Origin of the sequence: Sphingobium sp. (assembly GCA_023266575.1) — a bacterium.
In the GTDB taxonomy this organism is placed as follows: domain Bacteria; phylum Pseudomonadota; class Alphaproteobacteria; order Sphingomonadales; family Sphingomonadaceae; genus Sphingobium.
This window is the reverse complement of record JAHFPV010000001.1, coordinates 396,554-454,224: the sequence shown is the minus strand read 5'-3', so window position 1 is coordinate 454,224 and position 57,671 is coordinate 396,554. Positions and strand designations below refer to the sequence as shown.

34 protein-coding genes and 2 tRNA genes (2 of these 36 running past the window's edge) are annotated in these 57,671 nt (G+C 63.2%); 13 read left to right on the top strand and 23 right to left on the bottom strand.

Annotation, left to right across the window (positions count from 1 at the left end; translation table 11 throughout):
• The 7 genes from cmk to Q0D44_RS02005 form a co-directional block, all read left to right on the top strand.
• Positions 1-575: the 3' portion of a (d)CMP kinase gene (gene cmk / locus Q0D44_RS02035; protein ID WP_294131639.1), read on the top strand. Its footprint begins 61 nt before the window's first position; only the last 575 of its 636 coding nucleotides appear in the window; the start codon falls outside the window, past its left edge; it ends in the stop codon at positions 573-575.
• Positions 576-744: 169 nt separating this feature from the next.
• Positions 745-2,457 carry a 30S ribosomal protein S1 gene (gene rpsA, locus Q0D44_RS02030; RefSeq protein ID WP_119748291.1) on the top strand — a complete coding sequence of 571 codons (1,713 nt, stop codon included), beginning with the start codon at positions 745-747 and terminating at the stop codon, positions 2,455-2,457.
• Positions 2,458-2,622: 165 nt separating this feature from the next.
• Complete coding sequence (locus Q0D44_RS02025) at positions 2,623-2,913, top strand: integration host factor subunit beta (protein WP_006961926.1); 291 nt, start codon at positions 2,623-2,625, stop codon at positions 2,911-2,913.
• Between the two features lie 47 nt (positions 2,914-2,960).
• Positions 2,961-3,046 (top strand) — tRNA-Leu (locus Q0D44_RS02020).
• Between the two features lie 147 nt (positions 3,047-3,193).
• The gene (locus tag Q0D44_RS02015; RefSeq protein WP_294131632.1) at positions 3,194-3,478 is read left to right on the top strand and encodes a hypothetical protein; all 285 of its coding nucleotides are present in this window, start codon (positions 3,194-3,196) and stop codon (positions 3,476-3,478) included.
• Positions 3,475-3,960, top strand: a complete 486-nt coding sequence (locus tag Q0D44_RS02010) for a PIN domain-containing protein (RefSeq protein ID WP_294131631.1) — start codon at positions 3,475-3,477, stop codon at positions 3,958-3,960. The genes Q0D44_RS02015 and Q0D44_RS02010 overlap by 4 nt, the downstream gene beginning before the upstream one ends.
• 178 nt (positions 3,961-4,138) lie before the next feature.
• On the top strand, positions 4,139-5,923 hold the full coding sequence (locus tag Q0D44_RS02005) for a cation:proton antiporter (protein ID WP_294131629.1): 1,785 nt from the start codon (positions 4,139-4,141) through the stop codon (positions 5,921-5,923).
• 101 nt (positions 5,924-6,024) lie between these two features.
• Here the strand turns inward: Q0D44_RS02005 and Q0D44_RS02000 are convergent, their stop codons facing one another.
• From Q0D44_RS02000 to Q0D44_RS01925, 16 genes are all read right to left on the bottom strand, one after another.
• Positions 6,025-6,816, bottom strand: coding sequence for a LysR family transcriptional regulator (locus tag Q0D44_RS02000; protein ID WP_294131627.1), 792 nt, complete (start codon positions 6,814-6,816; stop codon positions 6,025-6,027).
• Positions 6,813-7,211, bottom strand: a complete 399-nt coding sequence (apaG, locus tag Q0D44_RS01995; protein WP_119748228.1) for a Co2+/Mg2+ efflux protein ApaG — start codon at positions 7,209-7,211, stop codon at positions 6,813-6,815. Before apaG ends, Q0D44_RS02000 begins: the two co-directional genes overlap by 4 nt.
• Before the next feature lie 32 nt (positions 7,212-7,243).
• Entirely contained in the window at positions 7,244-8,452 is a 1,209-nt protein-coding gene (metZ, locus tag Q0D44_RS01990; protein WP_294131624.1) for an O-succinylhomoserine sulfhydrylase, read from the bottom strand.
• The gene (locus Q0D44_RS01985) at positions 8,449-9,447 is read right to left on the bottom strand and encodes a threonine dehydratase (RefSeq protein WP_294131622.1); all 999 of its coding nucleotides are present in this window, start codon (positions 9,445-9,447) and stop codon (positions 8,449-8,451) included. Before Q0D44_RS01985 ends, metZ begins: the two co-directional genes overlap by 4 nt.
• A gap of 63 nt (positions 9,448-9,510) precedes the next feature.
• A complete protein-coding gene (locus tag Q0D44_RS01980) occupies positions 9,511-9,795 on the bottom strand; it encodes a hypothetical protein (RefSeq protein ID WP_294131621.1) in 285 nt (94 codons plus the stop codon).
• 201 nt (positions 9,796-9,996) lie between these two features.
• Positions 9,997-11,040 carry a 3-isopropylmalate dehydrogenase gene (leuB, locus tag Q0D44_RS01975; protein ID WP_294131616.1) on the bottom strand — a complete coding sequence of 348 codons (1,044 nt, stop codon included), beginning with the start codon at positions 11,038-11,040 and terminating at the stop codon, positions 9,997-9,999.
• Between the two features lie 49 nt (positions 11,041-11,089).
• Positions 11,090-11,824, bottom strand: a complete 735-nt coding sequence (gene recO / locus Q0D44_RS01970; RefSeq protein ID WP_294131614.1) for a DNA repair protein RecO — start codon at positions 11,822-11,824, stop codon at positions 11,090-11,092.
• A gap of 19 nt (positions 11,825-11,843) precedes the next feature.
• A complete protein-coding gene (uvrC, locus tag Q0D44_RS01965; protein WP_294131613.1) occupies positions 11,844-13,760 on the bottom strand; it encodes an excinuclease ABC subunit UvrC in 1,917 nt (638 codons plus the stop codon).
• Positions 13,761-14,113: 353 nt separating this feature from the next.
• Entirely contained in the window at positions 14,114-14,728 is a 615-nt protein-coding gene (locus tag Q0D44_RS01960) for a F0F1 ATP synthase subunit B (RefSeq protein WP_294131611.1), read from the bottom strand.
• Positions 14,721-15,215: an ATPase gene (locus Q0D44_RS01955; RefSeq protein WP_119748243.1), complete on the bottom strand. Its 495-nt coding sequence runs from the start codon at positions 15,213-15,215 to the stop codon at positions 14,721-14,723. Before Q0D44_RS01955 ends, Q0D44_RS01960 begins: the two co-directional genes overlap by 8 nt.
• An 85-nt stretch (positions 15,216-15,300) precedes the next feature.
• Positions 15,301-15,528 carry a F0F1 ATP synthase subunit C gene (locus Q0D44_RS01950; protein WP_006961951.1) on the bottom strand — a complete coding sequence of 76 codons (228 nt, stop codon included), beginning with the start codon at positions 15,526-15,528 and terminating at the stop codon, positions 15,301-15,303.
• Between the two features lie 53 nt (positions 15,529-15,581).
• The gene (locus Q0D44_RS01945; protein ID WP_294131588.1) at positions 15,582-16,367 is read right to left on the bottom strand and encodes a F0F1 ATP synthase subunit A; all 786 of its coding nucleotides are present in this window, start codon (positions 16,365-16,367) and stop codon (positions 15,582-15,584) included.
• A gap of 49 nt (positions 16,368-16,416) precedes the next feature.
• Positions 16,417-16,740: an AtpZ/AtpI family protein gene (locus tag Q0D44_RS01940; protein WP_294131586.1), complete on the bottom strand. Its 324-nt coding sequence runs from the start codon at positions 16,738-16,740 to the stop codon at positions 16,417-16,419.
• A gap of 171 nt (positions 16,741-16,911) precedes the next feature.
• On the bottom strand, positions 16,912-17,313 hold the full coding sequence (locus tag Q0D44_RS01935) for a YdbL family protein (RefSeq protein ID WP_119748246.1): 402 nt from the start codon (positions 17,311-17,313) through the stop codon (positions 16,912-16,914).
• Positions 17,310-17,498: a YnbE family lipoprotein gene (locus Q0D44_RS01930; protein ID WP_017182713.1), complete on the bottom strand. Its 189-nt coding sequence runs from the start codon at positions 17,496-17,498 to the stop codon at positions 17,310-17,312. Before Q0D44_RS01930 ends, Q0D44_RS01935 begins: the two co-directional genes overlap by 4 nt.
• Complete coding sequence (locus Q0D44_RS01925; RefSeq protein ID WP_294131544.1) at positions 17,495-20,725, bottom strand: YdbH domain-containing protein; 3,231 nt, start codon at positions 20,723-20,725, stop codon at positions 17,495-17,497. Before Q0D44_RS01925 ends, Q0D44_RS01930 begins: the two co-directional genes overlap by 4 nt.
• Positions 20,726-20,860: 135 nt before the next feature.
• Here Q0D44_RS01925 and radC point away from each other — a divergent pair, with 135 nt between their 5' ends.
• On the top strand, positions 20,861-21,556 hold the full coding sequence (gene radC, locus Q0D44_RS01920; protein ID WP_294131542.1) for a DNA repair protein RadC: 696 nt from the start codon (positions 20,861-20,863) through the stop codon (positions 21,554-21,556).
• A gap of 195 nt (positions 21,557-21,751) precedes the next feature.
• Here the strand turns inward: radC and Q0D44_RS01915 are convergent, their stop codons facing one another.
• Entirely contained in the window at positions 21,752-23,203 is a 1,452-nt protein-coding gene (locus Q0D44_RS01915; RefSeq protein WP_294131540.1) for a DEAD/DEAH box helicase, read from the bottom strand.
• A gap of 136 nt (positions 23,204-23,339) precedes the next feature.
• The gene (locus Q0D44_RS01910) at positions 23,340-23,774 is read right to left on the bottom strand and encodes a hypothetical protein (RefSeq protein ID WP_294131538.1); all 435 of its coding nucleotides are present in this window, start codon (positions 23,772-23,774) and stop codon (positions 23,340-23,342) included.
• A 77-nt stretch (positions 23,775-23,851) separates the two neighbouring features.
• Between Q0D44_RS01910 and Q0D44_RS01905 the strand changes: the two genes are divergently transcribed.
• The 5 genes from Q0D44_RS01905 to Q0D44_RS01885 all read left to right on the top strand — a co-directional run bounded on the left by Q0D44_RS01905 (position 23,852) and on the right by Q0D44_RS01885 (position 29,271).
• Positions 23,852-25,291 carry an FAD-binding oxidoreductase gene (locus tag Q0D44_RS01905; RefSeq protein ID WP_294131537.1) on the top strand — a complete coding sequence of 480 codons (1,440 nt, stop codon included), beginning with the start codon at positions 23,852-23,854 and terminating at the stop codon, positions 25,289-25,291.
• A 129-nt stretch (positions 25,292-25,420) separates the two neighbouring features.
• Positions 25,421-26,209 (top strand): SapC family protein, encoded by a 789-nt coding sequence (locus tag Q0D44_RS01900; RefSeq protein ID WP_294131536.1) that lies wholly within the window; start codon positions 25,421-25,423, stop codon positions 26,207-26,209.
• 312 nt (positions 26,210-26,521) lie between these two features.
• Positions 26,522-26,596, top strand: a tRNA-Glu gene (locus tag Q0D44_RS01895).
• Positions 26,597-26,909: 313 nt separating this feature from the next.
• Complete coding sequence (locus Q0D44_RS01890; protein ID WP_294131535.1) at positions 26,910-27,881, top strand: efflux RND transporter periplasmic adaptor subunit; 972 nt, start codon at positions 26,910-26,912, stop codon at positions 27,879-27,881.
• Between the two features lie 40 nt (positions 27,882-27,921).
• Positions 27,922-29,271 (top strand): TolC family outer membrane protein, encoded by a 1,350-nt coding sequence (locus Q0D44_RS01885; protein WP_294131534.1) that lies wholly within the window; start codon positions 27,922-27,924, stop codon positions 29,269-29,271.
• Between the two features lie 43 nt (positions 29,272-29,314).
• On the opposite strand, the gene Q0D44_RS01880 is transcribed toward Q0D44_RS01885, so the two are convergent.
• The 5 genes from Q0D44_RS01880 to Q0D44_RS01860 form a co-directional block, all read right to left on the bottom strand.
• Complete coding sequence (locus Q0D44_RS01880) at positions 29,315-31,366, bottom strand: DEAD/DEAH box helicase (protein ID WP_294131532.1); 2,052 nt, start codon at positions 31,364-31,366, stop codon at positions 29,315-29,317.
• Positions 31,359-33,512, bottom strand: a complete 2,154-nt coding sequence (locus Q0D44_RS01875) for a peptidase M50 (protein ID WP_294131531.1) — start codon at positions 33,510-33,512, stop codon at positions 31,359-31,361. The genes Q0D44_RS01880 and Q0D44_RS01875 overlap by 8 nt, the downstream gene beginning before the upstream one ends.
• 7 nt (positions 33,513-33,519) lie before the next feature.
• Positions 33,520-35,349: an HlyD family efflux transporter periplasmic adaptor subunit gene (locus Q0D44_RS01870; protein WP_294131528.1), complete on the bottom strand. Its 1,830-nt coding sequence runs from the start codon at positions 35,347-35,349 to the stop codon at positions 33,520-33,522.
• A 108-nt stretch (positions 35,350-35,457) separates the two neighbouring features.
• Entirely contained in the window at positions 35,458-35,760 is a 303-nt protein-coding gene (locus Q0D44_RS01865) for a DUF3467 domain-containing protein (protein WP_294131526.1), read from the bottom strand.
• Positions 35,757-57,671: the 3' portion of a putative Ig domain-containing protein gene (locus Q0D44_RS01860; RefSeq protein WP_294131524.1), read on the bottom strand. Its footprint extends 15,273 nt past the window's final position; only the last 21,915 of its 37,188 coding nucleotides appear in the window; the start codon falls outside the window, past its right edge; its stop codon occupies positions 35,757-35,759. The genes Q0D44_RS01865 and Q0D44_RS01860 overlap by 4 nt, the downstream gene beginning before the upstream one ends.

Genomic DNA, 57,671 nt, shown 5'->3' with positions numbered 1-57,671 from the left:
CGCGCCATTATGGCCTGCCCTGCCTTGATACCGGGCTGCTCTATCGCGCGGTCGGCCTGTCAGTGCTGAAACGTGGTGGCGACCCGGATATCAAGGCCGATGCACTGGCCGCGTGCGATTTTGGCGACGAGATATTGGCCGATCCGGCGCTGCGCAGCGAAGCGGTGGGCAGCCTCGCCTCCCGCGTGTCGGTGCATCAGGCGGTGCGCGATGCGCTGATCGCGCGGCAGCGGGATTTTGCGACCCAGCCGGGCGGCGCGATATTGGATGGGCGGGACATCGGCACGGTGATCGCGCCCGATGCCGACGCCAAGATCTTCGTCACCGCCAGCGTCCATGTGCGGGCCGAGCGTCGCTACAAGGATGGCGTGGCGCAGGGCGGGCATCCCGATATGGACAGCCTGATCGCCGACATTCAGGCGCGCGATACGCGTGACATGAGCCGCGACCATGCGCCGCTGAAAATCGCCGATGGTGCGGACTTGCTAGATACGAGCGATTTGACTATAGACGCGGCCGTCCAGCGGGCGATTGCGCTTGTGGACGCCCAGCTTGAAGGTCGCTCAAAAGGCTGACCCGTCAAGGCGCGCGGTTTTGCCACGCGCCCTTTTCGCTTTTCACGGCCGCGCGTTCCCAAGCCCCTAACCGGCTGGATACGCGTCGGATATTCGGTCCTGCGCGTGTTTTGGCCAAAGACCATCGGATACAACCGGTTGGCCAGCAATGATGTATGAAGGACTGACCATGGCCTCTACGGCATTCCCCACGCGCGACGATTTCGCCGCGCTTCTCAATGATTCCCTCGGTGGCGAGGACGGCGGCTTTGAAGGCCGCGTCGTCAAGGGCACCGTTACCGCCATCGAAAACGACCTGGCCGTCATCGACGTAGGTCTGAAGTCCGAAGGCCGCGTGCCGCTGCGCGAATTCGCGATGCCGGGCCAGAAGGCCGACATCAAGGTCGGCGATGAAGTCGAAGTCTATGTCGATCGCGTCGAAAACGCCCATGGCGAAGCGATGCTGTCGCGTGACCGCGCCCGCCGCGAAGCCGCATGGGACAAGCTGGAAGCCGAGTTCACCGAGAGCGCGCGCGTCGAAGGCGTCATCTTCGGTCGCGTCAAGGGCGGCTTCACCGTCGACCTGGACGGCGCCGTGGCCTTCCTGCCCGGTTCGCAGGTGGATATCCGCCCCGTGCGCGACGTCACCCCGCTGATGGACATTCCGCAGCCCTTCCAGATCCTGAAGATGGATCGTCGCCGCGGCAACATCGTCGTGTCGCGTCGCGCCATCCTGGAAGAAACCCGCGCCGAACAGCGCAGCGGCCTCATCCAGACGCTGGCCGAAGGTCAGATCATCGAAGGCGTCGTCAAGAACATCACCGACTATGGTGCGTTCGTTGACCTGGGCGGCATTGATGGCCTGCTGCACGTCACCGACCTCAGCTACAAGCGCATCAACCACCCCAATGAGATGATCAACATCGGCGACACTGTTCGCGTGCAGATCATCCGCATCAACCGCGACACGCAGCGCATCTCGCTCGGCATGAAGCAGCTGGAAAGCGATCCTTGGGAAGGCGCATCCGCCAAGTACCCGATCGGCGCCAAGCTGTCGGGCCGCGTCACGAACATCACCGAATATGGTGCGTTCGTCGAGCTGGAAGCGGGCATCGAAGGTCTGGTTCACGTTTCGGAAATGTCCTGGACCAAGAAGAACGTTCACCCCGGCAAGATCGTTTCGACCAGCCAGGAAGTCGAAGTTCTGGTCCTCGAAGTCGATCCCGAAAAGCGCCGCATCAGCCTGGGCCTCAAGCAGGCGCAGTCGAACCCCTGGGACAGCTTTGCCGAACGTCACCCGATCGGTTCTACCGTCGAGGGCGAAGTCAAGAATGCGACCGAGTTCGGCCTGTTCATCGGCCTGGACGGCGACGTCGACGGCATGGTCCACATGTCCGACATCGCATGGGGCATTTCGGGCGAGGACGCGCTGGCGCTGCATCGCAAGGGCGAGGCCGTGCAGGCAGTCGTTCTGGACATCGACGTCGAGAAGGAACGCATCAGCCTTGGCATGAAGCAGCTTGAGCGTGGCGGTCCGGCTGCGGGCGGCACCACCGCTGCTGCCGCTGGCCTGAACAAGAACGCGATCGTCACCGTGACCGTCCTTGAAGTCCGCGACGGCGGCCTGGAAGTCCAGGCCGGCGAAGATGGCGCCACCGGCTTCATCAAGCGCAGCGACCTGGGCCGTGACCGTGACGAACAGCGTTCGGAACGCTTCCAGATCGGCCAGAAGTTCGACGCGATGATCACCGGTTTTGACCGTGCGAAGAAGCCGACCTTCTCGATCAAGGCGATGCAGATCGCCGAAGAGAAGCAGGCCGTGGCGCAGTACGGCTCGTCCGACAGCGGCGCGTCGCTGGGCGACATTCTGGGCGAAGCGCTGAAAGCCAAGACCGAAGGCTAAGCCTTTTCCGCCTTGCAGCGAACAAAAAGCCCGCCGGAACCCAGGTTCCGGCGGGCTTTTGCATATGTTTCTGGAAACGAAACGAACTTCTTGTTCCATCATTGTCAACGCCTTGCCGAATCTCTATGCAAGACAGGGGCACAGCAGAGGGGCGCTGGAGAACCAATGATCCGTTCGGAATTGATCCAGAAACTGGCCGACGAAAATCCGGGGTTGAACCTTGCGGAGGTGGAGAAGATCGTTGATCTTTTTTTCCGCGAGATTGTCGACCGGCTGGCATCGGGCGGTCGTGTCGAACTGCGCGGCTTTGGCGCTTTCACCACCCGCGCGCGCGACGCCCGCACCGGGCGCAATCCCCGCACCGGGGAGCAGGTGCCGGTATCGGCCAAGCGCGTCCCCTATTTCAAGCCGGGCAAGGAAATGCGCGAACGGTTGAACGTCAAGGGCGAAAGCTGATTACAGCCGCTTGACCTGATCCGCGCCAGCCGTCAGGGAAGCGGCACGCGGACGTGGCGAAATCGGTAGACGCAGCGGACTTAAAATCCGCCTTCCCCTGGAATTGCGGGTTCAAGTCCCGCCGTCCGCACCAATATGCCGTTGCTCCTACGGCATTTCGTAAGTGACGCAGGCTGCGACTATCTGCAATTTTGATATTCCCGCTCTCTCCGTTAAGCGGTATTGTTGGATATTAGGATACCGTTTTGAGCGACTAGAAGCGGCGCACCGGAGAAGTTATATGGAAGTTAAAGAAGCGATTGCGATCGCCAAATCATACATAACGGACATTTTCGGCCCTGAAGGCGCTTTCAATGTCGGTCTAGAAGAAGTCCAATTTGACGGAGACAGCTTATGGTCGGTCACAATCGGCTTTTCTCGTCCATGGGATAGGCCTGCCGTGCAAAACGCCCTTTTGCCACAACAAGAAAAACGAACCTATAAGATCGTTGAGATAAATGACAATAGCGAGCGGGTCGTTGGCGTCAAAAATAGAATGATAGATAGCATTCGCACCGCACTGTGAAGCAAGCACTGATAGATACTAACTTGTTATGCCTGCTGGTAGTTGGCAGCGTTGCAAAGGGTCTGATTAAAAATCATAAGCGTCTAAAAATATTTACAGAAAATGATTTTGATCACTTGATTGCAATACTTTCGCTTTTTCCTAATATCGTGACCACGCCCCACGTACTGACAGAGACCTCAAATCTTTTGAGGCATTCTCCCGAACCCTTACGATCGCAGGTTAGCTTCGCATTGAGCCAATTTGTTGAGAAGGTCGAAGAGAGAGAATTCCCCGCTATCAGCGTGATTAAGCATCCAATGTACCACAAACTCGGCATAACCGATTGCGTCCTCATGGTTGCGTCGCAATCTGATGCCGTAATAATTAGTGATGACTTGGATCTATGCTTGGCAGCCCACGCCGCTGGATCGCTCGTGATCAACTACAATTATTTCCGAGACGGTGCCATTTCATTGTCGGATATCAAAAACCAATTTTAGCCCATGAGGCCATGGGGCAGCTAAGTGTAGCCATACGCCCGCTTGGTTATTCTAGCACAAGTTCAGACAGTAGTTAGACCTTACGAACGCTGAAGGGGGCACTCTACAGCGGATTGCGACAAGACGCTTTTCTACCAAAAGACTGGATATTCCGCCCGCTTGCCGCGATGATGCGGGTATGGCCGGTGCGATTGATCCCAATAGTTTTAGCGACTCCCTCGTCATCCTCGGCGCAGCGGGGTTGGTTATTCCCGGTTTTGCGCGTTTTCGGATCAGTCCGGTGATCGGGTTCATCCTGGTCGGGCTGGCGGTTGGGCCAGCCGGGCTGGGTTCGCTGGTCGGGCAATATCCCTGGCTCTATCATGTCACCATTTCCAACCGCGCCGCGATCGAGCCATTTGCCGAGTTGGGCGTCATATTATTGCTGTTTTCCATCGGGCTGGAACTGAGCTTCAAGCGGCTGTGGACGATGCGCAATCAGGTGTTCGGGGTTGGTGCGGCGGAGCTGCTGGGCAGCGGGGCGCTGATCGCGCTGGGGCTGTATGTGCTGGGGCAGCCGACGGCGGGGGCAGTCGGGCTGGGGCTGGCGCTGGCGCTCTCCTCCACCGCCGTGGTGCTGCCGATGGTCGGGACGCAGAGCGCGGTCGGCAAGGCGGCTTTTTCCATGCTGTTGTTTGAGGATCTGGCGCTGGTGCCGATCATCTTCATGCTGGGTGCGCTGGCGCCATCGGTCGCGGCCAGTCCCGACGGGGCGTGGGGCGAGATGATGAACACGCTGATGCGCGGGGGCATTACCATCGCGATCATGCTGGTGCTAGGCCGCGTGTTCCTGCCGCATATTTTCAGTCAGGCGGCGCGGACCAAAAGCCCGGAGGTGTTTCTGGCGGCCAGCCTGCTGGTCGTCATCGTCTCCAGCCTGGCGACGTCGATTGCGGGCCTGTCCCCGATCGTCGGCGCGCTGCTGGCGGGGCTGATGATCGCCGAGACCGACTATCATGGCGAGGTCGAGGTGATGACCGCGCCGTTCAAGGGGCTGGCGCTGGGCGTGTTCCTGATAACGGTCGGCATGAGCCTGGACATTCGCGTCATCCTTGCCAACTGGCCCAGCCTGCTGCTGGCGGTGATGGGCGTGGTGCTGGCCAAGACGCTGGTGACCGCGGCGCTGCTCTATTTTTCCGGGGCGCGCAAGGGCGTGGCGCTGGAGGTGGGCGTGCTGATGTCCAGCCCGTCGGAGACGACGCTGATCGTGCTGTCGACGGCGGCGGCGGCGCAGCTGATCCTGCCATCCACCGCTGCCTTCTGGCAGATCGTCACTGCCATCGGCCTGACCATCACGCCGCTGCTGGCGCGGATCGGCCATGATATCGCCCGGCGACTGGAAATGGCGTTAGGCGAGGAATTGCCGGAAGCGAGCGAAGAGCATGTCGAGGCGGCGGCGGTCGTGATCGGCTTTGGCCGGGTCGGGCGGATGGTGTGCGACCTTCTGAAAACCCACAAGCAACGCTTCATCGTCGTCGAATCAGACCCGGATGTCGTCGCCGAGGCGCGGCGGGCGGGTTACCCGATCCTGTTTGGCGACGTGGCGCGGGTGGAGATGCTCGACAAGCTGCGGCTGGGCCATGCCCGTGCGCTCATTCTGACGATGGATGACCCGGTGCTGTCAGTGCGGCTGACCAGACGGGTGCGTGGCTGGGTGCCCGACCTGCCGATCATCGCCCGTGCGCGCGATACCGATCATGCCGCGCAACTCTACAAGGCTGGCGCAAGCGACGCGGTGCCGGAGACGTTGGAAAGCTCGCTGCAACTGGCCGAGACGGCGCTGGTCGATCTGGGCGTGGCGATGGGACCAGTGATCGCGTCGATCCACCAGATGCGCGAGGATCTGCGGGTGGATATCAAGGATGCGGCACAGATGGCGACCGCGCCGAAATTACGGCGGTTGCGGCCGGATGAGGTGGGGTGAGTTAGCGCCAAGCTCCGTTCGTTTCGAGCGAAGTCGAGAAACATGGCGCGCAGGTTTCTCGACTTCGCTCGAAACGAACGGATCGTAGGGAGATTTTTCGCTTAAGCCAGCAACGCCTCGACCAGCGCCTTGACCTTTTTCTGGCGCCATTGCGGTAGCGGGGCGATGAGCCAGTAGGAGAGCAGCGACGGGACGGGATCGCCCACCTGGCGGATGCGTCCGGCGGTCAGGTCTGCCTGCGCCAACAGCAGCGGCACGCTGGCGCGGCCAAAGCCGGTGGCGGCGGCTTCGATGGCGAGGCCGCCATCGGCGACGCGGATGCTGGCGGGCTGATCGTCCGACGGGCATCCGGGCCAGGCGATGCGCTGGTCGGGGCCGCCATTGGCCGCTTCCACTGTGACGAACAGCGATTCGCCAAGCTTCACGCCCTCATGGTCGCCGACCCGATCGGAGAGGCGCAGGGCAAGGTCGAGATTGGCTTCGGTGAAATCGAGCATGTCGTCGGCCGCGACCAGTGAGAAGGTGAGGCCGGGCTGACTGGCGGCATAGGCGGCGAGGCGCGGCTGGAGCCATTTGGCGGTGATGTCGCGCGGCGCGGCGATGGTCAGCGCGCTGCTGGACTGGCCCGCCTGCATCGCGCGGACGGCTTCTTCAAATTCCAGAAAGCCAGCGCGCAGGGCGTCCAGGCCACCTTCGGTTTCCGGGGTCAGTTCCAGCCCCTTGGGCGTGCGGCGGAACAGAACGACGCCCAGCAGATCCTCCAGCGCGCGAATCTGTTGGCCCACGGCAGCGGGAGTGACCGCCAGTTCGTCGGCAGCGCGGGTGAAGGACAGGTGCCGGGCCGCCGCGTCCAGCACGCGCAGGCCGTTGAGCGGCAAATGGGTGCGCTTCATTCGGCAACCGCCGGGGCAATGAGCGCGAAATGGGGAATCGCGACTTCGAAGGTTTCGCCGCCGACGCCGATCATCTGATAGCTGCCGGTCATCGAGCCGGTCGGGGTATTGAGCGGGCAGCCCGACACATAGTCATAGCTTTTACCCGGCTGCACCACCGGCTGTTCGCCCACCACGCCGTCACCATCGACCCGGTGCTGGACGCCGCGGCCGTCGGTGATGATCCAGTGGCGGGTCAGCAACTGCACCGGCAGATCGCCCTGATTTTCGATGCGGATGTGATAGGCCCAGAACCAGCGGCCCCGGTCCGGCTCCGACTGTTCGGGCAGGAAGGAGACGGCGACATGGACAATCACGTCGCGCGTCGTCGCGTGGAAGGGGAAGAGCGCGTTCATGGTGCTGAGATGCGCTTGGCCGAGGCCTCCCGTCAACGCCCTATTGATGTAAGCGCGCGATCGAGATCAGCGATCACATCGTCGGCATCTTCCAGTCCCACGTTCAGGCGCAGCATATCCTCGGTAATGCCGACCTCCAGCCGCGCCGCTTCGGCCATGCCGAAATGGGTGGTGGAGGCAGGATGGGTCATGAGCGAACGCGAGTCGCCGATATTATTGCTGATATCGACCAGTTCGAGACCGTTGAGCAGTCCGTGCGCCTCGGCCCGGCCACCGCCGACATAGAGCGAGAAGATCGGCCCGGCCATCTCCATCTGGCTCATCGCCAGCGCGTGCTGGGGATGGCTTGGAAGGCCGGGATACAGCACCTTGGCGACGCGACCTTCCAGGAAGGCGGCTACCTTGAGCGCATTCTCGCTCTGGCGGCGGATGCGCAGGTCGAGCGTCTCCAGCCCTTTCAACACCACCCAGGCGTTGAACGGGCTGAGCGTCGGGCCGGTGTTGCGGTGGAAGGGCAGCAGGACATTGTCGATCCAGTCGCGCGTGCCGCAGATCGCACCCGCCAGCACCCGGCCCTGCCCGTCCATCATCTTGGTCGCGCTATAGGCAACGACGTCCGCGCCAAACTCCATCGGCCGCTGGAGCGCAGGCGAGGCGAAGGCATTGTCCACGACACTGGTGATGCCATGCGCCTTGGCGATGGCGCAGACGGCGCGCAGATCCACCACGTCCATGGTCGGATTGGCGGGGGTTTCGAAGAAAAACACCTTGGTATTGGGCTGGATCGCGGCTTCCCATGCGGCGGTGTCGCGCGCGTCGATCGTGGTGGTTTCGATCCCGAATTTTGGCAGCAGCGTGTCGGTCAGCCAGCGGCAGGAGCCGAACGCCGCCTTTGCCGCGACGACATGATCGCCCGCCGACAATTGACACAGCAGGGCAGCAGTCATCGCCGCCATGCCGGTGGCAGTGGCGCGGCAGGCTTCGGCGCCTTCAAGCAGAGCGATACGCTGTTCCAGCATCTCCACGGTCGGGTTCTGGAGGCGCGAATAGGTCATGCCCTGCTGTTCACCGGCGAAGCGCGCGGCGGCATCCTCCGCCCGGTCATAGCTGTAACCGCTGGTCAGGAAGAGCGCTTCGGAGGTTTCGCCCCATTCGCTGCGCGCGGTGCCGCCCCGGATCGCCAGCGTGGCTGGCTTCCAGTTCTTGGTGATATCCGGGTTCTGACCGCTTTTCCGCTTCATATCGCTTTCCGCATGTCTTGCCGCACCACCGGGGTAGCGCCGCCCAATATTTCCGCCATCTGGCGCATGTCGCCATTACCGCCCGACAGGATAACTGCAACCTTCTTGCCCCGCATCGCGTCCTTTTCCTGTAGCGCGGCGGCCAGTGCAACGGCCCCTGCCCCTTCGGCCAGATTATGGGTGTCCTGCCAATAATGGCGGATCGCGGCGGCGACTTCATCGTCGGTAACGGCGACGAAACGGTCGGCGCGGGGACCGAAATAGTCGAGCGCTGCCTGCACCGGGGTGCAAACGGCGACGCCATCGGCAAAAGTGTAGGCGGTGGGGCTGGCGAGCAACCGGCCCGCCTCGAACGAGCGTTTGGCGGCATCGACATGGGCGGAGACGACGCCGACGACCTTGGTGGTGAGGCCCAGCGCATCGCGCGCGGCGATGGTGCCGCACAGGCCTGAGCCGCAGCCGACGGGGACATAGACGGTATCGAGATCCGGTACGGCGTCGAACAGTTCCAGGCCATAGCTGGCGACACCCCGGACCAGCTCGTCATGATAGGCCGGGACCATGAACAGCCCTTGTTCGGCGGACAGGCGGAGCGCTTCGGCCTTGGCGCTGTCGAAATCATGGCCATGTTCGATAAGGGTTGCACCGAAAGCCCGCATCGCCGCGTTCTTTTCCAGCGCATTGCCATGGGGGACGACGATGGTGGCGTTCAGGCCCGCAGCCGTCGCGGCGCGGACCTGCGCCTGACCATGATTGCCGCGTGTCGCGGTGATGATGCCAGTCACATGCGGATGGGTGCGACGCAGCCAGTCGATATAGGTGATCGCCCCGCGCACCTTGAACGCGCCCGTGGGGGTGTGATTCTCATGCTTCACCCACAGGTCACACCCGGCGCGCGCAGCCAGCAGCGGCCAGGCATATTGCGGGGTCGGCGGCACCTGCGCATGAACCATAGTCGCGGCGGAACGGAGCGAGGCGAGGGAGAAGTCGGTCATCCCGGCGCTCTAACTGCCGCGCCGGGACCAGGACAGAACCTTTGCCGACGAATTGGCCTTCAATCAGGCCGCCCGACGCGGTTGCGCATCCATCAGCGGATGCAGGTTCCGTTCTTCCCACGCCATCCGTTCGGCCAGTTCGCCTTGCAGGGCGAGGACGGCCTCAAGATAGCCGCTCCAGTCCTGCGCGATCAGGGTGGGCGTCCAATATTTGATATGATCGCTATAGCGCAGGAACAGGGCGCGGATCGCCCGGCCATGTTCGCGCAACAGCGGATCGGCCTGCGCCGCCAGATGGCCATCGCGGAGGTCGAGCGCACGGGCATCCTCCCGCCCCCATATGTTCACGGAACAATTGGGAGAAAGCTATGCGCTTGCGCGCTATATCCGGCAGTGCTTCGATGCCGCTGGTTCGCATGACATGCGCGAATTCGCGCATCATCACCCGCAAGGCTTCATGATCCTGCTTCAATGTTATCGACATAGGTGCGTCCCCGTTTTCTACCTAGAACGACGGGGCAGCAAAATCTTAAGAGATGCGGCGGGCGGTCAGAAGACCGCCAGCACTGCATCGCCCATGTCCACCGTGGTCATGGTGCCGCCCAGGTCAGCGCTGCGTGCGCCGTTGGCCAGAGCCTTTGCTACCGCCTTCTCGATCCGGTCAGCCTGTTCGGGCATCCCCAACGAATAGCGCAGCATCATCGCGGCGGACAGGATCGTCGCCAGCGGATTGGCCTTGCCAGTGCCGGCAATGTCGGGGGCGGAGCCGTGGATCGGCTCGTACAGCCCCTGCCCGCTGCCATTGAGGGTAGCAGACGCCAGCATCCCGATGGAGCCGACGCACATGCTGGCCTGATCCGAGAGGATGTCGCCGAACAGGTTGCCGGTGACGATGACGTCGAACTGGCCGGGGTTGCGGACCAGCTGCATCGCGGCATTGTCCACATACATATGGCTGAGCGCCACGTCGGGATAGTCCGCCGATACCTCGATCACCACATCGCGCCACAGCTGGCTGGTTTCCAGCACATTGGCCTTGTCCACCGAGCAGAGCTTGCCGCGACGGGCGCGGGACGCCTGAAAGCCGCTATGGGCGATGCGGCGCACTTCGGCTTCGTTATAGGACATGACGTCATAGCCTTCGCGCAGGCCGTCGGCGGTAATGCGGAAGCCCTTTTCCCCGAAATAGACGTCACCATTGGTTTCGCGCACGATCAGCAGGTCGATGGCACCGGCGACTTCGGGTTTGAGCGCGGACTCACCGGCCAGTTCGGGAAACACTTTGGCCGGACGCAGGTTGGAGAAGAGGCCCAGTTCCTTGCGCAGGCCAAGGATTGCCTGTTCGGGGCGCAAATGGCGTTCGAGCGCGTCGCAATCGGGATCACCCACGGCGCCGAACAGAATAGCGTCAGCACGCTTGGCCAGTTCCAGCGTTTCGGGCGGGAGCGGATGGCCGACCGCCTTATAGGCCGCGCCGCCAACCAGACCCTGTTCATATGTCAGGCCATCGATCGCCAGCGCATCCAGCACGCGCTTGGCCTGATCGACGATTTCGGGACCGATGCCGTCTCCGGGAAACAGGGCGATCAACATGGCGAGACTCCTTATATTGCGTGGCTGCCCCTTATGGAGACAGGAGGTTTCACGCAACCGCCCTTTTGAGTCGATCGACCAGCCTTTCGCGGGCGGCCAGCACGTCGGCACGCCAGTCGGTGAGGATGGAGCGTTCGAGGAAGAAGCCGGTGAGGCGCAGTCCGTCCAGTATCTGGCTCCATTCGCCCGTGCCGCCCTCCAGCAGGAAGGGCGGGAGCGGCAGGAGCAGGCTTTCGTAACCGACCGCCCCTGCCCGGCTGACCGCCGCCGCGCTGCGCGGACTGACATAGGCGAGGTCGTCGGCATCACCCAGCGCGGCGCAGCGGCTGAGGTCGAGGCCAAAGCCCAGTTCGGCGAGCAGCAGCAGTTCGTAGCGGACCAGCGCCACCGCCCAGCCACGCGCGGCAGGGGCCGCCTCCACCGCACCCAGCACGCCGTCGAGCGCGCTGTGGAGCGCGGGATAGGGCGTCCCTTCGGGCAGCGCGACGGCGGTCAGCGCGCAGGCCCAGTCGATCGCGGCGGCGGGCAAGGGTTCGGCATGGAGCGGCGCGCGGCTGTGTGCCAGTTCGACGGTCAGGCCGGCCAGCTGATCCTCCGTCCGCGCTCGAAAGGTCGCGGCGACGGCGTTGCCGGGGAGCAGTACTGGGCGCATCGCGCGGGATCGCCCGCCCCGCACATAGCCCGCGATCAGACCATGATCGGGTGTCAACAGCCGCGCAATCGCGCCATGTTCGCCATGGGGGCGCAGGGAGCAGACGATGGCGGGGGTGGCGAGGATGGACATGGCCTATCCTAGCCCGCCATCACCCATGAAAATAGTCATAGACCTGCTGCGCTACCGCCGTCGACACGCCCGGCGCACGGGCCAGATCCTCCAGCGCAGCGTCGCGGACGGCGCGGGCTGTGCCGAAGTGCATGAGCAGGGCTTTCTTGCGCGCGGGGCCGATGCCGGGGACTTCATCCAGCGACGATACGGTGATCGCCTTGCTGCGTTTCGCGCGGTGGGCGCCGATGGCAAACCGATGCGCTTCGTCGCGCAGGCGCTGGAGGTAGAAGAGCACCGGGTGGTTGACCGGCAGCATGAGTTCGCGGCCGTCCATCAGGTGAAACACTTCCCGCCCGTCGCGGCCATGATGCGGGCCTTTGGCGACGCCGATCATCGTGACATCCTCTATGCCCATTTCCTCCAGCATGGCGCGGGCCGCCGATAGCTGGCCCTTGCCGCCGTCGATCAGGACCAGATCGGGCCATTCGCCGCTGTCGCGGTCGGGATCTTCGCGCTGGGCGCGGCCGAAGCGGCGTTCGAACATGTCGCGCATCATCGCGAAATCATCGTTGGAGATTTCGGGATTTTTCATGTTGAACTTGCGATAGGCGTTTTTGCGGAAGCCTTCGGGTCCGGCAACGACCATCGCGCCAAGCGCGTGGGCGCCCTGAATATGGCTGTTGTCGTAGATTTCGATGCGGTCGGGAACGCCATCCAGCCCGAACGTCTCGACCAGCTCGTCGAGTATCTTGCCCTGGCTGGTGGTTTCGGCGAGGCGGCGGTCGAGCGCCTCCACCGCGTTGCGTTGCGCCTGTTTGATCAGGCGGGTGCGGTCGCCGCGCTGGGGGACTTCGATGCGGACCTTGCTGCCGATCCGTTCGGTCAGCGCCTGCGCCATCAATTCGCATTCGGCGGGCGCGCGGTCGGTCAGGACCAGCTTGGGCGGCGGCACTTCCTCGTAAAATTGCGCCATGAAGCTGGCCAGCACTTCATCCTCGGCCACCTCCGCAGTGTGGACCGGGAAGAAGCTGCGATGCCCCCAATTCTGGCCGCCGCGAATGAAGAAGGCCTGGATGCACATCGCCCCGCCCTTTTGCGCCAGCGCGAAAATATCGGCGTCGCCAAGGCCTTCGGCGTTGATCGCCTGCGACCCTTGAATGAAGGTCAGGGCTTTCAGGCGATCGCGGATGACCGCGGCCTGCTCGAAATCCATCGCGTCGGACGCCGCCTGCATTGCGGTGCCTAGCTTCTGCTGCACCTTGGTAGATTTGCCGCCGAGGAAATCCTGCGCGTCGCGGACCAGTTCGGCATAACCGTCCGGGCCGATGCGATCGACGCAGGGGGCCGAGCAGCGCTTGATTTGATAGAGGAGGCAGGGGCGCGATCGGTTGGCAAAGAAGCTGTCGGTGCAGGAGCGGAGCAGGAAGAGTTTTTGCAGCGCATTGATGGTGCGGGTGACCGAGCCTGCGCTGGCGAAGGGGCCATAATAGCGGCCCTTCGCCTTGCGCGCGCCACGATGTTTCTGGACGCGGGGGAAGGCATGATCCTCCCGCAACAGGATGAAGGGGAAGCTTTTATCGTCGCGCAGCAGGACGTTGTACGGCGGGCGGTAGCGCTTGATCAGTTGCGCCTCCAGCAACAGGGCTTCCGCCTCGCTGTTGGTGGTGACGATGGTCATGCTGCGGGTCTGGGCGACCATGCGTTGCAGGCGGCGGGGGAGCCGGTCGACCTGGGTATAATTAGCGACGCGGTTCTTGAGCGCCCGCGCCTTCCCCACATAGAGGACATCGCCGCGCGCGTCGTGCATCCGGTACACGCCGGGGCGGGTCGGCAGCGTGCGCAGCGTGGTGCGGATCGCCTCTATCCCGACGTCGAGGTCGGGCGTGCCGGACCCGCGGACCGTGTAGCTGGCCTTGTCCTCATTGAAACGGTCGGGGGATTGGGGTTGCGACATGGGGGATGAGATAGCGTGCCGGGCGGGGATCGCAATGGGGGCGGTGGGGTAAGGGCTACAGAGAAGCCTCCCTCCTTCCGGCAGTGTTATTGTGCATATGAAACGCCCCCCCGCCCTTCATCGTCATGCTGAACTTGTTTAGCTGCGCTGGCCTTCGGCTCAGCATCCATTTCTCGTCACGCGCGGCGGCGGCGTTTGGGGCACGATGGATCCTGAAACAAGTTCAGGATGACGTTGTAGAAATAACGAAAAGTCATATGCAATTCCCCTCCCCTTGCAGGGGGGATTTCCGTGCCAACGAAAAAGGGCGGGATTGCGCCCGGCCCTTTTGCGTTTTGTCTCGCGTGGTTCGATCAGACGACCGGGCCGAGACCCTTGATGGCGCTATCGACCAGGGCTTTGTCGGCGCTGGCGTTATGGCCCTCTGCGATCAGGCTGGCGGCAGCGCTGGTCGCGGCGTTGACGGCGCGGGCGCGGATGGCGGTGATGGCGGCGCGTTCGGCGGCGGCGATCTTGTCCTCGGCCATTTTCTGGCGGCGGACGACCAGGTCGGCGGCGGCGGTGCGGGCGTCCTCCAGCAGGGTTTCAGCCTCATGCTCGGCGGACTTGCGCATCGCTTCGGCTTCGCCAGTGGCGGCGGCGAGTTTCGCCTCATATTCCGCCTTGAGCGCGTCAGCTTCTGCGCGAAGCTTGGAGGCTTCGGCCAGCTGGGCCTTGATCTGTGCGATCCGTCCGTCGAGAACGCCGCCGATCAGCGCCGGAACCTTCTTGAACAAGAGGATGGCGATGAAGGCTGCCATGGCCAGGCTGACCCAGGCGGTAGCGTCCATGCCGACCGCTTTGGGGTCAGTATGGGGGGCGACGCCTTCATGCGCGACGGTGCCGACCGGCTCCATCCCTTCGGCATGGATCGCCTGGTCGAGGGTCGGGGGCGTTTCGCCCTGATGCTGTGCTGCTGCCTCAGCCATGGGCCAGTGCCGCCTTTACTGCGTTACGGGCTGCATCGTCCGACGCTTGCACGCCAGCGATACGGGCCACCATGTCGCGTGCCGCATCGGCAGCGACGGTTTCAATTTCTGCCAGAGCGGCGTCGCTTGCGGCCTTGATCCGGGCTTCGGCGGCCGCGATTTTGGCGGCGACTTCGGCATCGGCGGCAGCGAGCTTGGTTTCGGATGCCTTGGCGGCCTGCGCCTTGGCCTGAACCAGCGTCGCCTGGGCGGCGGCACGGCTTTGCGCGTCACGGACGCGATAGTCGGCTTCCGCTTCGTCGGCGCGGGCGAAGGCGGCCTTGGCCGCGTCCAGATCACCACTGATCTTCGCGTCGCGCGCGTCCGCCGTACCCTGAACCTTGGGCACCATGCCGAGGCCGATGACGAAGAACACGAAGCCGAAGGTCAACAGCAACCAGAAAATCTGGCTGGAGTAGGTTTCGGCAATTTGCGCGATTTGAGGCATATCTATCCGTCCGATCAGGGCGCGGTCAATTTAAGGGGATGCGGGCGGGACGGCACGATACCGCCCTGCCCGCGTCCGAACCGTGTCAGGCCACGAACACCAGGATCATGGCGATAACGAACGCCAGCAGACCCAGAAGTTCCGCCGCGGCGAAACCGATGAACAGACGGCCCTGCTGGCCATCAGCGGCACCCGGATTGCGCAGTGCGCCTTCGAGGAATGCGCTGAACACGTTGCCCACACCGAGGGCGGCGATGCCCGCACCGATGGCGGCCAGGCCAGCACCGAGCAGCTTTGCGGCTTCTGCGTCCATGTCGTAAACTCCTTCGTTAGAATAATGTAATTGTTGACGAAATCAGATGAAACTCAGTGCAGGTTCTCGGCATCGTTGAGATAGACCGAGGTCAGCAGCGCGAACACATAGGCCTGGATCACGGCGACCAGCATTTCCAGCGCGCTGATGCCGATCATCAGGATGAAGCTGGCGGTGCCGACGGTCAGGCCCAGGGCTGGCGACGCATTGGCGCTGTTGATGACGAAGCCCGCAAGCACCTTCAGCAGCACGTGGCCAGCGGTCATCGCGACGAACAGTCGCAGGCCAAGGCTGAACGGACGCACCATGAAGGAGACGAGTTCAATAAGGAAGAGCGGCCCTACCATCAACGCAGGCGTGCCGTGCGGAATGAAGAGCGAGAAGAAATGGAAGCCATGTTTGGCAAAGCCGACGATCAGGACGATCGAGAAGCTCATGATCGCCAGCACGCCGGTGGCGGTAAAATGACTGGTAAAGGTGAAGGGGTGAAGCCCGACCAGACCCAGCGGCAGCAGACCAAGCAGGTTGGCCAGCAGGATGAACATGAAGAGCGAGAATACGTAGGGGATATATTTGCGCCCCTTGTCACCGATATTCGCGATCAGCAGGTTCTTGATGAAGCCGGTCATATATTCGACCGCCATCTGCCAGCGACCGGGGACCAGTTCGCGCTTCATGCCGCCGATCACGAAGATCCACAGCACCACAGCAGCCAGCACCATGTAGAGGGCGCTGTTGGTGAAGGCGATGTTGAAGCCGCCGAGCGACAGATGATCCGTACCGAACAGGGGTTCGATCGCAAATTGATGCATCGGATCGATTTTGCCGGATTCTGCCACGCTGGACCCCTGTTACGTCTAAACCGTCGGACTAAGAATAAAGCGTCCCTTATTCCGGGGGACGCTTCGTCGTCGTCAATCTGATGATGTTCCTGAACGCCGCCACGATGCCAAGACCGAGGAAAACGAGCAGGAGCCATGGGGATGTGCCAAACAGCCGGTCGAGAACCCAGCCGATCAACGCACCGCCGACAAGACCGCCGATCAGTTCCGCAAGAACCCGGTTGCCGAGGCGAGACCCATCGTCCGCCTGCTGCTCCACAGCCCCCTGCCTGACCTTTTCGACGGCTTCAGCACGCGCAATTCGCTCTTCCAGAGACGTGATGCGCGCGTCCTCCCCCGCCGGGTCCTGTCCGGGTCCATCCGCAACCATGATCATCCTCCATCGGGGTTTGACCCCATATGGCAGGCGGCATGGCGCTTGCGGCTGCACCCGTCAAGGCGCGGCCCGTTTAGAAAGGCGATTGCGGATAGTCAACCATGGTTGGGCAGAGATTACCTCACCCGGACGAAGGAATGAGAAAAGTCCGCCAGAGCGGGATTTTCAGCCCGCGGTTGCGCAGTAAGAGGGCAGCGCGATCGCGCCTGCGCCCTTGGTCTGCCATGCGCCAGCGCCGATGCGATAGGCCTGGCCAGTCTTGACCCGGCTGCTGAGTGTCTGGCAGCCGGTGGCGGCGGCGACATCCTGCACCGTGACGCCGCGCTGGCTGGCCAACTGGGTATAGGCGGCGCGGCGCTTGATATTGATCGATTCGACTTCGGCGCGGACATCGGCCCCCACCGTCCCGGCGATGCCGAGATAGCCGTCGGCCTGTTCGCCCACGGTCCCCGCCGCCATCGCGCTGGCGACGGCACCAGTTTGGGCGCGGGCGGGCGCGGTCATCGCAAATCCGGTCGCCAGCGCAACAGCGGCACCGGCGGCGATCAGGAGAATCTTGCGTGTCATTGCGGGAACAACTCCGGGTTATTCTGGATGAGGTCCTGTGCGTCACGTTGCAGGCGCACGACGACCTCCTGCTGTACCTTCACATTCAGGTTGATTTCGATCGGCTTGTCAGGCGCCTTGACCTGAATACAGCCCCCTAGGGCCAGACCGGCGAAACCCGCCATCATGATTGCTTGCTTCTTCATTTGCGCTCCCCGTTTGGCATGTTGTCGCTTTCCGCAGGCTGAACCGCAAGGCTTTCGTTCAATTTGCTCTTCATGTTCGCCTGCATCTGGTCGCCGATACTGTTCTGGATCAGTTGCGACGGGTCGATGAAGGACTGGGCGGTGCCGAGCAGTCCCCGGAAAGGCGCGGAAATGCGGACGTTGAACAGGAAAGGCAGGCCGGTGAAGTTGCGCGCCAGCCCCGCCGGTGCGCCGCCCAACTGGCCACGATTGACGCCGTTGAACACGACATTGGTCACCATCTCGCCGTCCAGCGCGCCATCCATCAGGATTGTCAGACATTTATATTGCAGATTTTTGAGTGCGTCGAAGGCCAGCCGCCCCATCGTGCCAAGCTGTTCGTTCGATACCGGACCGACATAGGACAGCACGCCCGACTGAAGCGAAGGATCGCAGGGAATGGTCGGCAGCACGCCTTCGGGCATCAGCAGCGGGGGCATACCCTGTTGTCGGGCGACCAGAACCCCGCCCGCAATCCGCCCGCCCTGCGCGTTGAAGATGAGCGGCATCAGCCCGTCAAACGTGCCGGTGGCCGAAATATTGTCCAGCTCCATCGCCTGGATGAAAGCGCCCGCATCCAGGCCGATGACGCGGAAGGTCAGATAGCGATCGACATCGGCGCTGAAATCCATGGTGGTGGGGAGCAGGACCAGCTGCCCGCCGGAGAAGGGCCAGCCGCCGCCTTCGATTCGCACCTTCTGTCCGGCTTCCAGTCGATAGCGGATCGTGCCGTCGCGGACTTCGACGCCCGGATTGACCGAGGCGATCTTGACCGACTGACCGGGTGCAGTGACCATGTTGATAAGGTCGGTGAAGCGGATTTCGCCCGACAGGCCCTGGACCGGGCCGAAGGCGGCGGCAAGATTGGCATTGTCGGTGCGGAAGGTGCCGGTGGAGGTGACGGTCGATCCGGTCCAGTCGATCCGTCCTTCTCCGGTCACGGTCGCCGCGACATTGGCGACGACGCCGAGCGCCAGCGGGGTGACTTCGTCGGGCTGGAGCGTCGGGCCAAAGGCGAGGCCGGGGACGGTCAGGTCGGCATGGCCCTTCCCGCTGCCAAGTTCATGCGCAATCACGGTGCGGGCGACGGTTGCGCCATTGCGCGGCGCAGTCAGCGTGCCGGTAGCGGCGATGCGGCCATTTTTGAGGGTCAGGGCAAAATCAGGGACGGTGAGCGGGTTGAAGCGGACGGGCGACTGCGAATCGCGCACTGTCATGGCGGCGCGGACATCGAGCGCGCTATTGGCAAAGCTCCAGGTGCCGTTGCCCTGTTCGGCGATCAGCGGGATGGTGCCGATCTGGCCCCCTGCCCCGCTGACTTTGCCATTCATGCCGCGCGCGGTCATTGCGCCGTCGAGGCTGGCGGCGGTCAGCCGGACGGGGGCGTCGTTCGGGCCGATGCTGAGCGCGGGATTGGCGAGCGCGAAACCGGTCTGGCCGAGCGCGATGCGGGCATGATCGGCGGTCAGGCGCAGCGGGCTGTCGCCGCTGGTGCCGGTGAGCGCGAGATTGCGAATGTCCGCGCCGCCGCTGATGCCCTTTGGCCCCACGGCGAACAGCGCGCCGCCGCCCAGCGGGCAGAGCGTCTGGCGGGTCTGCCCAATGGCGAAGGCACCATAGCGCGCTTCGAGCAGCGACAGGGGGACGCAGCGGCGGTTGATCGCCAGCGCGCCACTGGCGGCAAGCTGGCCGTCGATCGGCAGGCTAAGGCCACGAAGGCGTCCGTCGGGCAGCGGGCCATCGAGGCGGAGCGCGGTCGAGAAGCGGGTGGTGCCGTCGGGCTGGGCGAGGAAGCGGACGCGGTCGATGGCGAGGCGCGCGTCGCCAGCGGCATAGGGATTGACGAACAATTCGCCGCCAAAGCCTCCGCCGGGGCGACGCGCGAGGCGGAGCGCGGCATCGGGCAGGCCGCCGCCCTCTGTGCGCAGAGCGCCTTCGAGCGCCCAGTCGAGTGCTGATCCGGCGCGGCCGGGCCAACCGAGCGTGATGCGGCCATCGGGGGCTAGGCCCGCCTGCGCGCCGCTGCGCGCGGTCAGGCGACTGTCGGTGAGGACGAGGCTGCCTGTTGCGCCGCGCTGGACAAGGGCGAAACGGGTGCGGATCTGGTTGCTGTCGCCTGCACGGCGCACCGCGTCGGCGAGGCGGGCGGCGAGTGGCTCTACCGGCGTGCCGACGGTCGAGGCGCGCAGGGTGGCCAGCGGATCGCGGTCGGAGACGCGGAGCTGGCGACCGGAGAGTTCGCCTTGCAACGCGGTTTCGCCGCCTTTAACCGACCATGTGCCGGTGAGGGCGGCCTGTTCGAGCATCGCCCCCTGCCCCGCCAGCGCCTTTGCGCCGATGCGGGCGCGGCCGCTGGTGGCGGATGCCGTGCCGTCGAAATCGACGCGACCGTTGGGTGCGGCGAGAACGATGCCGCTGGCCTTGAGCGCCTCGCCCGCCAGATCGACATGGCCGCTCCAGCGGTCGAAGGCTGCGCCGAGGGTCAGGTCGAGCGTGGCGACCGGGCGGGCGATGGCGGCGCTATCGCGGCAGGCCAGTGCGGCGGCGCGGACCGGGCCGGTGACGTGCGGGCGCCCCTGATCCATGGCGAGGGCGAGCGAAGCGCTCCCGTCGGTCAGGCCGCAACTGGCGAAGGCGGCGCGGGGCATGACGGCAGCGAGTTTGCCGCGAAAGCCGGAGCGCAGATTGCCCTCCCCGTCGATCCGCATCCCCAATTGCCCGGCGTCGGTATCGAGCCGCAGCCGCGCGTCGGCAAGCGAGAGGAGAATGTCGGGCAGGCTGAAGGGCGCGGTCGAATCGGGATCGCGGAATTTGTCGAGTTCGCCCAGGCGCAGCACGCCGTTATGATAGGAGCCACGCATCCGCACGCCGCCTGCGCGGACCGCGGCGACCTGCGGCGTCAGCCCGGCAAAGGCGATGTCGACCTCCACCCAGTCGGCGGTCAGATCAGGATTGGCGGGATCGCCCAGCAGGATATGTTCGATCCGCTGGGTGCGCAGACCGACATCCACCAGATCATAATTGGCCTGCACCCCGCGCCGGTTGAGTTCGCGGCTGACGAAATTTTCCGCGATCGGCGCGCGCTGCGTCCAGAGCACGACCAGCACCAGCGCAAGCGACCCCGTGCCGACACCCAGCCAGCGCAGCCACCCCCGGCGAACCTGCTCTTCGCCGTCCTGTTCTTCCATGCCTATGGCCAACCCCGGCTTTCAAGTAACGCTGATGGTCCGTAACGGGACCATAACGTCTGTGCCCGCTTAAATATCCTTGCCCCGCGATTCCGCAACTTATAGCGTCCATGGCCGGTAGCGAGGGATGCGGGTTTGGCGGAGCAGGACGCAAAAGTCACGCATGATGGCGCAGGGCATCGCGCGCGGTTGCGGCAGAAACTGGCGGAGAGCGGCGGGGATGCGTTGCATGATCATGAGCTGATCGAATATCTGCTGGCGCTGGCCATTCCCCGGCGCGACACCAAGCCGCTGGCCAAGGCACTGCTGCGCGAATTTGGCGGGATTGGCGGGCTGATGAGCGCCGACTGGCAGGCGATTGCGCGGGTGCCGGGCATGGGCGACACCAGCATCGCGGCGATCAAGATCGTGCAGGCGACGATGCTGCGGACGCTGCGCAACGAAGTGGCCGCGCGGCCGGTGCTGGCGAGTTGGCAGGCGCTGCTCGACTATCTGCGCGCGGACATGGCTTTTCTGGGCGTGGAACGGGTGCGGGTGCTGCATCTCAACGCGCGCAACATGCTGATCCGCGACGAAAATATGGGCGACGGGTCGATCGACCAGGCCGCCATCTATGTGCGCGAGGTTATTCGCCGGGCGATCGACCTGGGGTCAGCGGCGATCATATTGGTCCATAACCACCCCAGCGGATCACCCGAACCCAGCCGCCAGGACATAGATGTGACGCGGCAGATCATCGAGGCAGGCAAGCGGCTGAACATCGCGGTGCATGACCATATCATTGTGGGCGCGAACGGGCATAGCAGTATGCGGGCGATGGGGTTGTTGTGAGGGGAGTTACAAACGCGACCGCCTCCTTCCGTTCGCCCTGAGCTTGTCGAAGGGCCGCATTTCTTGAAAAGAAGGAAAAGGCTTCGACAGGCTCAGCCCGAACGGCATTTTTCGTAGGTCTGGTCGCCCTCATCCAACTTCGCCTAGCCAGCAAGCTGGCAAGGGTGCGTATCCTTCTCCCGTGGGGAGAAGGATTTAGGCGTCGAAGCCGAAGTTCAGGAATTCCGGCACCGGGCCGTTCCAGCCTTCGTCGGGGCCGTCGTCCTGATGGTCGTTGCGGCGCTGGCGGGCGGGGGCTTCGGCGGCGCGGGGGGCGACGGCTGGACGGGCCGGAGCTTCCTGACGCGGTGCCTGGACGCGCGGGGCTTCCTCGCGCGGCTTTTGCGCGCGGGGTTGGCGGGCGGCGCGGGGCTTTTCGGCGACTGGCTCGTCCGCCACTGGCGTTTCGATGACCGGCTTGGCAGCGCGGGGCTTGCGGCCCCTTGGTGCGCGGGGTGCGGCTTCTTCGGTCGGCTCGATTTCGGCGATGGCCTGCGCCGCACCGACGACCTCGATCTTGGTGCCGATCAGCTTCTGGATATTGTCGATCGCTTCGGCATCCGCTTCGGTGACGAAGGTGTAGGCGACGCCTGATGCGCCCGCGCGGCCGGTGCGGCCGATGCGGTGGACATAATCGTCCGGGTGCCAAGGCGCATCATAGTTGAACACATGGCTGACGCCCTTGATGTCCAACCCGCGCGCCGCGACGTCCGACGCGACGAGGATGTTGACGGTGCCGGCGCGGAAGCGTTCCAGTTCGGCGATGCGCGAACCCTGGTCGATATCGCCATGGATTTCGCCCGACTTGAAGCCGTCTCGTTGCAGGCTCTTGTTCAAGTCCCGCACCGTGGTCTTGCGGTTGCAGAAGATGACGGCGCTGGTGACGTCGGCTTCGCGCAGCATTTTGGCCAGGGTGTCGCGCTTCTTGCGCGAATCGACCTTCACCAGACGCTGAGTGATGTTGATCGAGGCGCTGGCGGGCCGCGCGACTTCGATCGATTTGGGATTGGACAGGAATTTGTCGGCCAGCTTCTTGATGACCGGGGGCATCGTTGCCGAGAAGAGCAAGGTCTGACGCTGCGCGGGCAGTTTGGTGCAGATTTCCTCGATATCCGGGATAAAGCCCATGTCGAGCATCCGGTCGGCTTCGTCGATGACCAGCAGCGAACAGCCGTTCAGCATGATCTTGCCGCGCCCGAACAGGTCCATCAGGCGGCCCGGCGTCGCGATCAGCACGTCCACGCCCTTTTCGAGCGCAGCGAGTTGATCCCCCATCGACACGCCACCGATCAGCAGCGCCATCGAGAGCTTGTGATATTTGCCGTATTTCTCGAAATTTTCCGCGACCTGGGCGGCAAGTTCGCGCGTCGGCTCCAGGATCAGCGAGCGCGGCATCCGCGCGCGGCTGCGGCCATGGGCGAGGATGTCGATCATCGGCAGGACGAAGCTGGCCGTCTTGCCCGTCCCCGTCTGGGCGATGCCAATGATGTCGCGCATCATCAGGACGGACGGAATCGCCTGCGCCTGAATCGGCGTGGGCGTATCATAACCGGACTCGGTTACGGCCCTGAGCAATTCGTCGGAAAGGCCGAGATCGGCAAAAGTCATTCAATGGTCCGGGAACAGGAGGCTTGTCCGTCCTGCACGATAGCGAGACAGAAATCGGCCGCGCATTGCGGAAATATCGGCCGCTTGTCAAGGAAATCGCGCGGTTTGACGGGCGGTCGTTGCCCGATAGGGACGCTCAGTCGTCGGGTTCCGCGGCGATCAGCCGTTTGAAGCTGTCGATCGCGCAACTGGTGCCGCCGCGTGCCTGTAACTCGTCGCGGCCCGAACAGAGCGATCCGTCCTCGTCCGGCTCGACATAGAAGCCGGAATAGAAAGCGGCGGCATCGCACCCTTTTTCCAGACGGGCGCGGTAACGATGCTGGTCGGCCAGGATCAGGTCGACCCCGTTGCGCACGACGATGGCGGCAGCACGAATCGAGCGCAGGGCGACGCAGCGCGGCCCCTTTTTCTCGTCCCAGGCATCGGCGGCTTTTTCGGTGATGCGCGGGGGCGCCTTGCCTTTTTTCGCCATCGGCACACGAATGATGACGCGCTGCTGGATCGTCAGTTGCGCCCATTGAACCGGGTCAGCCGTCGTGGCGGCAATCAGCAGCATGATGGAATGAACCAAATCGGACCCCTTTTGGGAATCGGACGCTATCGACCCATGGTTGAACAGTCGATGAATTCCGCAGATAGGTGCGTCCCATGATTGGACAGCATATCATCGCGCGCTTTGCAGCATTGCTTGGCCCCAAGGGCGTCATCACCGACCCGGACGATATCGCGCCATGGGTTAGCGACTGGCGCGGGCGTTATCATGGCGCAACGGCGGCGATCCTGTCGCCTGCCTGCGTCGAGGAGGTGGCCGCCGTGGTCGCGCTGGCGGCGGAACTGGGGGTCGCGCTGGTGCCGCAGGGGGGCAATACGTCGATGGTCGGCGGGGCGACGCCGCCTGCCGACGGATCGGCGCTGATCCTGTCGCTGCGGCGGATGAACCGGATTCGCAGCATGAGCGCGGACGATAATCTGGCGATCTGCGAGGCGGGCGTGATCCTGAGCAACCTGCATGATGCCGCCGAAGTGGCCGGGCGGCGCTTTCCGCTGAGCCTGGGGGCGAAGGGATCGGCGACGATCGGCGGACTGGTGTCGACCAATGCGGGCGGCACGCAGGTGCTGCGCCACGGGACGATGCGCGCGCTCGTCGAGGGGGTGGAGGCGGTGCTGCCCGATGGCAGCATCTTCCACGGGCTGGACGCGCTGAAGAAGGATAATCGCGGATACGACATCAAGCAGTTGCTGATCGGCGCAGAAGGCACGCTGGGGGTGATTACCGCGGCTGCGCTGCGACTGGTCCCGGCGATCGCAGCGCGGGCGGTCGGATGGGTCGGGGTCGCCTCCCCCGCCGACGCGCTGGCGCTGTTGCGGCTCACTGAGGCGGAGCTGGGCGACAGTGTCGAGGGGTTTGAGGTTATCGCCGACGAGACTTTGGGCTTTGTGCTGGGGCATATTCCCGGCACGCGCAGCCCGATCGAGACGCGGACGCCCTGGCATGTGCTGATCGAGGTGGATCATGCCGATCTGCGCGATCCGGGTCCGAGCGAGCGGCTAGAGGGCGCGCTGGCTCTGGCGTTCGAGCGGGGCATCGCAATCGACGCCGTGGTGGCGGCCAGCGAGGCACAGGCTGAGGCCTTCTGGCGAATCCGCGAATCGCTGTCGGAATCGGAAAAGGCGCAGGGGCCAGCATTGCAATATGACATCAGCGTGCCGGTGGCGCGGATGCCCGCCTTCATGATCGAGGCGGCTGATGCGGCGATGGCACATTTTCCCGGCACGACGGCGTCGTCCTTCGGCCATCTGGGGGACGGCAATGTCCATTTCCATGTCCGCGCGCCCAAAGGGACAAGCGACGGGCCGGGCTGGATCGCGGCACAGGGTCAGGCGATCAACGGCTTCGTCCATGACGCGGTGGTTGCAGCGGGCGGATCGATCTCGGCCGAACATGGCATTGGCCAGATGAAGCGCGCGGAGCTGGCGCGGCTGGCCGGGCCAGCGCGGATCGGTGCGTTGCGGGCAATCAAGGCCGCGTTCGACCCCCAGGGGCTGTTCAATCCGGGGAAACTCATCCCCCTACCCGATGAAGCCTGAGGATCAGGCCTGAGCCTTTATGTGAAAGCAATTGCCACCCGCTGCGCGGGGCTTTATCGCCCTCTCCCAGTTTTATGCCCGGCGGCGCGTCTGCACAGCGTCGCTTTTTGACAGAATGGATACCGGATCATGGCCAGCGCGCCCGCGAATAACCTGCCGATCTTCTACAATGACCTCATCCCGCTGAGCAGCCTGGATCATGCCGATTTCCGCAGCAAGGCGGTCGATTCGGCCCCGTTCCTGACCAGCCAGCACGCCATTCCGCTGACGATCGACGAATTCGTGTCGGCCCAGCGTTTCGTGCCGATCATCTTTTCGGCTGGTGCGGATTCGGTGCCGCTGGCGCTGATGGGCCTCAATGAAGGCGTCAACATCTTCGTCGATGACGAAGGCAAGCTGCGCGGCCCGTCCTATGTGCCTGCCTATGTCCGCCGCTATCCCTGGATGCTGGCCAAGCTGCGCCCCGACACGGACGAGCTGTCGCTTTGCTTTGACCCGACCAGCCCGGCGATCGGCGCGTTCGAGGATGGCCAGCCTTTGTTCGAGGATGGCAAGCCCAGCGAACTGACCCAGGGCGTGCTGAAATTCTGCGAGGATTTCGAGCAGGCCGCGGCCCGCACCGGCCAGTTCGTGCGCGAGTTGCAGGAGATGGACCTGTTGATGGACGGCGAAGTCGCGATCCAGACGCCGGGCAATGAACAGCCTTTCGTCTATCGCGGTTTCCGCATGATCAACGAGGAAAAGCTGCGTGACCTGCGCGGAGACCAGCTGCGCAAGATCAACCAGAGCGGGATGCTGCCCCTGATCCACGCGCATCTCTTCTCGCTGCAACTGATGCGCGACATTTTCGAGGCACAGGTCAATCTGGGCAAGGGGCCGATCCCCCAGCCAGCCGTGCCGCAGCCTGCCGAAGCCTGAACGGGGAATTAACCCGAAACGGCGGAAATATTTGGTAGAAAAGCGATTGCATCTCCTCTTGAAACGGAATGTGACCTGGCCTATCTACTGAACATGCGATGCACCTGCCCCCCTTTCGGGTGTATCGTATGGGCGCCTCCCCCCTTTGGAGGCGTCTCCTCCCTGAACCTAGGCCGCTCCATGCTCTGCATGGGGCGGTTTTTTTTGGAGTGCTGCTTTTCCCAAGCGGGGTGGGTGCGGCGCGGTTTTCCTTGACGCGACCGGCGCGCCTTCCTAAAGGCCACCCCCTGCCAGCCGCCCGACGCGGCCCATGGCCCCTTCGTCTAGCGGTTAGGACGCGGCCCTCTCACGGCTGAAACACGGGTTCGATTCCCGTAGGGGTCACCATTTTCCAACGGGCCAGCAGGCGAATTTTTAGCCGCCGTCGGCAATTCATCAACATCGTTGGCAAGTGCGGTCGGCACAAAGCCTCGCGCCGTTCGCCAAACGCGCGATCGCGCCCAAATCGCTATGCTTGACTGACCGAATCCAAGACAATTCCACCATCACAAATAGTTGCAACATGTTGCCAGGTTGGCTAGGTTGCCGATGCGGAATGAAAATGCGGATTTCCGCCCTTTCGCCAAAGATACAAGTCGCATGATTACTGCAACGGATAGCGGAAGCTGTCTGATGCCGTGCTTTGGGGGAGGCTTGGTCGATGGATCGCAAACAGGCTGTTATTTACGGTGGCGGCGCATTGGCGCTGATTGTCGGGATAACGCTTGTCGCGCGCAGCGGGGAAACGCCCGCTACGCCCCCGAAAGCGCCAGCTCCTACCGGCACTGTTGCCACCGCCAAAGCCGCCGGAACAGCCGTGCCTTCCAGCCGCGGCAATGGCGTGGCCCCGCCCGGAATGGATGCTGCCCGTCCTACTGATTGCCTGATCGAGCCGAGCCAGGTCGTTCGCGTGAACAGCGGTGTCGAGGGCGTAGTCCAGACTATCTATGTCGACAGGGGCGATGATGTTCGGCGTGGGCAGGTCGTCGCTCAATTATACACCGATGTCGAGCGGGCCGCCGCCGCCGCTGCGCAGGCCCGCGCCTCCAACCCCCACGCCGAACGCGCCGCGGCAAGTCGCGCGGCCTATCTTGCCACGGTCAGCCAGCGGTCGGACCAGGTCAGCCAATATCTCGCCCGCGATGTGGTGGACGAAGCGCGCGCCAACGCGCAATCCGCCGCGGAGGAGCGGAAGGCAGCCGCCGAAGAGCAACGGGTTGCCCGACTGGAATATGTCCAGGCGCAGCGCGTGATCGGACAAAAGACCGTGCGCAGCCCCGTCAATGGCATCGTGACGGAACGCCGCATGGCCCCTGGCGAATATCGGGGCGCAGACGCGACTCATATTCTGACGATCGCGCAGGTCGATCCGCTGAATGTCGAAGTGTTCGCCCCTATCGCGCAGCTGGACGCGGTGCAGGTCGGTGACGAGGTTTCGATCTTTCCCGAAGCGCCGGTCGGCGGAAAATATCGGGCGCGGATCAAGGTGATCGACCGCGTTTTCGACGCAGCCAGCGGCACGTTCGGGATGCGCCTGGCGCTGCCCAATCCCGGCAACAAACTGCCCGCCGGGCTGCGCTGCCGGCTCGAAATTGATCGCAAACCCGCAAGCATCGCCAAGCGGCCGGAGTAATCGGTCCCGCTCATCCCAATCAGACAGGAGCTTTACGGACATGACCAGGAAGCAAGCCTATTTCGCCGGTATCGCCATATGCGCCATCCTGCCGTCGTACGTCAGCGCCGAAACCCTGCAACAGGCGCTGGAAGGTGCCTACCGCAACAACCCGACCATATCCGCCCAGCGCGCCAGCATCCGTGTTGCCGAAGAGGATGTGCCGCTCGCGCGCGTCGCCGGGATGCCCACGATCGATGGCAGCGCGACCTATCAGGAAAATGTCCTCACCGGCAAACCAGCGCCGGGCGGGTTTTTCTCCAACCCCGATCGCCAGTTTGTCGGCCAGCTCAACGCCAATGTTCCGCTGCTGGATTTCGGCGCTGTCCGCGGCAGTATGAGCGCGGCGAAAGCACGGGTGGAGGCAAGCCATTTTGGCCTGAACCAGACCGAGGCGGACCTGTTTTCCGCCGTCGTTGGGGCCTATATGGATGTGTTGCGTGATGAGGCTGTCGTCGGTCTTAACCGCAACAATGTCGAGGTGATGCGCTATACCGTCAAGGAAGCGGTCGATCGCCGCCGGGCTGGCAGTCGCGGGCCGACCGATGTGGCGCAGGCCGAAGCGCGGCTGGCGCTGGCGGAAAGCCAGATGGAAACGGCCGGTGCGCGGCTGATTTCGAGCAAGGAGCAATATATCAGGCTGGTTGGTCATGCGGCCGAAAATCTGGAATTGCCGCCGCCATTGCCGCAAATGCCGGCATCACCCACGGAGGCTGTGGAAACGGCGCTGGCCAACAATCCTGAAATTGCCTCTGCGCGCGTGCAGCGGACCGCCGCGGGTTATGATATCGATGTCGCCAGATCGCAGGCCTATCCCAAATTCAGCGCGATTGGCGGGATCAGCCAATATGATTATCTCGGTTCGCTGGAGCAGGGCACGGGACCACGCAACGGTGATCGCGGCACCACCGCCTTTGTCGGCCTCACCCTGAAAATGCCGATCCTGGATGGCGGTCGCACCGGCGCACAGACGCGCCAGGCGCTGGCGAAGCAGGATGTTGCCGACAAGCAGGCACTGGATGCCGAAGGCAAGGTCATCGCCGAAGCACGTTCCGCCTTTGCCACATGGCAGGCTGCGAGCCATGTGACCGATACCGCCCAGCGCGGCGTTACCGCCAATCAGCAGGTGCTGGCAGGAATGCGGGCGGAAGTCAGCGCCGGGCTGCGCCCGCTGCTCGATCAGCTCAATGCCGAACAGGAGCTGCTGAACGCCCAGGTCACGATGCTCACCGCGCGGCGCGATGCCTATGTGGCGGGTTTTGCGCTACTCGCCGTAATGGGCAAGGCGGACGCCGCGGACCTCAATTTCGACAAGACTATGCTCTATCAGCCGACCGTGAAACCGGACTGATCGGGCGGCATCCACCTGTTGCAGGTGCCAACCTGCCACCGTCTTACTCGCCGCCGCCAAAGGCCATGGTCTTGCGAAGGCGCTCCTCGGCAAGTTCCGTCTGCCGCCGGTCGGCGGCGTGGCGCTTCTCGGCATTGCGCTGTGCCAGCCGCCGCAGCATGTTCGCCTTGCCGTCGAACAAGGGCCAGCTGTTGGCGGACGAACCGACGATCCGGGCGGCGCGCGGCGCAAAATCCGTATAAAGCTGGTCGTCCAGCGCCGTGATCGCAATGGTGCTGCCGGGGTCACCCTGCCGTCCGGCACGACCGAACAGCTGGCGATCGATCCGCGCAGTATCGTGAAAGCCGGTGAGGATGACATGCAATCCGCCATGGGCTTTGGCAGTTGGGCTTAGCAGAATGTCAGTGCCGCGCCCGGCCATATTGGTCGCGACCGTGACGGCCCCCGGTTCGCCCGCTTGCGCGATGATCTCCGCCTCCTCCTCGTCCTGCCGCGCGTTCAGCACGCGATGCACTATGCCCGCGTGGGTCAGCGCTTGCGAGACGGCGTCGGAATCCGCGACCGAGCGCGTGCCGATCAGCACTGGGCGCGCGCCTTCCTGTGCGTGTATCCGGGCGACTTCGGCGGCAACGAATGCCCATTTTTCCTGCGCCGACTGCACCATCACATGACCGCGATCGCTGCGCAGATTGGGGCGGTTGCGCGGGATCACCACGACCTTCAGCCCGTAATCGGCCCATAGTTCATCCGCCACTTCGCCGGCCGTGCCGGTCATGCCGCTCAACCGGCGATAGCGGCGGAAAAAGCGCTGATAGGTGATCCGGGCCATAGTGTTGCGGACGCCGGAAATCTCCACCGCCTCCTTGGTCTCCACCAGCTGATGCAGCCCGCCTTCCCATGATCGGTCCGCCATGACACGGCCTGTGGATTCATCGACGATCTGCACCTTGCCATCGGTCACGATATAGTCCCGATCACGCAGGAACAGGCGTGTGGCGGAAATCGCCCGCATTGCCAGTTCCTCGCGCGCCAGCCGGATACGCCATTGGGTGTGCGGCAGACCCTGGGACAGTTCAGCAACGCTATCCTTGCCATGCGCGGTCAGATGGACCGAGCGTGTGCCTTCGGTCAAAATATAATCGCGCCCCTCCTCTAGCATGGAAGCCAGTTCGAGTGCCGCGAGATAGACGCCATCGGTGTCGCCCGGCAATTCGGCAGACAGGATCAGCGGCGTGCGCGCTTCATCGATGAAGATCGAATCCGCCTCGTCCACGATTGCGAAATGCAACCCGCGCATCAAAAGAGGCTGCGTACCCTGCCCGAACAGCTCTGCAATCAGGCGACGGCCCTGCCCTCGCCTCTTTCCCAACGCCGTCTGATCGCGCAGATAGTCGAAGGTCATTTCCTTGTTCGTCCCATAGACGATATGACATCCATAAGCGGCACGGCGTTCAGGATTTTCTTGGCCGTGGATGATCAGGCCGCAGCGCAGGCCAAAACGCTCGATCACCGGGCGCAGGCTGTTGCAATCCCGTTCGGCCAGATAATCGTTCACGGTGAAAACATGGACCGGCATACCGGCCATCGCCGCGGTAATCGCGGGCAACAAAGCGGTGATCGTCTTGCCCTCCCCCGTCGCCATTTCGGCTAGCCCGCCATCCAGCATCACCAGTCCGGCCATCAATTGCACGGGAAAATGACGCAGGCCCAGTTCCCGCCCGCTGACTTCGCGAATGAGGGCAAAGGCTTCGTCAACCACCGCTTCGCCCAGCCGTTCGCGCATCAGCCGCTCACGTATCTCGATACAAGCGGCGTTGAGCGCCTCGTCGGACAGATCGGCACATTCGGCGGACCGCAGGACAATGCGCTGCGCCCGATCGAGCAAACTCGGCTTGTCCCGCTGCACGGCGAGCATGAAGCGTCCCAGCATGAGGTCGAGCGGCCGGTCCCACTTCCATGATAGCGCTGGTCCGCGCTCGGCATAGGGCGCGATGACGGGGCGGGCATCGCTGCGTGCCTCATGCCAAAAATGGCGTGCCTTTTCGCGCAGCCTGTCACTGAGCGCCCCCCAGCGTGAAAGCGTCGCCTCAGCCATTGAATTGCGTCAGGAACAGCTGGCGCAATCGGCGCACGAACTGCCAGCCAACCGGCTCCCAGCCCAGTTGCAGGCGAACATGAACGCGCGTGCCAAAGCGCGCATCGCGCAATTGCTGCGGCAGGGAGACATCGAACAGGAATACGCGGCTGAGCGCGGTCAGCCCCTTCTCATCGCCCGGATCGGTGGGGATGCTTCCGCCATAGGTGGTGGAGAGCGCCTCGCTCGGCAATTCGAAGGTGCCGCCCGGTATCGCGCGGGCAATGGTCCCGTCCCAGCTGCGCCCCGGTTCGGACGCCAGCCAGAAACGCACGGCACGCAGCCGCGCCCGCACAAGCTCGATATCGTCCTGCGGCACCACCACGCGCGCTACCGCAGCATAGCCGGGCGTCACATAGCCGAGCAGCGTCCCCTTTTGCACGTAGCGGCCGGGCAAATCCTGCGCCGGTGCCTGGGTGAGCATGAATGTGCCATCGGTCCCGGCTGTCAGGCCCAGATCCCCCAGCCGCTGTTCTTGCACCACCAGCCTGCGGGAATATTCGCGCCATGCATCCTGGCTGATCTGCCGCTTGACCAGATCCCCCGCCAATTCGGCATCGGCCTCCACCTCAAGCTCCCGCAAGCGCCAGCGTATCTGTTCGACTTCGGCCTCCAGCACCGGGTTTTCCGCCTGCATCAGCAGCGTCCCCCTTTTTACCCGCGCGCCGTCCGGTGCCGCCAGCCGGGTGATGACGCCATCTGCGCCAGCGCGCACATGCGCCTCCTCCGGCAGCCAGACGATCCCCTGCGCGTTGACGTGCAGCGGCAGCGGAACGGCAAACAGCGCCAGCAAGAGCGCGCCGACCACGCCAAGCGTGATCCTGACCGCCCGTTTCCGGTTGCCATGCAGTTGCGGGCTGGACATCACATGGGCAAACATCTTCCAGACCGGAAGGCCCAGCCCGCTCCACAAGGACCAGACGGCGATCAGCACCCCGACCACAAAATATTTCTGTGCCACGAACAGCGCGATGGCGATCAGCATCGTCATGCGGGCAATCAGCGCGGCGGGAGCAAAGAAAAGGAACCATCTTTTCTCCCCTGGCGTCGCGTCGAACGGCAGTCCGCCGGGGGTATGGAATATATATTTGTCGACCAGATGCGCCCAGAACCTGTTTGCGCGACTGCCAAGATTGGGAATCTCTATGAGGTCGGCCAAGATATAATAGCCGTCGAACCGCAGAAACGGATTGCCGTTGACCAGCACGGTCGACACCCCGGCAATCAGCATGATGTTGAAGGCGATGGCCCGCGCCAGCCCCGGCTCCATCAGCACCCATGCAAAGGTCGCGAGCGCGGCGACAAACACTTCGGCAATCATGCCTGCCGCGCCGACCAGCGCGCGCTGCCACTTGCTGGCAAGGATGCTGACATGCGAGGCATCGACATAGGGAACAGGCACGAGGATGAGCAGCATCACACCCATTTCCCGCACTTCCCGGCCGAAATTCTTGGCCGCAAAGCCATGGCCCAGTTCATGGATGCATTTGACCAGCGGATAAATGAGGGCGATGAGCAGCAGATTGTCCGCCGCCAGCACCCGGTCGGCCAGATTGCCGGTCATCTCGTTCCAGTGGGTGCCAACCAGCAGCAGCGCGGGGACGACCACGCACAACCACAGAAACAGGCCCGCCACACTGAACAGCGGCGCGACCAGATTCATGTGGCGGGTAAGGAAACGATCCGGGTCGACAAGGTTGAGCCGCACCGACATGGGGCTTTTGAGATTTTGCAGCCAGCGCTGGCGGCGTTCCTTCTTGAGCCGCTGATAGGCTTCGCTGGTGTCGGGCAATGTATCGCTGGCCAGCAGGTCCGCAGCATGCAGCTGCCCCAACGCGGCGATGACGTCGTCCTGACTGGGTGCATCTTCACCCAGACGGTCCACCAGCAATTCCCACAGCGCCTCGACCGTGGTCGTTCCGTCCAGTCGGCCCGCCAGTTCATAGGCGCCCTTGGGGAAGCGGTGCGCCTTGCCCGACGCGCCATCGTCAATCACATACCAGACCTGCCCGCGATAGTGATGCCTGCGCACCCGCACATGCCCCTTGAGCCGGGGGCGGAGCCGCGCGACCTGAAACCATGACGAACTGTGGAACGGATTGGCCATGATGCGCTCAGGGTATCCACTTCCAGAAGAAAAGCTGGAGCCAGTTGCGCAGTCCGCGTGTCCATATCCAGAGGTTCGACCGGCGGTCGATCGTCACCTTGGCAATGCCCTCCATGCCCGGACGCAGCGTCTTTGGCGCGTCGCTGTCCAGCTCGGCCTCGACCCGAAATGTGTTCTTTCCCTCCTGTGTCCCGGTCACGGAGGAGATACGGGTGACGACGAACGGCACGGTCTCCCCGGCAAGCCCGGTCGGGGCAAAGCGCCCCTTCTGTCCCGGCCGCACATAGGTGATATCCGCTTCCTCGACATGAAGGACGACGCGGAAATCGTCGAGCGGCGCCACCTCGAACAATATTTCGCCTTCCTTGACCGGCGTGCCGACGAGTTGGCTGACATCGCCGGAAACCAGCACGCCTGAGAGCGGGGCGAGGATATTCGTCCGCGCAAGCTTATACTCGATGAGGCGGAGCTGGGCTTGCGCCTGACGCAGCTTGGCCCCGTCCAGATTCATGTTCGACCGCTCATGCTTGGCGAGCGATTCCCGATATTCCCGGTCAAGCTGCTGTACTTCGCTCACCGAACGGGCGTGATCTATCTGCAAATCGCGATCGTCCAGCGTGGCCAGCAGCTGCCCCTGTTTGACGACATCGCCCGCGCGCGCATGGGACTGCGCAATGAAGCCGGAGAATGGCACCGCCGCCGCGCGTTGCACCCGCCCCTCCAGCGCGGCGTCGGCGCTGACCCGGAAATGGGCGAGCGGCACGAGCAAGATCAGCAGCAACAGGAGAGCGGCAACGCCAAGCGCCTTGGCAAGCGGACGGCGTGGGCCGAACAAGGCACGCGCGCCGTCCATCACATGCCGACGCGCGCGACCGCCGAACCAGCGCTCCTCCCGCAGCTTGAACGCCAGCAATTGCGCGGTCAGGCTCGCCACGCTCTGCGCAAACAGCAGGTCGCGTGGGGCAAAGGCAACGCCTTCGGCATCGCGCTCCAGCGTGATGACCCCCACCGGCAGCCCGCGATCGAGCACCGGCACGGACGCAACCGCAGTCAATCCGCCGCCCGCGGCGAGCCGGGCCTGTTGAAGCGTGATCAGACGATTGCCGTCGGACGGCGGGACGCTCAGCGTAACGCCCTGATCCAGCGCCTCGTCCATCGCCGCCTCGATCGCTTCGGCGGTATCGGATTTTTTGCGAAACCATGCGCCATGCGACATCGCGGCGAGAGACACTTTGTCCTTGTAAACCTTGCCAAAGCTGACCCGCGTACAGTCCAGCGCGACCGCCAGAGCATTGCACAGGCTGACCGCCGATTCATCGAAGCTTTCATGCTCCTCGATCGCCGCCAGTACATCCAGCGCGGCAATGGATGCGGCATTTCTGTCTGCCTGTTCGGTGGCCTGATGCTGCCATACGATCGACAATATCCAGCCGACACCCCAATGGAGTTCGCGCAATATCGGCTGCAATCGCTCCGCCGTTGCGCCTGTAATGACGAGGACGACCGCGCCATAGGTCCGCCCGGCGGCTGCGATAGGATAAGCAATGCCGGTATGCGCGGGATGATCCGGGTCGTTTTCAACGACGGCCTGGCCACTGGCGAGGGTCTGTTCAGCCACTTTGCGCAGATGCGGAATATCCTGCGGGCCGGTGGGCCAGGAGGCTGCCGGCGCGAAGCTGTTTTCCTCCCCTTCCAGTACGACAAGGCCGGCGACCGCCCCAGGCGTGCGCGCGCATTGCAAATCCAGCCAGGCGCGGCAAAAGGCCCCGGCATCACGTGCGCTGGCCATCGATGCCCAGAGCCGGGCATCATCGGACGGTTCGGATGTGGAGGGCATGGCTCTCAAATTATCATAGCCCCTGAAACTGTCGCCCGCCTGATCATCCGGCGCTTCCCCAACGATTGGCCAGCCCTATCGCCATCACCCTGTCGGCCGACATCACCCTCAGGCAAGCTTACCGTATCGCGTTTCATAGTCACGCACGAGTTGCGACAACGCCTCACTCAGCCGTTTCGCGGCAAAGGGGCTGAGGATGATCCGGTGCTGCAAATCCACTTCCAGTTCAGCGGGCGTAGCGCTGGGCTGATCCCAATTCTGGTTCACACCGAAATTCAGGACCACCTCTTCACGGGTGCTGGTGGCGTTGCACATATTGCAATAGCTGCTCTTGAGATTGGCACTGTTGAACCGAAGCTTCTGCTGGCGCGGCGCGGCCTGTCCCTTGGGCGTCGCGGTCTTTTCATTCATGTGCTTGTCTCCAGTTCGCCAGAAGGCCCTTCACCAGCGGGCGTGGCAGCCTTGCGGCGCTTGTCGCCCGTCTTTTCTCTCGGACCATTGAGGCCGGGAATGAGAATGGGGAGGAAATCACCACCAGTCGTGCATTCACGGTCATCGCCATTGTCGAGCAGGAAGCGCGACAGCCATGTCGACCATTGATCATCGGCCTCCGTCATTCCGGCCATCATGCCTTGAACGGCAGGTCGCGCAGCCATGTTGATTTTCGGCGGCACGGCCGCGGCGGTCGCGACACTTGCTGACGTGACAAGTCCATCGCCGGGTGCTGACGCAGTGGGCGCGGGCGTAACGGGGGCAGGCGTCGCTGGTGGAGCGGCTGTCGGCGATGGCGGCGTGTCGGACCCGGTCGTCGGGGCGGTAGTGCCGTCGTCAGGCTGGTCCTGCTTCTTGCCGTCCATACCCTCTTCATACCAGGCCGAATTCGTTGCGTGGATATCCTGCGCCCAGCGATCCACCGCATCGTAAAAGCCATAAGTGAGCGGGCCGAAATCAGCCGGAGGCACGACCTGCGATCGCCACAGCGGCGCAGGCTTTACCGGGGTGAATTCGATGTCCGGCAGGTGCGGGTTGGCGAACGGGCGATAGTCGCGGATATCGGCGATCAGCGAAGGCGGCGCATCGCCCCACGCCGCGAAGCCCTTGTCGATATCAAGCGCCACGCGCGTTGCGAGCCACAGGTCGGCCATGGTTTGCTGACGATCGGCATTGGTATCACCATAATAGCCGACCAGTTGCAGCGCCTGATCATCCTGGGTGGCCGATGGCGCTGCCGCGTTAATCGCTACGACTTTGACTTCCAGCACTTCGCTCGACCCATAAGGGGCCGTGTCCGGCACGGTCGCATCCAGACTGAGTATCCAGCGGTCGCCCGCAGCGATCGGCGTATCGCTGCTGACGCTGATCCGGGCCAGACGCTTGCCGCCAGCGGCAGCCTCCGTCACGAAGCCAAGGCTTGCGCCCGCAGGCAGATCGGCACCCGGCAATACGCCGTCGACGCGCAACAGTGCAGGATCATACATGACCGTAAATGTCATGGTCTTGACCCCGCCCTGGCTGGCGAAGCTGACTTTCAGCCCGGCATCATCGGCGAGCGGAACATCGACATGCTCGCCCGGCCCGCGCATGAAGTCCGGCAGGCGCGCGCTACCAGCCATGGACTGACTGAAGGTCAGGCTGGTTTGATAGGCACCGCCGATCAGGCCATCATTATTGCCGTCCAGCACCGATCCGTCCGCGCTGATGAATGCGCCATCGGCGATGACCAACCCGTAGCTGCCATATTGCAGCGGTTTGCCATCGGCGCGGGTGAGCGTGAAGCCCAGCCCGTCGGCCGCAAAGCCGAGGGTAAGGGCAACCGCATTGCCACTACTGTCGGTGAGTTGCACCGCCTTGCTGCCCGCCAGACCATCAAGCGGTTCGGAAACGCGCACGACCAGTCCGCCATCGGCAAAACCCGCCTGCGTCAACCGCAGCAGGGGCGGATCATTGACGACCAGGTTGATCGGCGAAGCCAGGAAGCTGCCATCGTCATTGCGCAGGCGCGCGCTGACCAGGAAATTGCCATCGTCCGCATATATGTGGCTGGCCACGCTGGCGCTGCCTGCCACCGAAGCGGGTGCCGTCCCATCACCCCAGTCAATGACCCATTCGATCGGGCTGTCGTCGCCCGGATCGCTCGAACCCAATGCGATGGTATAGGTCTTGCCGGTCAGTGTCGTGGTCAGGCCCGATACGTTGAGGATCGGTGCGACATCGGCCACCGCGACATTGAAGCTCTGCTCGGCCAGCGCGCCATGGGGATCGGTCACGCGGACGGTAAAGACCGCATCCGCGCCGCCATCGGCAGGCAGCCAGTTCAACACTCCGCCGCTCGTCAGCGTTGCCCCCGCTGGTCCTGACATCAGTGAGAATATCAGATCGCCAACCGCATCATCGCCATCGCTTGCAACAAGCTGCAACGACAGCGCGCTGCCTTCATTCACACTGACCGGGCCAACCGCCGCCAGCACCGGAGCGATGTTCGTCACCTCGATATTGAAGCCGGTCTCTGCAAATGCTCCCAGCGGATCGGTTACGCGAACCACGACTGGCTGGCTGCCAAGTCCGGCGGCTGTCCAGCTGAACTGACCATCGCTCGTCACATTTGCGCCTGCCGGACCGCTGAGCAGCGAATAGACGAGCTGCGCTGCGCTATGGTTGCTGTCGGTCGCCGAAAGCGTGATCGCAACATTGCCGCCCGTCTGTACCGAGCGATCGGCGATCGGCGCGAATGTAGGCGCCGGGTTGGAGACCAGGATCGCAAAGCTGCGCTCGGCAATCAGCCCGCCGGTATCCGTGACGCGCACTGTCACGGTCTGGGAGCCGGTTCCGGTCGCGGCCCATCGCAATTCGCCCGTGGGTGACAGCGTTGCGCCGCTTGGGCCAGCGATCAATGTATAGGTCAGGTCCGCCGCCGCATCCTCGGTATCGCTGGCGACAAGCTGCAACGAAAGCACGCTGCCTTCATTCACGGCGACCGGGCCGACATCGGCCAGCACCGGCGCTACGTTCGTGACTTCGATGTTGAAGCCCGTCTCCGCCGATGCCCCCAGCGGATCGGTCACGCGAACCACGACCGGCTGGCTGCCAAGTCCGGCGGCTGTCCAGCTGAACTGGCCATCGCTCGTCACATTTGCGCCTGCCGGACCGCTGACCAGCGAATAGATGAGTTGCGCTGCGCCATGGTTGCTGTCGGTTGCGGAAAACGTGATCGCGACATTGCCGCCAGTCGATACCGAGCGATCGGCGATCGGGGCGAATATAGGCGCCGGGTTGGAGACCAGGATCGCGAAGCTGCGCTCGGCAATCAGCCCGCCGGTATCGGTGACGCGCACTGTCACGGTTTGGGAGCCGGGATTGCCCGCCTGCCAACTGAACAGGCCGCTGGCCGATATGGCCGCGCCATCGGGACCGCTGACCAGCGAATAGGTCAGCGCTTCGGCGACGTCCTCATTGTCGCTGGCCGTGATCGGCAGGATCAGGAGCTTGCCGCTTTCAGCCGCGACATCGCCAAGAGCAGGCAGCGTCGGTGCGGTGTTGCCGATGACCGGCACGACATTCAGGGCGAAACTCCGCTGGTCGAACGCGCCTTTGGGGTCGGTCACGCGGATCGTCACCTGACGGGAGCCGCTTCCCGTCGCTACCCATCGCAATTCGCCGGTAGGCGATAGCGTCGCGCCGCTTGGCCCAGCGATCAGCGTATAAGTCAGATCCGCCGCGGCATCATCGTCATCGCTTGCAGCCAGTTGGAGCGTCAACAGCGATCCCGCGTTGACATCCCGATCCGGCAGCGCGGCAAATACAGGTGCTTCGTTGCCCGGCGCCACGACGGTGATCGCAAAACTGCGTTCGGCTGTTCCGCCGTCGCTGTCAGTGACGCGCACGGTGAAATTCTCGATGCCCGGCAGACCCGCTGTCCAGCTCAACAGGCCCGACGGGTTGACGCTGGCACCGGCTGGGCCGGAAACGAGTGCATAGGTCAGGCCCGATGCGACATCCTCTGCGTCACTTCCCAGCAGATTGAGTGTGACGAAGCTGCCCTGTACCGCGCTGCGATCCTGCACCACGGCTAGTTCCGGCAGATCGTTCACCGCATTCACGGTGATGGTGACACTGGCCGACACCGGCGCGCTCAGCCCATCGGTGATGCTGTAGGTGAAGCTGTCCGCGCCTGCAAAGTTCGCATCCGGGCGGTAGGTCCATGCGCCACCCGTCACGGTCGGTGGGATGAGCGTCCCGTTTGCCGGGCCGCTCAGGATCGCGACATTCAGCAGATCGCCGTCGGCGTCATTGTCATTGGCCAAAAGATCGATGACGATGTCCTGATCTTCATCCCCGCTGCCGCTGTCATTGGCCGCTGCCGGCGGGTTGTTCGCTACCGCCTCAAACATGATATTGTCGATGGTCACACGGCTGTCGAGATCGCCCATCGCGATGAGATCGAAGGAGAGCAACGCGCCGTTGCTGCGGTCGATACCCGCAAGCGAAACAGTCACCGTCGCGATGCCGGTCAGTGGATCGCCGCTCACGGTCACGCCGGGGGCAAGGTAGAGCGATCCGTCGGCCTGCAGGTTGAGCAGGGCGTCGGACAGGTCCAGCCCTTCCAGATCGCCCAGCAGCGACTGGCCGGTAACCGGATCGAGCAGCGCCACTTCAAATGCATCGGGCGGCAGCGCGCTGTTCGCACCCAGAACCGCAGAACGAATCTGGAAGCTGATTTCCGTCGCGCCATTGGGCAGGACGAATTTCTGGTTGAGCGAGGACAGGAAGCGGCTGTCCTCGGCCAGCACACCCAGGCCGCCGGACACCACGCCCCCACCGACTGGCGACCAGCCCGAAGCCGCACCGAAATCGCCATTCTGGAACGGTGCGGTTGCCGGGGTTCGCGGTGCCAGCAAGGCAAGCGGCGCGATGGCGGCGGTCGCCGAATTGCCAGTCCCGGTGAGCGTGACAGTGCGCACCGCCCCTTCGACCGGCGCTGCGACCGGCACAACCGGCAGATCGGCCAGGCCCGGCAAGCGCCGCTCGCCCAGGCCCAGCGATTCATTCATCACCCGGCCGACGGTCGTGGTCGGCAGTCCCGGCAGGCCAAGCTCATGGCCCATTTCGTGAATCAGCACGGTGAGCAGGTCATACCGCCCCGCCGCCGCGCTGCCGTCGATGGCGATCAGCCGGCCGCCCGACGTCAGGAACTCGCTTGCCCCGTTTGGCGTGATATCGACAAACCAGCCGCGCCCGGCACCGTCCGCATCGATCGTGATGACATTGCCCGAATGGACCGCCAGCGCCGCATCCTGATGGTCGGTCAGGGCAAATTCCAGGTCCGCCAATTTCTGTGCGTCAGCGTCGCTGATCCCCGCAGCCATCCAGGCGAGCCGCGCATCGTCGACCAGGCTGGCAAGCTGTTCCAGCGTAACAGCCGGAGCGGTAGGGGTGATTGCAACACCTTCGGCCGCGACCTGCGGCGAACCGGGCATGACGCCATTCATCGCCGCAACCGTCGTGAAGCGAAGATCGTCGAGCAGATATATCTGGCTGACCGCCGTCCCCAGATCCTTGGCAGCGTCGGTGATCGCGTCAATGAATGCCGCGTCCTCCAGATCCTGCTTGTCCTCCGCGGTCGGCGCCATATTTTCATGGGTGATCGTGATCGTCGCCGAGCGGCCCTTATATTCGTCGGGAACGATGACCGAAAATTCACTGGACGTGAACATCCCGGTGCCCAGATCGACCTGCCGCGCGCCCGCCTCCTGATTGGCGACCAGCGCATCGATTGTTGGCAGTCCGGCCCCTTCAAAACGGACGCGAATTTTCGCGCCGGGCTGCAACATATAGGGCTTGTACACCTTGAAGGTCAGATAGGGCTGATCCTTCGGTACATAGACGAAATTGTGGGTGATCGAATCCAGCCCCGGCAGGATGCGTCGCGTCTCCATCTTGATCGCTTCCCAGATGTCGCCATCGGGCAGGAAGGAATCGATGATCTTGGTAAGGGCGGCGCTGGCCCCCATGATCAGCGAATAATTGTCCTGATTGGGGAACAGCTTGTCGAAGCCGTTTTCGATCGCGTTGGAGACATAGGCCTTCAGGCGGTTCAGGCCCGCCTCATCCTTCGTATCGGCACCCAGTGACATGGTGACGCCAGTGCTTTCAACCAGCGTATTGAGGCCGTCATTGAGCGCCTCTGTCGCCATGCCAGCGGCCTTGAATACCTTGTTGGTCGCTTTGAAATATTTGTTGACCATGTCGATCTTTTTGCCGGCATCAAAGCCCGCCCAGCCGATCACCTTTGCAGCCAGCTTCGCCTCAACAAAGTTCAGCGTCGGCAGCTTGAAATTGCCGATGGTGATCTGGTTGGCCAGGCTGACCTGGCTGTCGAAAAAGTCCTCCCAAATCTTGACCAGCACCTTCTTGACCAGCGCCTGGGGATTGGTGTTGACCATGAACAGCGCGGCGACATCGATTTTGCCGATGGCATCGGCATCGGGCAGGCCAAGCAGATCGAGCTTGAACCCCTGCCCGCCATGAAATGCGAAGCCGGGAATTTCGTAGGAAATCGGGAAGCGACCGGCATCGTCGGCCAGTTCACCGGTTGCAATGCGCTCCAGATGAACATTGAGTGATTCGCGGGTACCCTGTTCGAAATCGCCGTTGAAGATGCTCTGGACCGCTGAACCCCCAGGATTGGGTGCCTCGCTATTGTCCTTGGTGACATCAACCTCGCCGCCGCTGATGATCGGCCGGAAATCCGCCCCGCCGCCTGCGGCCGAATAGAACCAGCCGGTACCCACGCCGTCGGTGATGTTGAAATGCGTCGTGGAGGTCGTGTTGCCGGTGACCATCTGGCTCGCCGCACCGATACGCACCGACATGCTGGAGCTTGTCACCTTGCCCGGATCGACAAAATACCATGGCTCCATATTCCATTGGTCGAGCGACGGCAGGCCGAACACTTTGGGCCGGATGCCATCGTCGGTGATGCGCCGATAGATATCCAGTCCCTGGAATTTGGTCATGTTGGTGTCGATCGTGCCGGCATACCATTGCCACACGCGACTATGCGGGCCACCTGCCCCCAATCCGGCAAAATCGTCCAGATTGAACCCGGATACGCCCGGAACGACGCCGCCCAGATACCGCGAAATATCCGTCGGGCCAATATCGCGCCCGTTGGGCGTGGCCGTCGTGAAAGTCTGCGAGGCGGCATCCTGATAATAATTGTCGCTGAAGCTGATATTCGACCACAATTTGACGTCTGGATCGAGGAAATCGCCGAACTTCACCGGATCAAGTTGTACGCCCAGCGTCTGCGCCAGATCCTGGAATTTCTGAATGCGGAACGCCATCTTGGCGGCGCCCGCCGCCTCGACCATGCCCTTGCCGACACCGCCCAGGATCGCCCCCGTCGCCACCAGCGAAAGGCCGCCGGAGCCGACCGCCGTGCTGACCGCGCCGACAGCCGTGGCGACCGAACGCACGGCGAGCGCCAGCGATTTGAAACTGCTATAGGCCTTCGCGATGTTCAGCAGGGTATTGACCGGAATATCCAGCGAATCCTGGACGAAATCATGCGGGTCCAGCGTCGTCATGTGGATGCCGCTGGTGACCCGGCCATAATAGCCAAGGCGCTGAATGATCTCGCTATTGACCACCGTTCCGCGTGAATGGCCGATGAAATGCAGAGGCGAGCTGAGCAGCGTATTGCTCGATTCCGCGTCCAGATCCATGAGCGCGGCAAACAGAGCGTCGGCGGCAGCTTCGGAGAAACCCGCTTCGGCATGGGCGGATTCACGGACCCAGTCCGAAATCAGCACGACAGGCTTGCCGGCATAGGCTGCCAGCATATCACCAGTGACAACCCTTGTCGGGTTGCTCATGTCCACCCAGGTGCCCTTGTTCTTATCATAGAGCAGGACGATGCCGCCCCCGCCCAGACGCGAGATCATCTCTCCCATTTCCTGGAAAGCCGCAGGCTGGTGGAAGGAATCATTGTCGGTCCAGATGCCGTCCAGCTGGAAACCATGGGTCAGTACGGTCACGCCGTTGAACGTGCCGGCCGGCACCTTGTCGGGCAGAACGGTAAATTGCCGGAAATCGCGAATGCCAAATTCGGTTGAACGGACGCCCCAGAAATAGGTCTGCCCACCGGTCAGAACCCGCGCAAATTCAGGATCGAAGGTCAGTTCAAATTTGCCCGGAGGCAGCGCCCCATCCGACACCACTTCGCCGCTCGCCAGAACCCGCCATTTGCCCGCTTCCAGATTCACCTTGGTAAAAATGCGGCTGGGATGCTTGTCGGAACCCTGCCAGTCGGGCTGTTGCAGCAAACCTCTCTCGCGGATCGGATCGTCCGGCCACAACCCGTCGCCGGGCGCGAGGGTGCTGAGATAGAAGCTGGTTTTCATAACCGATCCAGCCGGAATGAGCGTCGGATCGAATTCCCACTTGAAGGTCAGCGGCGGCGGGTTGTCGCCATGAAGGTCCAGTTCGGTCGTCGGGGTGAGCAGATTGAGCGCCTGGATCGCATTGAGCGCCAGTCCGCGCCCATGCCGGGTGACGTCAACGGCACCCTGGCCGGTGGATTCATTATAGATATCGAAGGGATAGTTGGGGTTATCGATCGCCTTGTCCTGAAACTCGACGAGCAGCTTGTCGAAATCGCTGCGCTTGGCGATGTCGCGGACCTTGTTGATGTCCATGATGACGATGTTACCGGCACCCCGGTAATTCGCGTAAAGCTTGGTGCCGGAGCTATCGACACGCAATTCCTCCAGGAACGCGAACGGAACCGGCGTCGTCGCCCCGACGAGCCGACGGTTCGGCCCGAAGGGATCCTGGATGACGAGAATTTTTGAACCGACCCGGTAAAATTCATCGACCAGCTGAGAGTAATCGAGGTCGCGATACCAATAGAGGGTCGGCAAACCCCAATCAGCGACAAACATATATTCCAAGTCCGGCGTGACTGCGATGCCCGACGCATTATGGACGTTGAGATCCGGCACCCGGCCGATCGAAAAGCGGCCTTCATCGGTGCTGCGCTTCTTGTCGACGCTGATGACCAGCCCGGCGATGGTGAACGGTTGTTCGAACACGCCGATTTCCTGACCCATGGTCAGGGTCGCGACCTGGGTAACGATGTGCGTTCCGGCAGGCGTGCGCTCCAGCAACTTGGCACCGCGATTGCGGTCCCCGCGCGCAACGAATACCATTTTGTTGGGATCGACGGTCGGCTGGATATCGAACACCTCGATACCTGCCGCGACCTTGTCCACAACAGTTCGCCATCCGTGGATATTGGCCTGATCCTCGGCCGGGCGCTGTTCCTCATCGACGTTGACGACCATGATCAGGCCGGCATCGCTGTTCTGATTGTTGATCCAGGGGCGCTGACCGAACATTTCGGATACCGGCAGGCCCACATAGAGGCGGGTGCCATCGGCATTCAGTGCCATGCTCGTGATATGGCCGAACTGTTCGCCCTTGCTGGTGATTTCCATATTCAGCGTATGTTGCGGGTCGGCGATGACCTTCAGATAATTGTCCCGGCCCGGATCAATGTTGATGACATAGACCTTGCCCAGCCCGGCTGCGTAGAGATAGCCATTCTCCGTATCGACCGCGAGCGCCGTGACCACCCCGCCCTCGACCTTGATGAAATCATTGTCGCTATTGGGGTTGAGATCATATTGGCGCAGCGTCAGCGTATCGATGACGGCAATACCCTTTTCGGTCGCCACAAATGCTGCGCCCAGGTCGCCGGTCACGACGATTTCCCTGACCGGCGCGCCAAGATCGATACGGGCGATCAATTGGTCCGTAGCCTGTGTCGTTTCGAACGAGAGTTTGCGATCGATGATCTGCACGCCCTTCGCATCGCCGACAAAGGCATATCCCGCCTTGTTGTCGATCTTGACCACCGCGCTTTCGACCAGTTCGGTGAAATCATTGGGCTCACCGCTCGCCGACCCGAACGATCCGACAGCCGGGCGGACGATCGTGATATCGCTGGCCCCCAGCAGGACGGTGGGCGGTGCCGTGAAGCTTAGTCGCTGTGTCCCGCCAATGCTGCCGGTTATGACTGCATCGGATATCACAACCCGCTTCGATCCGTGGGTCAGGACGACCCGGACGTTGCTGGTCTTTGCGCTGATCGATCCGGCTTCACCGTCGATGAAGTCAAGCCCTGTGATCGTGACGGACGTGCTGCCGTCATTGGCGACCAGCGATGCGACGCTGGAGACAATCGGTCCCTTGTCGGACTGGAAGGCCTGCGGCGGGAAGCTGGCAAGGATCGTCTTGCCGTCATTCAGTTCCGCCTGCGTAAATTCAGGCGACAGGTCGATCCGGCGGACGGCGTCCTGATCTTTCGCCAGATCGGCGTAAATCTGGATTTCCTTGAGCTGCGCAAACAGCGGCAGCGCGATCGACCCGATGGCAGCGCCAGCCAGACCAAGCGCGACCGTCGCGCCAGCCAGGCCGCCAACGGCGGCAATGCCGATGGCAGGCGCGAACACCAGCGCATTGAGCGCCGTGAAGCCGACGTTCAGCCGCAGGATCGGCAACGGCTTGGCCGCACCCGCGACCAGGACCGCGCCACGCCTGCTCAGGCCAGGAAATGGCGGCGACTTGGCTCGTGCCATGCCGTCGGCATCGATCACCCCGGAATCGATGACCGTCCAGACCGGAATAGTCTCACCATTCGGTCCAAGCGGCAAATCGACGCTGGCAAAGAACCAGACCTGATCCCCCGGATTGCCCGTTACCGGCACCGCGATCTGGACCGTATCGTTGAATTCCGCGCCATCGACCTGAAGGTCGAATGCGCTCAGGAAGTGGAACGCATCGGTCGCGGGCATGACGATGGGCAGTTCTGCCTCCGTCAGCGTATCGATCGTGACCGTGGCATTGCCGCTCAGCGTGCCCGGCCCAAAGGCGATCTGGACGCCATCGGCATTCTGCACGATGGCACCCGCAGCGCCATTGACCGCAACATCATCCCCAATGACCGGCGGCGTGACGGACACCATCACCCGATCCTCGCTGAAGCCGTTGATCACGGTGACAAAGGTCGATCCGGCACCGACCCCGCGCATCAGGCCGTTTTCATCGACGGTCACGATCGCGCTGTCGGCGGATACATAGACGGTCCCTGCCGCCGCGCCGTTGGCGAAGGTTTCCTCCGTCGGATCAAGGCTGGTGATAATGGCGCGTGAGCCGCCGTTGGGCAGCAGGGTCACGCTGTCGGGATAGGCGTTGATCCCGTAAATCTGCGTCATCAACTCACGCACGCTGTCGGGTTCGCCCACCGTCAGCGACGTCGCCGCCGCGATATTGCCGCGTGAGACCTTCAGATAGGTCGACCCCTGAGCCAGAGCCAATAATGTCCCGTCCGTGCCCAAACGGACGATATCGGGATGGCCGACGCTCGCCGTCACATAGGAATAGGGCAGCGAAACATCGGCCTGATCGGCAAACTGACCGACAAGGCCCACGCCGCCACTTTCGCCCGGTGCCGCAAAGGCTGGCTGGCGCAGCGCGAAATTCAAGGACAATAAGGCCGCATCGGAAACGTTGATGTCGATGACGCCTTCGGCCGAACTGCCAAAGCCGTCATCGGCCGAAAAGCGGATCGACGCCGCGCCCGAATAGCCGGCGGTCGGCGTGAACAGGACGCCACGCCCATCGGCGGCCAGGGCAGCCGCTCCACCAGTCGCACCGACGATACGGAAATAGAGACGATCGCCATCCGGGTCGGTCGCCAGCTTGGTCAGATCGACATAACGCTGCAAGTCGACATGGGTTTTTTCCAGCGGAATCGTGGCGGCGATTACCGGCGACTGGTTCGCCCGGAAACCATAGTTGGCAGCGACGATCTGATTGTCGATCGCGTCCGTCACGCCATCGCCACTGACATCCGATCCGGCGAGAGCGGCGACCACGGCGGCACTGTCCAGCCCATCGACCTTCGCATCGCCGTTGATATCGCCCGCGGCGCGCATCTCGAAGGAATAGGCACCACTGCCAGACATCCGCAACTCGTGCAGTCCCGATGTGGACAGGGCGAACAGCGTCACAAGCTTGCCGCCAGCCTGGGCGCTTGCCAGAGGGGTCAGCCCTGTGATCTGGGGCATTACCGTTCCCGTGGTCTCTACCCTGAGGATAACGAATGTGTTGGGAAGCCCCTCCAACTCGCTTTCGCGCAGCGTGAACGCGAAACTTTCCGCGCCGCCTGCGCCAAGATCGCCCGATACCGTCTGGCCGGTGAACGTCGCCGGGGTCGCCAGATCAGCGACAATCGCCTCCGTCACCACGGTGCCGTCGCCATTATAGACGATCCGTTTGCCTGCGCCCGATGAAGGCACTTCAAGCGCCAGCCGACCATCGACATAGCCGTAGCGGACGCCCGCCCCGGTCACGAGATCGCGCAATGCAGTCAGCTGGTTGTCCTCGTCCCAGCTGTAGATGCTTGCCTTGCCTGTTGCATCGGTGACTTGGGTAACATTGCCGCGCGCATCATGCAGGAAGCGCAGCGCATCGCCGCCCAGCGCGGTGACGCCGCTGTCGCCGATCAGCAGCTTGCCTTCAGCCTTTTGAATTTCGACCGTGCCGCGCTGGCTGTCGAGAATGTAGATCGTGCCGTCAGGCGCACGCAAGGCATAGTCACGATCGCCGAACACTGGCGAACCGGGATTATAGGCCGCGCCGCTATCCACATCGTAGAATTTGCCGCCAATCTTGCGAAGCTGGACATCGATCGAGCTGAACTGCCAGCCATGTGTGCCATCAGCCGTCCAGGCGGGGCGGTAGAAGGTCTGCCCGCCGATGACCTCCTCAACGGGGTTGAAGGTGAAGCCCGCCCGTTCTCCGGTGGGCAAGGTCAGGAACAGTCGCGTGCCAATCTCGAACGCGGGCAGCGCGCCGCCTGCGTTGGGCTGGCTGCCGACGCTGGTGACTATATCAGCGTCAAGACCAAGGAACGTCCATTTGCCCGTGATGCTGTCATAGGCCCGGACCAGATCGAACGGCACGCCGCCCAGCACGGTCGAGATATCGACATGCTGCGTGGTATAGCGGGACGTCTTGTCCGCGCCCGTGCGCAGTTCGATCGTGGCGCTGTCCACGCTGGTCCGGCCGGAAATGTCGGTGGCGGTCAGCCGCAGGCGGTAGAATCCGTCAGCCAGGCTGCGCCCGTCCAGCGTCGCGAGCGTACCAGCAAGGTTGGCACCGCCTTCACCCAGCAGGGTGACATCACCCTGCCCGTCGATCAATTGCAGCGTCCAGCCGTCGAGATTGCTGTCGTCGATGGTCCCGGTGATCGCCAGGGTCGAAGTGACGATAGCGTCGTCGATGGCTCCGTCGAACAGCACGCTCGGCGCGTTCTTGTCCAGCGGGTCGCGCACTTTAAGGATTTGCGTAATCGTCTTTTCGCCACCGTCTGCGTCGCGCGCAGTGACGGTGAAGCTATATTTGCCTGGCGAACCGGCCACCACCGTTGCCCGCCCGTTCGCATCAAGCAGCACCTCCTGGCCGTCGAGCAGAACGCGCAGGGATGTGATGTCCGCCAGGCTGTCGGCCACGGCGTGGATCAGCACATTTTGCCCCGGTGCCGCCGGGAAACTGGGCGTCAGCTCCAGGCGGACGACTGGCGGCACGGGATCGATCGTCGCGCGCAGCAATATCGTCTGGCGTACCTTTGCCCGTCCGTCATCGGCAATCAGGGTGACGGCATAATCGCCCGCCTGACCGGGACCAGGGGTCCAGACAAATTCGCCGGTAACAGCGTCGAAGCTCGCCCCTTCGGGCAAATCCTCGGCGGAGAATGTCAGGACATCCTCGCTGTCGGGGTCGCTTGCCCGGACGGTGAAACGCTTTTCCTCGCCAATCAGGAAGGCGTGATAGCCCTCATCGAGCACCGGCAGACGATTGACGTTGGCCACCCGGACCATGACGTCGATGCTATCCACCGCGCCCAGCGGGTCGGTCGCGGTAAAGCGCAGGATATGATCTCCGGCCTGCGCATAGCCAGGCGTCCATTGGATCTCGCCGCGCGCAGGGATGAACAACATCCCTTCGGGCAAGCCGTTGGGAGCCTGATAGATGACGGGGTCGGCGTCGGGATCGCCCGCGATGATGCGGAACACCATCGGCGCGCCCTCCCGCGCCAGTTGCAGGCCCATCGGCACGAACACCGGTGCCTGATTGGCATTGGCGACGGTCAGTGTGATCGTTTCGCTGCTGCTGGAATGGCCGTCGCTGACGGAGAAGGTGACGCTATATTCGCCGCTGGAATTGAGCGGCGGTGTCCAGACAAATGCACCGGTCACAGGATCGAGCGAGGCCGTCTCCGGCGCGCCGCTCATCGTGAAGGTCAGCCGGTCATTGTCCGCGTCAGCCCCGGACAGTGTGAACGCCAGGGCTTCGCCTTCCGTGATACTATGATTGCCCACCGGGGCCAGTTGCGGGGCGGCATTTGTGGCGCGCACCACCACCTTGAACGATGCGGTGTCGCTCACGGGCGTGACGACGCCGCTGCCGGAATCCGTTACCGTCACCAGAGCGTCATGGTTGCCGGCCTGCGCCAGTGTCGGCGTCCATTCGATCAGCGCCTTGCCGTAAATGCTGGTGGGCGTGATCGTGGCTCCGGGCAGCCCGGCAACCGCATAGGTCAGCGCGTCCTGGTCCATGTCGGCGACATTGACGACCACCTTCATGGCCTCCCCGATCACCGCCACGACATCGCCGATATAGCCGATTTCCGGTGCCTCGTTCGGGCTGGTCACCTTGATGGTGAAGGCATAGCCGCCGCCCAGCGGCTCACCCGATCCGTCCCCGTCATCGGTAGCGGTGACGATGACGACATGGTCCCCGCGCGCATTGGCGCCGGGCGCGACGCGGATCTTGCCGGTCCCGTCGCCATTATCGACGAAGGTGATGAAATTGGGCAGCGGACGGAACGGGCTTTCGTTGCGCAGGGCCAGGACCAGCGGATTGCCGTCCGCGTCGCTCGCGCTGACGGGAATTTCCAGGACCGCATCTTTGGCAACCGTCGCATTTTCGATCGGGCTGACCACCGGCCGGCGGTTCTGGTTGAACACGCTGATCGGAACGATGATGTCCGTCGTCAGCGGAACGCCCGTCCCATCACCGTTATCGGTCGCACGGAACCGCACGACATGGTCGCCAGCCTGGGCATTGGTCGGCGTCCAGGTGAAATCATAGGTGTCCGGGTCGAATGTCGCGCCGGGCGGGATGTCGCCGATCAACTGGACGGTTACGCTCCGCGACGTCTCGCTGGTTTCAACCGCCTCCCCGTTTTCGCCGTTGCGCAGAGCGGGCGTATAATAGGGGTTGTCGGGGTCAAAGGCGAATACGTTGAAGGCAAGCTGCTGGCCTTCGAGTATCTGCCACCCCTCAAGCTGGTCGAACACTGGTGCGGCATTGGCATTGCCGACGGTAATCTTGGTGACGAACCGCACCAGCGTTTCGCCATCGGTGACGAAGAAGGCGATGTCATAGACACCGTTCTGGATATAGTTGGGCGTCCAGGTAAATTCGCCGGTCGTCGGGTTCAGCGTCGCGCCAAAGGGCAGGGTTTCCGCGCCATAGGACAGTTCGCGATCGCTGCGCGAGCTGGCATTGATCCGAAAATTGACGAGATCGCCTTCGCGCGCAATCCTGTCGGCAACAGGCACCACCTGGGGCGGCTCGTTTCGTTCGGCAACGAACAGGGTGACCACCACCTCATCACGGGACAAGCCATCGGTGACGAAGAAGCGGACATCATATGTCCCCGCCGATTCATAGCCCGGCAACCAGGAAAAGGCCCGCGTCGCCGGATCGAATGTCGCCCCGGCGGGCAGCCCGTCCGCCCAATAGGTCAGCGGCTGCGATTCAGGATCGACCGCGACCAGCTCGAATTCGAACAACTGCCCTTCCCCGCTCGACACGGCGGAGAGGGATGATGTGAATTCCGGCGCGCGATTGCCCCCGGCGATCGCCAGCACGAAACGCTGGAGCGAGACGGCACCGCGTGCATCGAACGCCTCTATCACCACCGGGGTGATTGATGCCGTACCGGCGGGCGGCGTCCATTGCAGCAGGCCGGTCGTAGCGTCGATCGTCATGCCCGCAGGCGCAGTGAGCAATCCGAAGGACACCGCCTGCCCTTCGGCATCGTTCGCCACGACTTGATAGCTGAGCGGCGTCCCGACGGTCGCCGATTGCGGCGGCACACTGACGAAGGACGGTGCGGTGTTGGGAACGGCATTCGCAACGATGCCGGTCACGAAATCAAGCCGGCGATTGGCCGACGTCGTGATCGAAACCGTGCGGCCGGACGTGCTTTCGCCTGCCTCCAATATGCCATCGGGCGGCAACGCGCCGGACAGGTCGATCAGGAAGCGTCCGTCGTCGGTCTGGCCGGTCGCGCCCAGAGGAACGCCGGGAAAACCACCCAGCGGGTCGATCGTCAGCAACGCAGGCAGGGTGATCGGCCCGTCAGTCTTGTTGGTAATCGTCACCTTGTAGGAGATGGTGCCCGTCTCACGGTCCAGCCGGGTATCCTCGAACAATATATCGACAAGGGTCGAGATATCCTCGAACGCCGCAAATCCGGTCTGATAATTGACGCCCATGCGCTGGCCGTTCGCCGATGTCAGCGGTGCGCCAATGGTCAGCGTATAATCGCCTGCCGGGATATTGCCGACGTTGAGATAGGCGGTCCGGCTGGCCGCATCATAGGTGACGGCGCGGATTTGCTGCGCGCCCAGCGTGGCGTGATTGAGCGTATAATATTCGGCATTGGTCACCGATCCGGCCTGACTGGCCGCTCCGGCGAACATGTCCTGATCGAATGTGACCGACAGGAAGGCCTGCGGCAGCGCGATCTGCGCACCGGGAGACGGATTTGTGGCGACGACGACGGGCGCGGTTGCAGGCGCGATGATGTCGACCTGGTTGCTCTGGCTGACCAGCACACGGCCATCGCTGGTCGTGATGACGACATCGCCGCGCGACCCTCCCTTGGCCACGTCGATCCGCCGCAAAGTCGCGGTATCCACCATGGTCAGCGCGCCGCCCGGTTCCGCAAGACCCGCATCGTCGACCGTTCCGGCGGTGTGCGTGACGAACAGCAGTCCGTCGAGCCGCGTCCCTGCCTGACCAAAAGCCAGCGAATCCGCGGGCGCGTCGAAGGTCAGCATGGTTTCCGCACGCGCGCGATCCGTGAAACGCACCACTTGCTTGCGGTCCGGCCATGTCACCGCCCACAATGCACCATCATTGTCGAAAGCCAGACTGCCGACGCGCAGATTTTCGTCCCTGCTCCACTGGGTGAAGCTGCCATCGTCGGGGTTGAAGATCGAAACACCGCTGTTCGTCGACACATAGATTTTGCCGGTGGTGGGATGCACCGCCAGCGCGATGGTGACGCCATCGCCGAACCGATCGAGAACCGCCCCGGTCTGGGGATCGAGCCTCAGCAGCGGCCCGCCGCCCGTGGTCGCCCACAGCCCGCCGTCCGCATCGAACGCCATGTTGAAAATGGCCGTGTCCAGCTCGGCAAACGGTGTTGCCGCCGCGCCGCCCTGCCCGCTGAATTTCCAGATCGTGCCACGATTGGTGCCGCCGGAGACCAGGAAGTCGGCCTCCGGCGTCTCCACAATGGCCATCGGGCCGATTTCGCTGGTGCTGCGGGTGATGCCGGTGGCGAAGGCGCGCGCGACGAAGGGACTGAGGACGGAATCAAATTCGCTCGGCGCACTCAGCGGAGCCGCAGCGGGGACCAGTGCTTCGGCCTGCGTGAAAAGCGCGTTGGTCGAAGGCTCCGGCGTGGGTGCGGGCGGCTGCCCGAAATTGGGTGCCGTCGTGTCGGGCACAGTGGGCACACCGCCCAGATTGACGCTGGACCCATCCGAAATGGCGTTGACGCCGGGCTTTGGCACTTCGCGATTGCCCGCAATATCGGTCGCCAGTGCCAGAAATTCATAACTTTTGCCGGCCTCGCCCTCAAAGACGAGCACACCGCTGACATCGGGCAACATCCGCTGCCAGATTTTGAAATCGCCACCGTTTTCAGCGGCATAAAGCGTCACATGCTTGACGCCGGAACCCCCGACGTCATCCAGAACACGCCAGTTGACCTCGAAATTCGCTGTCGTCCCCACTCTTTTGGCGGTGAGTGTGCTGGTCGGCGCGGCGGCGTCGATCATTTGGCTCAGGACAATGGTGTCTTCGGGCGCGAAGCCATCCATCAGCACCCGTGCGGACGCGGAAATGCGCTCGCCGGTCGCCACATCATCCGCAGGAACAATGGTGTAGCTGACAAAGCCCGCGCCCTTACCGCTGGCATCATTGGGGGCCAGCAGACCGCGGGTCGCGTCCTGCAGGACTTCGCCTGTCAGCGGGTCGATCGCCTGGATGAGCCAGCTGGCGCTCGCTGGTTGCTGGAACAGGTCCAGCACCGCGCTCACCCGCAGGATGAACCCGCGGGTCGCAGTAAAGTCGATCTCGGCGTCGAAACTGGTACGGCCATCCGGCACGTCGATATTGATATCGCCGATCTTGATATCGCCGAGGCGGAAGCTGCGCGGATCGAGATCGGGGTCGAGCGTGGTCACGACCTGGATTTCGTTCGTGTAGCGCGCCGAACCCGCCGCATTTTCGAAGCTGACGGTATAGGGCAGCTCCGCCGCGCCCGGCAGCCAGCCCTGCGTGTCGAGCGTCTGCGGACCTGTGATCGATGCCAGCCGGTTGACCTGACCCTCGCTGGCAAAGAAGCGCGAGAAATCCAGCTGGGCAAATTCCTGTCCGTCCACCGGCTCCGGCCCGTTAATCTGGAAATCGGCGGGCAACCCCGCACCGCGCTGGTCGAACGGCACCCATGGCACGAAAATACGGAATGCTTCGAAATGGGTGGGCGTGGACAGACCCAAATCATAGTCCGCCCGCACCGGGAGCGCGGGAACCGGTATCTCGCCATCATATTTGTCGCTATGGCGCGGGTCCATATATTCGATCGCGGCCATCAGCCCGTCCTGATGCCCGTAATAGGCGCGGATTTGATCGAAGAAGGCGAGCAGATCGCCCGTGGAGCGAACCGCAGAGCCGCCGGGGCCGAACAATATGCCCGATGCCAGCGTGGTCATCATGCTGACGATATGCTGTTTCGTCCGAATGGGCGGAACGTCCTGCTCGTCGCGCAGCAGACCGGCCTGCTCCAGCGCGGCGAGATAGAGGTCGGTCCACTGCCCTTCATCGGCCGCCAGCGCCAGCAAAGGTGCTGGCGCATCGTTCGCCTCAAGGATCGCGGTGCGCAGGTCGCGCGCCTGCTTCGACTGGAAGTCGACAAATTCGGCCCGCGTCATCGTGGTCGCCGCCGCGACGATATGGAAGCGGAACGGGATGAACGGGATTTCATCCTTGCTGGGAACGGCGCTATTCTGCTGATACAGGCCGACGAAATCGAGCTGATCGAGCGTGCTGCGCGCGGCAGGCATGATCTCGCTCACCTTGTCCTTGACCGCTTCCCACCAGTCGCCAAGGCCACCTTCGCCACCGTCCAGGATCGGCGCGAGATCGGGGAACAGGCTGTTCATCCTGTCCTGAAATGCGCTGAAGGCCCGATCCGCCATTTCCTTAAGGCCAGGATAGGTACGGATGTTGACGGTAAAGCCGCCAAAGCCGTCAGCGGGCTGATCGAACAGGAAGCCCGATGTCAGCAATTGCCCGTTGGTGTTGGTGATCGATTCCAGGTTGATGAAGGGGACATTGGCATTGTCGCTACCCTCTGCGCCCTCTGGAATACCGCGCACATTGGTGAAGAATTCCAGGAATTTGAGGCCATAGACATATTGGTTGTAATTGAGTTCCGGCACGCCGACCTGGAAAAAGGTGTAGGGCGCATCGAGGTTGGAAATATTCTGGAGCGCGATGGAATAGGTCGCCTGATCGCCCGCCAGTATGACACGCGGCCCACCCACGCCAATCGTGACTTCGGGCTCGATCCCACGCTCGATCAGGAATCGATAGGGTTCGACCGTTTCGGCACCATCAGGATTGGTAACCTTCAGATCGTATAGGCCATGCGGCGCGTCGGTAAAATCGAACGTCGCGATGATCGTGCTGCTGTCGACCACTTCCCAAGCGACCGGCTCAAACTCGGCAATGCCCGGTCGGGACAGCTTCAGGATCGCATTCTCGTGGAAGCGCGCGCCCTTGATCGTCGTGGTGACATAGCGGCTGTCGCCACCGGTATCGGTGTCTATGCTGGTGATCACCATCGGCATCAGATCGGCGATCAGCCGTACCGTACTGCCTTCGTCCGGGCCGCTATAGCCGCGCACCATCACATAATAGACGCCCGGTTCCGTATCCGGCACGATCGCGGTGAGTTCCTGCGCCAGAGGCCCGGTATAGGTTGCGTCGAACAGTGCGGAGGTCGGCACATCATCATGCCGCAGGAACACCTCGTTGATTGCACGCTCATCGTCGGACGCCACGCGCAGCCGCAGGGTCTGTTCTGCCGGCACGACGATGCGATAAAGTCGCTCCTGCCCCGGCTTGAGATTGGCCGATAGCGGGATTCCGAGCGTCAGCGTCTCGATCGAGATGCTGGTGGCATTGGCGGCGGCGGTGATGTTGTTCGCCTCGCCCACATCCTCGAACAATTGATTGCGCGCATCGGCGCGAACGATAATGCGATAATCACCCGCCGCCGCGCCGGGCAGCGTGGTATCCAGGTTGAGCGTATAGCTCTGGTCCGCCAGCAGCGATCCGGCGAAATTGGCACGCCCCAGCAGCTTGTCGCCAACGTCCCAGGTCGCATCGCGCGACAGATAGACCGCGTCGCTCCAGCTGCCCGAAGCGGTGACCGCGCTTTTGTTCGTCACCGTCCAGCTTATGGTGACGGGATCGCCCGCCTGCTTGTTGTCCGGCGCCACGATATCCGTGACCTGAATGTCGGTTGGCGGGGGCAGTTCGATGACCATCGGCACATCGCTGCCACGCACATTGTTGCGCTCGTCCGCTTCAAAGAGACTGCCGGTGGCATCATAGCGCGCCGGATCGGTAACCACGAAAACATAATAGGCTTCGGTGCCCAGGTCTCCTGGAACGACGAAATCCTTGACCACGGAATAGGTGCCGCCCGCGTCCAGACCGCCGGTATGGCGGATCGAACCCAGGAAACGATCCGATGTCAGGTCAAGAAACGGATCGCGGGAGAGATAGACAAGGTCATCCCATTGCGGTTGCAGGGTCGGGGTAGCGCCGCCCACATTGGTGACGCTATATTCCACGCGGAAGGGCTGGCCACGGGTGGCGCGCAACGGCGCGCTGAGCGTCGCGACCTGAAGATCTGGCGGGGTATAGGGCGTCAGCGTGACCGGTTGCACGGTCAGGTTGTTGCCCTCCCCTGCATACTCCCGGACCTTGCCGTTGACCGCACCGCGCACACCGGCAAGGCGCGGAGACAGCGTGCTGTTGGCATAGCCCGATTGTTCAAGGCCCGAATCCGCCGCCGCGATGACGTTGAAACCACCCTCCAGCTCGAACGGCAGGCTGACGGTGACCTTGGCAATATAGGATTCGCCGGGATTGAGTATGCCGACATGCGTATTTTCCGCGCGGACGATCACGCCGGGCGACGCTTCCCGCGACATCAGCCAGTCGCCCTCATCGAGCGAGGCGTCGAGCGACAAATAGACCCGGTCGACCCAGGAATTCTCGCGCGTCGCCCGCGTGCCGACATTTTCGACGCGGAAGCTGATTTCGACCGTACCGCCCGCAGGCAGCGTGTCGGGCAAGGTCAGTTCGGTAACCTTCAGGTCCGCCTCGCGATAGACGACCGGGAACTGCGCCTGTTCGACCGTCCCGGCGGGCAGCTCGAATACGAAATTCCGGAAAGCCTGGTCCCTTAGCGCATCATTATCGCCCGACCGGACGATGTCGCTGGGCACCACGGGCCGCCTTGGCGTGTTGGTGAACACATAGACATAATATTCGCCATCCACCCCCGGCGGCATGTCGAATTCCAGCGTGTTGGTGTAGCTCTGCCCCGTGCCCAGCCCTTCATTGGCCTGTGTGACCGATCCGACATAGGTCGCGCGGTTTTCAATGAATGTCGGGTCCTTCGACACCCAAATCTGATCGGTCCAATATTGCGTGCCCGACCAGACCGGCGCGCCCTTATTCTCGACCGTATAGGTAACGCTTGTCCGTTCGCCGGAATAAGCGACGACGCCTGGCGCGGCAGGCACCACGCTGACCACCTGCAAGTCGGCAGGCGCGTTCGTCACGCTGGTTGCGGCGAACTTTGCGTTGTC

Coding starts and splice junctions, on each gene's coding strand:
- Q0D44_RS02015 (WP_294131632.1), top strand. CDS start 3,194: ATGGAAGTTAAAGAAGCGATTGCGATCGCCAAATCATACATAACGGAC.
- Q0D44_RS01890 (WP_294131535.1), top strand. CDS start 26,910: ATGGATCGCAAACAGGCTGTTATTTACGGTGGCGGCGCATTGGCGCTG.
- Q0D44_RS01905 (WP_294131537.1), top strand. CDS start 23,852: ATGATTGGACAGCATATCATCGCGCGCTTTGCAGCATTGCTTGGCCCC.
- Q0D44_RS01955 (WP_119748243.1), bottom strand. CDS start 15,215: ATGCCTCAAATCGCGCAAATTGCCGAAACCTACTCCAGCCAGATTTTC.
- Q0D44_RS01940 (WP_294131586.1), bottom strand. CDS start 16,740: ATGGTTGCGGATGGACCCGGACAGGACCCGGCGGGGGAGGACGCGCGC.
- Q0D44_RS01870 (WP_294131528.1), bottom strand. CDS start 35,349: ATGCCCTCCACATCCGAACCGTCCGATGATGCCCGGCTCTGGGCATCG.
- Q0D44_RS02000 (WP_294131627.1), bottom strand. CDS start 6,816: ATGAAGCGCACCCATTTGCCGCTCAACGGCCTGCGCGTGCTGGACGCG.
- leuB (WP_294131616.1), bottom strand. CDS start 11,040: ATGTTGATCGCCCTGTTTCCCGGAGACGGCATCGGTCCCGAAATCGTC.
- Q0D44_RS01900 (WP_294131536.1), top strand. CDS start 25,421: ATGGCCAGCGCGCCCGCGAATAACCTGCCGATCTTCTACAATGACCTC.
- Q0D44_RS01930 (WP_017182713.1), bottom strand. CDS start 17,498: ATGAAGAAGCAAGCAATCATGATGGCGGGTTTCGCCGGTCTGGCCCTA.
- Q0D44_RS01865 (WP_294131526.1), bottom strand. CDS start 35,760: ATGAATGAAAAGACCGCGACGCCCAAGGGACAGGCCGCGCCGCGCCAG.
- Q0D44_RS01875 (WP_294131531.1), bottom strand. CDS start 33,512: ATGGCCAATCCGTTCCACAGTTCGTCATGGTTTCAGGTCGCGCGGCTC.
- apaG (WP_119748228.1), bottom strand. CDS start 7,211: ATGAACGCGCTCTTCCCCTTCCACGCGACGACGCGCGACGTGATTGTC.
- Q0D44_RS01885 (WP_294131534.1), top strand. CDS start 27,922: ATGACCAGGAAGCAAGCCTATTTCGCCGGTATCGCCATATGCGCCATC.
- rpsA (WP_119748291.1), top strand. CDS start 745: ATGGCCTCTACGGCATTCCCCACGCGCGACGATTTCGCCGCGCTTCTC.
- uvrC (WP_294131613.1), bottom strand. CDS start 13,760: ATGTCGCAACCCCAATCCCCCGACCGTTTCAATGAGGACAAGGCCAGC.
- Q0D44_RS01915 (WP_294131540.1), bottom strand. CDS start 23,203: ATGACTTTTGCCGATCTCGGCCTTTCCGACGAATTGCTCAGGGCCGTA.
- Q0D44_RS01960 (WP_294131611.1), bottom strand. CDS start 14,728: ATGGCTGAGGCAGCAGCACAGCATCAGGGCGAAACGCCCCCGACCCTC.
- Q0D44_RS01925 (WP_294131544.1), bottom strand. CDS start 20,725: ATGGAAGAACAGGACGGCGAAGAGCAGGTTCGCCGGGGGTGGCTGCGC.
- metZ (WP_294131624.1), bottom strand. CDS start 8,452: ATGAAGCGGAAAAGCGGTCAGAACCCGGATATCACCAAGAACTGGAAG.
- Q0D44_RS01950 (WP_006961951.1), bottom strand. CDS start 15,528: ATGGACGCAGAAGCCGCAAAGCTGCTCGGTGCTGGCCTGGCCGCCATC.
- Q0D44_RS01985 (WP_294131622.1), bottom strand. CDS start 9,447: ATGACCGACTTCTCCCTCGCCTCGCTCCGTTCCGCCGCGACTATGGTT.
- Q0D44_RS02025 (WP_006961926.1), top strand. CDS start 2,623: ATGATCCGTTCGGAATTGATCCAGAAACTGGCCGACGAAAATCCGGGG.
- recO (WP_294131614.1), bottom strand. CDS start 11,824: ATGTCCATCCTCGCCACCCCCGCCATCGTCTGCTCCCTGCGCCCCCAT.
- Q0D44_RS02005 (WP_294131629.1), top strand. CDS start 4,139: ATGGCCGGTGCGATTGATCCCAATAGTTTTAGCGACTCCCTCGTCATC.
- Q0D44_RS01935 (WP_119748246.1), bottom strand. CDS start 17,313: ATGACACGCAAGATTCTCCTGATCGCCGCCGGTGCCGCTGTTGCGCTG.
- Q0D44_RS01880 (WP_294131532.1), bottom strand. CDS start 31,366: ATGGCTGAGGCGACGCTTTCACGCTGGGGGGCGCTCAGTGACAGGCTG.